This is a genomic window from Rhizobium sp. WYCCWR 11146 (assembly GCF_013591995.1).
In the GTDB taxonomy this organism is placed as follows: domain Bacteria; phylum Pseudomonadota; class Alphaproteobacteria; order Rhizobiales; family Rhizobiaceae; genus Rhizobium; species Rhizobium indicum.
In genome coordinates, this window is the sequence record NZ_JACCEY010000043.1 from 43,555 (window position 1) to 86,341 (window position 42,787).

35 protein-coding genes and 4 tRNA genes are annotated in these 42,787 nt (G+C 60.2%); 8 read left to right on the forward strand and 31 right to left on the reverse strand.

The features are described from left to right. The 4 genes from HX899_RS35400 to rpsL all read right to left on the reverse strand — a co-directional run. Positions 1-357 (reverse strand): GTP-binding protein (locus HX899_RS35400; RefSeq protein ID WP_246697239.1); only part of this gene is annotated, 357 nt, incomplete at its 3' end. A gap of 68 nt (positions 358-425) precedes the next feature. Further along, positions 426-2,525 carry an elongation factor G gene (gene fusA, locus HX899_RS33350; RefSeq protein ID WP_017993648.1) on the reverse strand — a complete coding sequence of 700 codons (2,100 nt, stop codon included), beginning with the start codon at positions 2,523-2,525 and terminating at the stop codon, positions 426-428. A 29-nt stretch (positions 2,526-2,554) separates the two neighbouring features. Continuing rightward, a complete protein-coding gene (gene rpsG / locus HX899_RS33355) occupies positions 2,555-3,025 on the reverse strand; it encodes a 30S ribosomal protein S7 (protein WP_011651422.1) in 471 nt (156 codons plus the stop codon). A 76-nt stretch (positions 3,026-3,101) separates the two neighbouring features. Continuing rightward, complete coding sequence (gene rpsL, locus HX899_RS33360; protein ID WP_003547537.1) at positions 3,102-3,473, reverse strand: 30S ribosomal protein S12; 372 nt, start codon at positions 3,471-3,473, stop codon at positions 3,102-3,104. A 497-nt stretch (positions 3,474-3,970) separates the two neighbouring features. Between rpsL and HX899_RS33365 the strand changes: the two genes are divergently transcribed. Next, positions 3,971-4,264 carry a hypothetical protein gene (locus HX899_RS33365; RefSeq protein WP_003547528.1) on the forward strand — a complete coding sequence of 98 codons (294 nt, stop codon included), beginning with the start codon at positions 3,971-3,973 and terminating at the stop codon, positions 4,262-4,264. A gap of 136 nt (positions 4,265-4,400) precedes the next feature. Here HX899_RS33365 and rpoC read toward each other — a convergent pair whose 3' ends face one another. The 14 genes from rpoC to HX899_RS33430 all read right to left on the reverse strand — a co-directional run bounded on the left by rpoC (position 4,401) and on the right by HX899_RS33430 (position 20,095). Then, positions 4,401-8,609, reverse strand: a complete 4,209-nt coding sequence (gene rpoC, locus HX899_RS33370) for a DNA-directed RNA polymerase subunit beta' (protein ID WP_026158635.1) — start codon at positions 8,607-8,609, stop codon at positions 4,401-4,403. 190 nt (positions 8,610-8,799) lie between these two features. Next, on the reverse strand, positions 8,800-12,939 hold the full coding sequence (gene rpoB / locus HX899_RS33375) for a DNA-directed RNA polymerase subunit beta (protein ID WP_012757017.1): 4,140 nt from the start codon (positions 12,937-12,939) through the stop codon (positions 8,800-8,802). Positions 12,940-13,202: 263 nt separating this feature from the next. Beyond that, entirely contained in the window at positions 13,203-13,580 is a 378-nt protein-coding gene (gene rplL, locus HX899_RS33380; protein ID WP_003547523.1) for a 50S ribosomal protein L7/L12, read from the reverse strand. A gap of 58 nt (positions 13,581-13,638) precedes the next feature. Next, on the reverse strand, positions 13,639-14,157 hold the full coding sequence (gene rplJ, locus HX899_RS33385; protein WP_003547522.1) for a 50S ribosomal protein L10: 519 nt from the start codon (positions 14,155-14,157) through the stop codon (positions 13,639-13,641). Between the two features lie 329 nt (positions 14,158-14,486). Beyond that, on the reverse strand, positions 14,487-15,188 hold the full coding sequence (rplA, locus tag HX899_RS33390; RefSeq protein ID WP_012757015.1) for a 50S ribosomal protein L1: 702 nt from the start codon (positions 15,186-15,188) through the stop codon (positions 14,487-14,489). 4 nt (positions 15,189-15,192) lie between these two features. Next, positions 15,193-15,624, reverse strand: coding sequence for a 50S ribosomal protein L11 (rplK, locus tag HX899_RS33395; protein ID WP_003547518.1), 432 nt, complete (start codon positions 15,622-15,624; stop codon positions 15,193-15,195). A gap of 176 nt (positions 15,625-15,800) precedes the next feature. After that, positions 15,801-16,331, reverse strand: coding sequence for a transcription termination/antitermination protein NusG (gene nusG, locus HX899_RS33400; protein ID WP_003547516.1), 531 nt, complete (start codon positions 16,329-16,331; stop codon positions 15,801-15,803). 17 nt (positions 16,332-16,348) lie between these two features. Further along, positions 16,349-16,549 (reverse strand): preprotein translocase subunit SecE, encoded by a 201-nt coding sequence (gene secE / locus HX899_RS33405; RefSeq protein ID WP_003547514.1) that lies wholly within the window; start codon positions 16,547-16,549, stop codon positions 16,349-16,351. Between the two features lie 195 nt (positions 16,550-16,744). Then, positions 16,745-16,820 (reverse strand) — tRNA-Trp (locus HX899_RS33410). A gap of 168 nt (positions 16,821-16,988) precedes the next feature. Further along, complete coding sequence (locus tag HX899_RS33415; protein WP_017960033.1) at positions 16,989-17,882, reverse strand: NAD(P)-dependent oxidoreductase; 894 nt, start codon at positions 17,880-17,882, stop codon at positions 16,989-16,991. 169 nt (positions 17,883-18,051) lie between these two features. Beyond that, positions 18,052-18,186 (reverse strand): hypothetical protein, encoded by a 135-nt coding sequence (locus HX899_RS35515; RefSeq protein WP_003547509.1) that lies wholly within the window; start codon positions 18,184-18,186, stop codon positions 18,052-18,054. Between the two features lie 202 nt (positions 18,187-18,388). Next, complete coding sequence (gene tuf, locus HX899_RS33420; protein ID WP_020049533.1) at positions 18,389-19,564, reverse strand: elongation factor Tu; 1,176 nt, start codon at positions 19,562-19,564, stop codon at positions 18,389-18,391. A gap of 348 nt (positions 19,565-19,912) precedes the next feature. After that, positions 19,913-19,986 (reverse strand) — tRNA-Gly (locus HX899_RS33425). A 24-nt stretch (positions 19,987-20,010) separates the two neighbouring features. Continuing rightward, a tRNA-Tyr gene (locus tag HX899_RS33430) sits at positions 20,011-20,095 on the reverse strand. A 201-nt stretch (positions 20,096-20,296) separates the two neighbouring features. Here HX899_RS33430 and rlmB point away from each other — a divergent pair. From rlmB to HX899_RS33445, 3 genes are all read left to right on the forward strand, one after another. Beyond that, positions 20,297-21,187 carry a 23S rRNA (guanosine(2251)-2'-O)-methyltransferase RlmB gene (rlmB, locus tag HX899_RS33435; RefSeq protein ID WP_138328198.1) on the forward strand — a complete coding sequence of 297 codons (891 nt, stop codon included), beginning with the start codon at positions 20,297-20,299 and terminating at the stop codon, positions 21,185-21,187. 328 nt (positions 21,188-21,515) lie between these two features. Beyond that, the gene (locus HX899_RS33440) at positions 21,516-21,674 is read left to right on the forward strand and encodes a hypothetical protein (protein WP_003558513.1); all 159 of its coding nucleotides are present in this window, start codon (positions 21,516-21,518) and stop codon (positions 21,672-21,674) included. Positions 21,675-21,738: 64 nt separating this feature from the next. Beyond that, positions 21,739-21,876, forward strand: a complete 138-nt coding sequence (locus HX899_RS33445; RefSeq protein WP_171599488.1) for a hypothetical protein — start codon at positions 21,739-21,741, stop codon at positions 21,874-21,876. A 146-nt stretch (positions 21,877-22,022) separates the two neighbouring features. Here HX899_RS33445 and HX899_RS33450 read toward each other — a convergent pair whose 3' ends face one another. Both HX899_RS33450 and HX899_RS33455 read right to left on the reverse strand, forming a co-directional pair. Then, the gene (locus HX899_RS33450) at positions 22,023-22,442 is read right to left on the reverse strand and encodes a hypothetical protein (protein ID WP_171599487.1); all 420 of its coding nucleotides are present in this window, start codon (positions 22,440-22,442) and stop codon (positions 22,023-22,025) included. A 110-nt stretch (positions 22,443-22,552) separates the two neighbouring features. After that, a tRNA-Thr gene (locus HX899_RS33455) sits at positions 22,553-22,628 on the reverse strand. Positions 22,629-22,786: 158 nt separating this feature from the next. Here HX899_RS33455 and HX899_RS33460 point away from each other — a divergent pair. The 3 genes from HX899_RS33460 to HX899_RS33470 are packed head-to-tail and all read left to right on the forward strand — an operon-like array spanning position 22,787 to position 25,139. Next, positions 22,787-23,560 (forward strand): NAD kinase, encoded by a 774-nt coding sequence (locus HX899_RS33460; protein ID WP_017993642.1) that lies wholly within the window; start codon positions 22,787-22,789, stop codon positions 23,558-23,560. Positions 23,561-23,564: 4 nt separating this feature from the next. Continuing rightward, positions 23,565-24,080, forward strand: coding sequence for a hypothetical protein (locus tag HX899_RS33465; protein ID WP_171599463.1), 516 nt, complete (start codon positions 23,565-23,567; stop codon positions 24,078-24,080). A gap of 33 nt (positions 24,081-24,113) precedes the next feature. Continuing rightward, complete coding sequence (locus HX899_RS33470) at positions 24,114-25,139, forward strand: dienelactone hydrolase (RefSeq protein ID WP_171599462.1); 1,026 nt, start codon at positions 24,114-24,116, stop codon at positions 25,137-25,139. 69 nt (positions 25,140-25,208) lie between these two features. On the opposite strand, the gene dhaL (HX899_RS33475) is transcribed toward HX899_RS33470, so the two are convergent. From dhaL (HX899_RS33475) to HX899_RS33525, 11 genes are all read right to left on the reverse strand, one after another. Continuing rightward, positions 25,209-25,865 (reverse strand): dihydroxyacetone kinase subunit DhaL, encoded by a 657-nt coding sequence (dhaL, locus tag HX899_RS33475; RefSeq protein WP_138387531.1) that lies wholly within the window; start codon positions 25,863-25,865, stop codon positions 25,209-25,211. Between the two features lie 61 nt (positions 25,866-25,926). Continuing rightward, a complete protein-coding gene (locus tag HX899_RS33480; RefSeq protein WP_181294462.1) occupies positions 25,927-28,029 on the reverse strand; it encodes a bifunctional sugar-binding transcriptional regulator/dihydroxyacetone kinase subunit DhaK in 2,103 nt (700 codons plus the stop codon). Between the two features lie 155 nt (positions 28,030-28,184). Continuing rightward, positions 28,185-28,835 carry a dihydroxyacetone kinase subunit DhaL gene (dhaL, locus tag HX899_RS33485; RefSeq protein ID WP_138387533.1) on the reverse strand — a complete coding sequence of 217 codons (651 nt, stop codon included), beginning with the start codon at positions 28,833-28,835 and terminating at the stop codon, positions 28,185-28,187. A 14-nt stretch (positions 28,836-28,849) separates the two neighbouring features. Beyond that, positions 28,850-29,845: a dihydroxyacetone kinase subunit DhaK gene (locus tag HX899_RS33490; protein WP_181294463.1), complete on the reverse strand. Its 996-nt coding sequence runs from the start codon at positions 29,843-29,845 to the stop codon at positions 28,850-28,852. Between the two features lie 22 nt (positions 29,846-29,867). Then, a complete protein-coding gene (locus tag HX899_RS33495) occupies positions 29,868-30,638 on the reverse strand; it encodes an SDR family oxidoreductase (protein WP_011651407.1) in 771 nt (256 codons plus the stop codon). Positions 30,639-30,696: 58 nt separating this feature from the next. Next, positions 30,697-31,683: a substrate-binding domain-containing protein gene (locus HX899_RS33500; protein WP_181294464.1), complete on the reverse strand. Its 987-nt coding sequence runs from the start codon at positions 31,681-31,683 to the stop codon at positions 30,697-30,699. A gap of 88 nt (positions 31,684-31,771) precedes the next feature. Beyond that, on the reverse strand, positions 31,772-32,776 hold the full coding sequence (locus HX899_RS33505) for an ABC transporter permease subunit (protein WP_181294465.1): 1,005 nt from the start codon (positions 32,774-32,776) through the stop codon (positions 31,772-31,774). A 43-nt stretch (positions 32,777-32,819) separates the two neighbouring features. Next, complete coding sequence (locus HX899_RS33510; protein ID WP_181294515.1) at positions 32,820-34,298, reverse strand: sugar ABC transporter ATP-binding protein; 1,479 nt, start codon at positions 34,296-34,298, stop codon at positions 32,820-32,822. A gap of 340 nt (positions 34,299-34,638) precedes the next feature. Next, positions 34,639-35,770, reverse strand: a protein-coding gene (gene prfB, locus HX899_RS33515) for a peptide chain release factor 2 (protein WP_012756997.1) whose coding sequence is annotated in 2 segments (ribosomal slippage) — positions 34,639-35,700 and positions 35,702-35,770 — 1,131 coding nt in all. Because the reading frame shifts where the segments join, the coding sequence is not laid out codon by codon here. A 102-nt stretch (positions 35,771-35,872) separates the two neighbouring features. Beyond that, positions 35,873-38,332: a penicillin-binding protein 1A gene (locus tag HX899_RS33520; protein ID WP_138387535.1), complete on the reverse strand. Its 2,460-nt coding sequence runs from the start codon at positions 38,330-38,332 to the stop codon at positions 35,873-35,875. Between the two features lie 372 nt (positions 38,333-38,704). Further along, positions 38,705-39,961, reverse strand: a complete 1,257-nt coding sequence (locus HX899_RS33525; protein WP_011651401.1) for an N-acetylmuramoyl-L-alanine amidase — start codon at positions 39,959-39,961, stop codon at positions 38,705-38,707. A 623-nt stretch (positions 39,962-40,584) separates the two neighbouring features. Between HX899_RS33525 and HX899_RS33530 the strand changes: the two genes are divergently transcribed. Next, positions 40,585-42,787: ribonuclease E/G (locus tag HX899_RS33530; RefSeq protein ID WP_180196750.1), on the forward strand; the 2,203-nt coding region annotated here is incomplete at its 3' end.

The following is a 42,787-nucleotide window of genomic DNA, read 5'->3' on the forward strand; positions in this document are numbered from 1 at the left end:
ACGAGCCAGCAGGATGTGTTCGCGCGTCTGCGGCATCGGGCCATCAGCGGCCGAGCACACCAAGATCGCGCCGTCCATCTGGGCAGCACCGGTGATCATGTTCTTGACGTAGTCGGCGTGGCCGGGGCAGTCGACGTGGGCGTAGTGGCGGGCCGGCGTCTCGTATTCAACGTGAGCCGTCGAAATCGTGATGCCACGCGCCTTTTCTTCCGGAGCCGCGTCGATCTGGTCGTACGCCTTGTACTCACCGAAGTACTTCGTGATCGCTGCCGTCAGAGACGTCTTGCCGTGGTCAACGTGGCCAATCGTGCCAATGTTGACGTGCGGCTTGTTGCGCTCAAACTTACTCTTTCCCATTTTCGGGTCTCCGTTTTGCTAGTCCCCGAAGGGATCTAATTCTTGTTATCGGTCAATTGGTATTCCGGTCACTTCTGACCGGAATACTTTGCCTGGATTTCAGTTGCGACGTTCGACGGGACCGGCGAATAGTGATCGAAGGTCATCGTGTACTGGGCGCGGCCCTGGGACATGGAGCGCAGGTTGTCGACGTATTTGAACATGTTCGCGAGCGGGACGTTCGCGTTGATGACGACGGCGATACCACGGCTTTCCTGGCCCTGGATCTGACCGCGACGGGAGTTCAGGTCGCCGATAACGTCGCCGACGTAATCTTCCGGGGTGACGACTTCGACCTTCATCATCGGCTCGAGCAGCTGAGCGCCGGCCTTCCTGGCTGCTTCACGGAAGCAGGCACGCGATGCGATTTCGAAGGCAAGAACCGAGGAGTCGACGTCGTGGAAGGCGCCGTCGATGAGGGTCGCCTTGACGCCGAGCATCGGGAAGCCTGCGAGCGGACCCGAAGACAGAACGCTTTCGATGCCCTTCTGGACGCCGGGGATATATTCCTTCGGAACGGAACCGCCGACGATCTTCGATTCGAACTTGAATTCGTCGCCGTCCGGGTTCGGTTCGAAGACGATCTTGACGCGCGCGAACTGGCCGGTACCACCGGACTGCTTCTTGTGCGTGTAGTCTTCTTCATGCGTCCGGGTGATGGTTTCGCGGTAGGCAACCTGCGGCGCGCCGACAGTTGCTTCGACCTTGAATTCACGACGCATGCGGTCGACGATGATGTCGAGATGCAGTTCGCCCATGCCGGCGATGATGGTCTGGCCTGATTCCTGGTCGGTCTTGACGCGGAAGGACGGATCTTCAGCAGCCAGGCGGTTGAGCGCGAGGCCCATCTTTTCCTGGTCGCCCTTGGTCTTCGGCTCGATGGCGATCTGGATGACCGGCTCCGGGAATTCCATGCGCTCGAGGATAACCGGCTTCAGCGGATCGCAGAGCGTGTCGCCCGTCGTGGTTTCCTTGAGGCCAGCGAGAGCAACGATGTCGCCTGCGAAGGCTTCTTCGATGTCTTCACGCGAGTTGGAGTGCATCTGCAGCATACGGCCGACGCGCTCGCGCTTGTCCTTGACCGTGTTGATGACCGACGTGCCCTTCTCGAGCTTGCCGGAGTAGATGCGGGCGAAGGTCAGCGAACCGACGAAGGGGTCGTTCATGATCTTGAAGGCGAGCATGGAAAGCGGCTCGCTGTCATCGGCATGACGCTCGATTTCGGCTTCCGTCTTGAAATCGATGCCCTTGATCGCCGGGATGTCCATCGGCGACGGCAGGTAGTCGACGACGGCGTCGAGCAGCGGCTGCACGCCCTTGTTCTTGAAGGCGGTGCCGCAGAACATCGGATGGAACTTGACGTCGATCGTGCCGCGGCGAACCAGCGCACGGATCTGATCGTTGTCGGGCAGAATGCCTTCGAGGTAAGCTTCGGTGGCGGCTTCGTCGATGTCGACGACCGTCTCGATCAGCTTTTCGCGATATTCTTCAGCCTTGGCCTTCATGTCCTCGGGGATCTCGACGACATCCCACTGGGCGCCGAGCGACTCGTCGCGCCAGATGAGTGCGTTCATCTCGACCAGGTCGATGACGCCCTTGAATTCGGTTTCTGCACCGATCGGCAGCTGCATGACGACAGCCGTTGCACCGAGACGGGTCTTGATCATCTCGACGGAGCGGTAGAAGTCCGCACCGGTCTTGTCCATCTTGTTGCAGAAGATCATCCGCGGGACATTGTACTTTTCAGCCTGACGCCAGACGGTTTCCGTCTGCGGCTCAACACCGGCGTTAGCGTCGAGCAGCGCGATGGCCCCGTCGAGAACGCGCAGCGAACGCTCGACTTCAATGGTGAAGTCGACGTGGCCGGGAGTGTCGATGATGTTGAAGCGGCGCGTTTTGCCGTCACGGCCCTTCCAGTAGGTCGTGGTGGCAGCAGAGGTGATCGTGATGCCACGCTCCTGCTCCTGCTCCATCCAGTCCATGGTGGCTGCGCCGTCGTGGACTTCGCCGATCTTGTGCGACTTGCCGGTGTAATAAAGAATACGCTCGGTGGTCGTGGTCTTGCCGGCGTCGATATGCGCCATGATACCGAAATTACGGTAGTCTTCGATCTTATATTCGCGAGCCATTGTGGACTGCCTTTCGATACCGTTCGGAATTACCAGCGATAGTGCGAGAACGCGCGGTTGGCGTCAGCCATCTTGTGCGTGTCTTCGCGCTTCTTGACGGCGGAGCCGCGGTTGTTGGACGCATCGAGCAGTTCGCCGGAAAGGCGGTCAACCATAGTCGTTTCATTGCGCTTGCGGGCAGCAGCGATCAGCCAGCGAATAGCAAGAGCCTGGCGGCGCTCCGGACGAACATCGACGGGGACCTGATAGGTCGCACCACCGACACGACGCGAGCGAACTTCAACGTGCGGGGCAATGTTCTCAAGCGCAGAATGGAAAACCGTGAGCGGCTCCTGCTTGGCCTTGCCCTGGACAACGTCGAACGCACCGTAGACGATGTTTTCAGCAACGGACTTCTTGCCGTCGAGCATAATGGCATTCATGAACTTGGTGACGACGAGATCGCCGAACTTCGGGTCCGGATTGATCTCGCGCTTTTCTGCTTTATGACGTCTGGACATATTTTGTCTCTTCAACCGTTAAGGCGCTTCATGACGCGGAGGACCTCGCGCAGCGCCGGATTATTCAAAAACCGAATTACTTCGGACGCTTCGCGCCGTACTTGGAGCGGCGCTGCTTGCGGTTCTTGACACCCTGGGTATCGAGAACGCCGCGGATGATGTGATAACGGACACCCGGAAGGTCCTTGACGCGGCCGCCACGGATCATGACGACGGAGTGTTCCTGAAGGTTGTGACCTTCGCCGGGGATGTAACCAATGACTTCGAAGCCGTTGGTCAGGCGGATCTTTGCGACCTTACGCAGAGCCGAGTTCGGCTTCTTCGGCGTCGTCGTGTAGACGCGCGTGCAAACGCCGCGCTTCTGCGGGTTCTCCTGGAGTGCGGGAACCTTGTTACGCTTTACGTTCGCCTGGCGAGGCTTGCGGATCAGCTGGTTTACGGTAGGCATTCAACCATCCCTTACGTTTTATCTCAGTACCCTTGCGGGCTTGAACTCGCGCCGTCTCCGGCAGTGACGCGCGCTTTCCGTCAATGCGCAAAATATGGCCCGATCCGCTTCCGCAGATGGACCACAAGGAGCAGAGGACGCATAGAATATGCGTCGTGCGTGCAGCATCATGACTTCAACGTGCGTTTAGAACCTTGTTTGAGGTGAACTTCAGGGCGAGTCGCCCCGAACAGCCAAGCCTCACATGGGATCTGATGGCCGGGGTACTACTGGTTTCCACCCGTCTCGTCAAGGCCGGTTAAGAAATAAACTCGCCGTATCGCCTTGATATGCCGGCCGAACGCCCTGTTTCATCCTTCTAGACGAATTCACGGCTGTGCCCCAAGATAAAAACTTGGGCATTGCAGCAAAAGCAGTTAAGGAATCAGCAATTGCGGCGTTCGGCCCTCCCAGCAGGATTCGAGCGAACGAATCGTCAAAGAGCCGAAGGACAGGCGATGATCACGACACCTGATAACGACAATAATTTCGACGGCCCGATGATCTTCATCATCATCGGCAAGGGCTACGAGTCCGACGCCAGCGAAGGCATCGACCTGCACATCATGCTGAAGGCGCCTGACGACGACACTGCCGTACGCGAGGCCTTGAACGCCCTTGCCGAGGAAGGCTTCATCGAAGCAGATCTCGACCAGATCGGCATGCTGACCGAGGTCCCGGCCGAAGAGCCGCACGCATCTGCCTACCAGGGCGCCGTCGAAGGCGAAGTCGCGATCATTCGGTTCAACTGAAGGGAGCCGCTGGTCACGCTGCCAAGGCAGCATAAGCGGAAGCAGCCCCTCCCCGCCAAATAATCAGAGCAGATAAAACAAAAACCGCCCGGATCGCTCCGGGCGGTTTTTCAATTTCATAGACTTCAGCTGCGGGTTATTCCGCAGCCGGAGCCTTTTCGGCCATGTCCTGCAGCATCGGCGTGGCAACGGCAGCACCCGTGCCCTTGCGGCGCTCTTCGAGGATCATCTCGTCGCGCGACGTGGCGATGCGGCGGATCTGGGTCATGGTGCCGCCGGTACCGGCCGGGATGAGGCGGCCGACGATGACGTTTTCTTTCAGACCCTGCAGGCCGTCGGTCTTGCCGGCGATCGCAGCTTCCGTCAGCACCTTGGTCGTTTCCTGGAAGGACGCGGCCGAGATGAAGGACGGGGTCTGCAGCGATGCCTTGGTGATGCCGAGAAGAACCGGATCGCCGTAGGCTGGCTTCTTGCCCTGCTCGATCAGGTGATCGTTGACGTCTTCGAGCTCTATCCGGTCGACATTGTCGCCGACGATATAGGTCGAGTCGCCTGCATCGGTGATTTCCACCTTCTGCAGCATCTGACGGACAATCACCTCGATGTGCTTGTCGTTGATGACGACGCCCTGCAGGCGGTAGACTTCCTGGATCTCGTTGACGAGGTAGGAGGCCAGAGCCTCCACGCCCTTGATCGCCAGGATGTCGTGCGGAGCCGGGTTACCGTCGAGGATGTAGTCACCCTTTTCGATATAGTCGCCTTCCTGAAGGTGGAAGGGCTTGCCCTTCGGGATCAGGTATTCGACAGGCTCGACACCGTCTTCCGCCGGCTCGATGATGACGCGACGCTTGTTCTTGTAGTCGCGGCCGAGACGGATCGTACCATCGATCTCTGCGATGATGGCGTGGTCCTTCGGACGGCGGGCTTCGAACAGCTCGGCAACACGCGGCAGACCGCCGGTGATATCCTTGGTCTTGGCGCTTTCGAGCGGCGAACGAGCGAGAACGTCACCCTGGGAGACCTTCGTGCCCGGCTCGACCGACAGGATCGCATCGACCGAGAGGAAGAAGCGGGCGTCACCACCGCGAGACAGCTTCGCGATATTGCCGCTGGCATCCTTGATGACGATCGCCGGCTTGAGGTCCGAGCCGCGCGGGGTCGAACGCCAGTCGATAACCTGACGCTTGGTGATGCCGGTCGATTCGTCGGTCGCTTCCAGAACGGAGAGACCGTCGACCAGATCTTCAAACTGAACGGTACCGGCCACTTCCGTCATCATCGGACGGGTGTAGGGGTCCCACTCTGCCAGGCGCTGGCCGCGCTTGACCTTGTCGCCTTCGTCGACATGCAGCTTCGAACCGTAGGCCACACGCTGCGACGACCGCTCGACACCACGTTCGTCCAGGATCTGGACGGTCATGTTGCGGCCCATGGCAACGAGGTTGCCATCGGAGTTGCGCAGGATGTTGCGATTCTTGATCTGCACCGTACCTTCGTACGAAGCTTCGAGGAACGACTGGTCGACCACGGTTGCCGTACCGCCAAGGTGGAAGGTACGCATGGTGAGCTGGGTGCCCGGCTCGCCGATCGACTGAGCAGCGATGACGCCGACGGCTTCGCCCATATTGACCGGCGTACCGCGCGCGAGGTCGCGGCCGTAGCAGACCGAGCAGACGCCCGTCTGGATTTCGCAGGTCAGTGCCGAGCGGATGCGGATCGACTGGATGCCGGCCTTCTCGATTTCGACGACGTCGGGCTCAAGGATCATCCTGCCGGCATCGACGATACGCTCACCCGTGACCGGATGGTCGATGTCGTCGAGCGCCGTGCGGCCGAGGATACGGGCGCCGATCGAGGCAACCACCTGGCCGGCATCGACGATGGCGGTCATGGTGAGGCCCGTCTGCGTTCCGCAATCGACGTGCGTGACGATGCAATCCTGCGCGACGTCGACGAGACGGCGGGTCAGGTAGCCGGAGTTGGCGGTCTTCAGGGCGGTGTCTGCCAGACCCTTACGGGCGCCGTGCGTCGAGTTGAAGTACTCGTTGACGGTCAGGCCTTCCTTGAAGTTCGAGATGATCGGGGTCTCGATGATTTCGCCCGACGGCTTGGCCATGAGGCCACGCATGCCGCCCAGCTGGCGCATCTGGTTCGGAGAACCGCGGGCACCGGAGTGGCTCATCATGTAGATCGAGTTCATCGGCTTCTGGCGACCGGTCTTCTCGTCGAATTCGACCGCCTTAATGCGGGCCATCATCTCTTCGGCGACCTTTTCGGTCGCCTTGCCCCAGGCGTCGACAACTTTGTTGTACTTCTCGCCCTGGGTGATGAGGCCGTCATTATACTGCTGCTCGTATTCCTTCACCAGGTTTTCGGTGTCGGCAACGATCTTGGCCTTGGCATCCGGAATGACCATGTCGTCCTTGCCGAACGAAATGCCGGCGCGGCAGGCGTGGGCGAAGCCGAGCTGCATGATGCGGTCGCAGAAAATGACCGTGTCCTTCTGGCCGCAATGGCGATAGACCGTGTCGATCATCTTCGAGATGTTCTTCTTGGTCATTTCCTGGTTGCAGATATCGAAGGGCACCTTGCCGTTCTTCGGCAGCAGTTCGCCGATGAGCAGACGGCCAGGCGTCGTCTCATAGATCTTCGAGTAAGGCTTGCCATCCTCGTCGACCGACTTGAAGCGGCCGCGGATCTTGGTGTGCAGCGTCACGACCTTGCTTTCGAGGGCGTGATGCAGCTCGCCGAGATCGGAGAAGGCCATGCCTTCGCCCGGCTCGTTCTGGTTGAGGATCGACAGATAGTAGAGGCCGAGAACCATGTCCTGCGAGGGAACGATGATCGGCGCGCCGTTGGCCGGATGCAAGATGTTATTGGTCGACATCATCAGCACGCGGGCTTCGAGCTGGGCTTCGAGCGACAGCGGCACGTGAACGGCCATCTGGTCGCCATCGAAGTCGGCGTTGAAGGCCGTGCAGACGAGCGGATGCAGCTGGATCGCCTTGCCTTCGACCAGGATAGGTTCGAAGGCCTGGATGCCCAGGCGGTGCAACGTCGGTGCGCGGTTCAAGAGAACCGGATGCTCGCGGATAACCTCGTCGAGGATATCCCAGACTTCCGGCTTTTCCTTCTCGACCAGCTTCTTGGCCTGCTTGACCGTCGAGGAGTAACCCTTGGCGTCGAGGCGGGCATAGATGAACGGCTTGAAGAGCTCGAGCGCCATCTTCTTCGGCAGGCCGCACTGGTGCAGCTTCAGTTCCGGACCGGTGACGATGACCGAACGGCCGGAATAGTCGACGCGCTTGCCGAGCAGGTTCTGGCGGAAGCGGCCCTGCTTGCCCTTCAGCATGTCGGAGAGCGACTTCAGCGGACGCTTGTTGGCGCCGGTGATGACACGGCCGCGACGGCCGTTGTCGAACAGCGCGTCAACGGATTCCTGCAGCATGCGCTTTTCGTTGCGGATGATGATGCCAGGCGCACGAAGCTCGATCAGGCGCTTCAGACGGTTGTTACGGTTGATGACGCGGCGGTAGAGATCGTTCAGATCCGACGTCGCGAAACGGCCGCCGTCGAGCGGAACCAGCGGACGCAGATCCGGCGGGATGACCGGAACGACCTTCATGATCATCCATTCCGGACGGTTGCCCGACTCCATGAAGTTCTCGACGATCTTCAAGCGCTTCATCAGCTTCTTCTGCTTGAGATCCGACGTGGTGTCGGCAAGCTCGGCACGCAGGTCGCCAGCGATCTTTTCGAGGTTCATCGAGGCCAGCATCTCGTAGATCGCCTCGGCGCCGATCATCGCGGTGAACTGGTCTTCGCCGTATTCGTCGACAGCGAGCATGTACTCTTCTTCCGAGAGGAGCTGGTGCTCCTTCAGGGCGGTCAGGCCCGGCTCGGTGACGATGTAGTTTTCGAAGTAGAGGACGCGCTCGACATCCTTCAGCGTCATGTCGAGCAGCGTCGAAATGCGTGATGGCAGCGACTTCAGGAACCAGATGTGGGCAACGGGAGCGGCGAGCTCGATATGGCCCATGCGCTCACGGCGAACGCGCGACAGCGTGACTTCGACGCCGCACTTTTCGCAGATGATGCCCTTGTACTTCATGCGCTTGTACTTGCCGCACAGGCATTCGTAGTCCTTGATCGGCCCGAAGATGCGCGCGCAGAACAGACCGTCGCGTTCCGGCTTGAACGTACGGTAGTTGATGGTTTCCGGCTTCTTGATCTCACCGTAAGACCAGGAGAGGATCTTCTCCGGAGACGCGATCGAAATCCGAATGGAATCGAAATTCTGTGCAGGCACCTGCGGATTGAAAAGATTCATGACCTCTTGGTTCATGCCTGTCTCCTTCATGGGCTAAAGCGCCCTCAAAATGCGATGGTCGGCGGCAAATTCCCGGGAGCCGCCTCCCTCGCTTAAACGAGAATAACCGCTGGATGCGGCGAAACTTCCCTTCCGGGCCGACACGGATACGGCGCCCGGTGGGACCGGCGTGCGCCGCGTTGGCAGCGCACGCCCTATCAAGTGCTTACTCGGCCGCGTCGGGCAGCTGAGCTGCCTGCGCCTCGTCAAGCTTGGTGTTCTCGAGCTCGACGCTGAGGCCCAGCGAGCGCATTTCCTTGACGAGAACGTTGAAGCTTTCCGGAATACCGGCTTCGAACGTGTCGTCTCCGCGGACGATGGCTTCGTAGACCTTGGTGCGGCCGGCGACGTCGTCCGACTTCACCGTCAGCATTTCCTGCAGCGTGTAGGCCGCGCCGTATGCTTCGAGCGCCCAGACTTCCATTTCGCCGAAGCGCTGGCCGCCGAACTGCGCCTTGCCGCCCAGCGGCTGCTGGGTCACGAGCGAGTAAGGACCGATCGAACGAGCGTGGATCTTGTCGTCGACCAAGTGGTTGAGCTTCAGCATGTAGATGTAGCCCACGGTCACCTGACGGTCGAACTGCTCACCGGTACGGCCATCATAGAGCGTCGACTGACCGCTATCCTTGAGACCTGCCAGACGCAGCATGTCGTTGACGTCGGCTTCGTTCGCGCCGTCGAAAACAGGCGTCGCAATCGAAACGCCGCGCTTCCACTGGTCGGCGAGACGCAGAACCGAGTCGTCGTCGAACTCATGAACCTGCTCGGCCTTCGGGCCGTCTCCGACGACATCGCCGATGGTCTTGCGCAGCGGCTCAATGTTGCCATTGGCCTTGTATGCGTCGATCAGTTCGCCGATCTGGCGACCCATGCCGGCGCAAGCCCAACCCAGATGCGTTTCCAGGATCTGGCCGACGTTCATGCGCGAAGGCACGCCGAGCGGGTTCAGAACGACGTCGACGTGCGTACCGTCTTCGAGGAAAGGCATGTCCTCCACCGGCACAATGCGCGAAACGACGCCCTTGTTCCCGTGACGGCCGGCCATCTTGTCGCCCGGCTGGATCTTGCGCTTTACGGCGACGAAGACCTTGACCATCTTCATGACGCCAGGAGGCATTTCATCGCCGCGCTGGACCTTTTCGACCTTGTCCATGAAGCGCTGTTCAAGGCGCGACTTGGATTCGTCGTACTGACCGCGGAGCGCTTCGAGTTCGCTCTGGACCTTTTCGTCTTCGACCGCAAACATCCACCACTGCGAGCGGGGATATTCGGAGACGACGGCGTTCGAAAGCTCGGCTCCCTTCTTGAAGCCCTTCGGGCCGGCGATGGAGGCCTGGCCACGCAGCATCTCGATCAGACGGCCGTAGACGTTACGGTCGAGGATCGCCTGCTCGTCGTCGCGGTCCTTTGCCAGACGCTCGATTTCTTCGCGCTCGATCGCCATCGCGCGCTCGTCCTTTTCAACGCCGTGGCGGTTGAAGACGCGGACTTCGACGATGGTGCCGTAGGTGCCGGGCGGCATGCGCATGGAGGTGTCGCGCACGTCGGAGGCCTTTTCGCCGAAGATGGCGCGCAGAAGCTTTTCTTCCGGCGTCATCGGGCTTTCGCCCTTCGGGGTGATCTTGCCGACGAGGATATCGCCCGGCTGAACTTCGGCGCCGATATAGACGATACCGGCTTCGTCGAGGTTCTTCAGCGCTTCTTCCGAAACGTTCGGAATATCGCGGGTGATTTCCTCAGGACCAAGCTTGGTGTCGCGCGCCATCACTTCGAATTCTTCGATGTGGATGGAGGTGAACACGTCGTCGGCAACGATACGCTCGGAGAGCAGGATCGAGTCTTCGTAGTTGTAGCCGTTCCAGGGCATGAACGCGACGAGCGCGTTGCGGCCGAGTGCCAGGTCGCCGAGATCGGTCGACGGGCCGTCGGCGAGGATGTCGCCGCGGTTGACCTCGTCACCGACGGTGACCAGCGGGCGCTGGTTGACGCAGGTGTTCTGGTTCGAACGCTGGAACTTCTGCAGGCGGTAGATATCGACGCCGGACTTGCCGGCTTCGAGGTCTTCCGTGGCGCGGATAACGATACGCGTCGCGTCGACCTGGTCGACCACGCCGCCGCGGCGGGCGCCGATGGCAGCGCCAGAGTCACGGGCGACGACCGGCTCCATGCCGGTACCGACGAACGGAGCTTCGGCACGCAGCAGCGGCACTGCCTGACGCTGCATGTTCGAGCCCATGAGCGCGCGGTTGGCGTCGTCGTTTTCCAGGAACGGGATAAGCGCGGCTGCGACCGAAACGACCTGCTTCGGCGAGACGTCCATCAGGTTCATGCTATCGCGCGGGGCGAGCATGACTTCGCCGGCATGACGGCAGACGACGAATTCGTCGACAAAGGAACCGTCAGCGTTCATCTCGGCGTTGGCCTGGGCGACGTAGTACTTCGCCTCTTCCATGGCGGAGAGGTAGAGCACGTCGCTCGTCACCTTGCCGTCGACGATGCGGCGGTACGGGCTTTCGATGAAGCCGTACTTGTTGACGCGGGCAAAGGTAGCAAGCGAGTTGATGAGACCGATGTTCGGGCCTTCCGGCGTTTCGATCGGGCAGATGCGGCCATAGTGGGTCGGATGCACGTCGCGGACTTCGAAGCCGGCGCGCTCACGGGTCAGACCGCCCGGGCCAAGAGCCGAAAGACGGCGCTTGTGGGTGATTTCCGAGAGCGGGTTGACCTGGTCCATGAACTGCGAAAGCTGCGAGGAACCGAAGAATTCACGCACGGCAGCAGCTGCCGGCTTGGCATTGATCAGATCCTGCGGCATGACCGTGTCGATCTCGATCGAGGACATGCGTTCCTTGATCGCGCGCTCCATGCGAAGCAGGCCGAGACGGTACTGGTTTTCCATCAGCTCGCCGACCGAACGGACGCGGCGGTTGCCGAGGTTGTCGATGTCGTCGATCTCGCCCTTGCCGTCGCGCAGTTCGACCAGCATCCTGACCACGGCCAGGATGTCGTCCTTGCGCAGGATGCGGACGGTGTCTTCGACGGTCAGGTCGAGGCGCATGTTCATCTTGACGCGGCCAACGGCGGAGAGGTCGTAACGCTCCGCATCGAAGAACAGCGAGTTGAACATGGCTTCGGCCGATTCCATGGTCGGCGGCTCACCCGGACGCATGACGCGGTAGATGTCGAACAGAGCGTCCTGACGGTTCTCGTTCTTGTCGGCTGTCAGCGTGTTGCGGATATAGGCGCCGACATTGATGTGATCGATGCCGAGAACCGGGATCTCGTCGAAGCCGTTCGCCAGGATGATACCAAGCGTCTTCTCGTCGATTTCGTCGCCGGCCTCGAGGTAGATTTCACCCGTCGAGTAGTTGACGATATCGCCGGCAAGGTAGTTGCCATACAGATCGTCGTCGGCGGCCTTGAGGGCCTTCAGACCCTTGTCGGACAGTGTGCGCAGCAGGCGCGGGGTCAGCTTCTTGCCGGCTTCGACGACGACTTCGCCGGTATCGGCGTCGACCATCTCGGTGATCGCCTTGGCACCCTTCAGCGTTTCCGGCTTGAAGGGAATGCGCCAGCCTTCGCCGTCGCGCTTGTAGAGCGACTTCGTGTAGAAGGTGTCGAGGATTTCCTCGCCGTCCATGCCGAGCGCCATCAGCAGCGACGTGACAGGGATCTTGCGGCGGCGGTCGATACGAGCATAGACGATGTCCTTGGCGTCGAATTCGATATCGAGCCAGGAACCGCGATAGGGGATGACGCGCGCAGCAAAGAGCAGCTTGCCGGACGAATGGCTCTTGCCCTTGTCGTGGTCGAAGAAGACGCCCGGCGAACGGTGCATCTGGGAGACGATGACGCGCTCGGTGCCGTTGACGATGAACGTGCCGTTGTTGGTCATGAGCGGCATGTCGCCCATGTAAACGGACTGTTCCTTGATGTCCTTGATCGACTTCGCGCCGGTATCCTCGTCGATATCGAACACGATGAGGCGCAGCGTCACCTTCAGCGGCGCTGCATAGGTCAGGTCGCGCTGACGGCATTCGTCAACGTCAAACTTCGGCGGTTCGAACTCGTAGGACACGAATTCCAGCATGGATGCGCCGGAGAAATCGGTGATCGGGAAAACCGACTTGAAAACGGCCTGAAGACCCTCGTCGGGTCGGCCGCCCTTCGGCTCTTCAACCATCAGAAACTGGTCGTAGGACGCCTTCTGAACCTCGATGAGGTTCGGCATTTCTGCGACTTCGGGGATCTTACCAAAAAACTTGCGTACGCGCCTACGACCGTTGAACGAAAGGGTCTGAGCCATCGTCGCTCCTTCAAAATCTTGCACCCGGGCCTGCAACGGACGGGAACCGATGGCCAGTCGATCCCGTCAATCAATGAGTAGTTCAATCTCGTCCGACCCCAGAAAACGCTCAGCTCGGATTGCTGTGCTGCCCTCGGTGCGAGACCATCCTTTTGAAGAACCCATTACCCAAAAGCCGTTTCGACGCGGCTTTTGGGTAATTCGTTCAGAAAAACGGCAAATGGGAGGCAGTAGAGATACTGCCTCCCAAAAGCAGTTCAAGATTACTTGACGTCGGCCTTGGCGCCAGCGTCTTCAAGCTTCTTCTTGATGTCAGCGGCTTCAGCCTTGTTGACGCCTTCCTTGACAGCCTTCGGAGCGGCTTCAACGAGATCCTTGGCTTCCTTGAGGCCGAGACCAGTGATGGCGCGGACTTCCTTGATGACGTTGATCTTGTTGGCACCAGCTTCGACGAGGATGACGTCGAATTCGGTCTTTTCTTCTTCAACGACAGCAGCAGCAGCACCGCCGGCAGCGGCAGCAACAGCTACCGGAGCAGCAGCGGAAACGCCCCACTTTTCTTCGAGAAGCTTCGACAGTTCTGCAGCTTCCAGAACGGTCAGCGAGGAGAGGTCGTCAACGATCTTTGCGAGATCAGCCATTTTACTAGTTCCTTTTGTTCGGTTCGAACCGGTTGATTATAAACAGCGAAAAACCGCCTTACGCGGCTTCGTCCTTCTTGGCGTAGGCCGCAAACACGCGGGCAAGCTGGCTTGCCGGTGCTGCAACAACCCCAGCGATGCGGGTAGCCGGTGTCTGGATCATGCCCAGCAGCTTCGCACGCAGCTCATCGAGCGAAGGCAGGGTCGCAAGCGACTTGACTGCATCGGCGTTGAGCGTGGTTGTTCCCATGGCGCCGCCCAGAACAATGATCTTGTCATTGGTCTTGGCGAAATCCATGACGACCTTCGGAGCGGTGATCGGATCGGTGCTGTATGCAATCAGCGTCTGACCCTTGAAGAGATTGGACATCCCTTCCGCTTCCGTACCCTGAAGGGCAATCTTGGCCAGGCGGTTCTTCGCGACTTTGACGGTACCGCCAGCTGCGCGCATCTTCGAACGAAAATCGTTCATCTGCGCGACTGTGGCACCAGCATAGTGGGCCACGACAACTGAGCCCGAAGCCTTGAAGACTTCGTTCAGTTCCGTGACGAATTCGCGTTTTTCCGCTCTTTCCACTGCCTATCTCCAGTTGGCGGGACCGAAAATGGGCCCGCCGGTTGCCTTTTGCCTCCTGGGATCATGAGAGATCCCAAGCGACGCTTGAGGATCCTGTCCCCCCGCGCTCTCGCGCCAATCAAGGCTAAAGAGGCACAAGGCATCCAAGGCTCGAACCGAGTTCCTAGAAGCGAACTTCTTGCAATTCGGGTCTTACCCGTCTCATGCAGGCACAGTGATTAAGGGAAAACCACCTGCAATCTCGGACAGGATTCCGGATTTCTCCGGAATATTCCGGCCCCTTGCGAGGCCGGAAATTCAGTCGCCGGACTTAAAGCCCGGTCATAAACTTACGCAGCCGGAGCACCGGTGACCGAGCCGGGCTCAATCTTGACGCCCGGGCCCATGGTCGAGGAAATCGCCACGCGCTTGACGTAGTTGCCCTTGGCGCCAGCCGGCTTCGCCTTGATGACGGCGTCAGCAAAGGCACGGATGTTTTCTTCCAGAGCCTTGGCGTCGAACGAAGCCTTGCCGATACCGGCATGGACGATGCCGGCCTTCTCGACGCGGAACTCGACAGCGCCGCCCTTGGAAGCCTTGACAGCTCCGGCGACGTCCATGGTGACGGTGCCCACCTTCGGGTTCGGCATCATGCCGCGGGGGCCTAGAACCTTACCGAGACGGCCGACGAGCGGCATCATGTCGGGGGTGGCGATGCAGCGATCGAATTCGATCTTGCCGCCCTGGACGATTTCGACGAGCTCTTCGGCGCCGACGATATCGGCACCGGCAGCCTTGGCTTCGTCAGCCTTGGCGCCACGAGCGAAGACGGCAACGCGAACCGTACGGCCGGTGCCGTTCGGCAGGTTGACGACGCCGCGAACCATCTGGTCCGCATGGCGCGGGTCAACGCCGAGGTTCATCGAGACTTCGATGGTTTCGTCGAACTTGGCGACAGCCCGTTCCTTGACCATGCCGATGGCCAGGGTCAGAGCGTAGAGCTTGGTGGGATCAACACCTTCGTTGATCTTCTGCGTGCGCTTACCAGCCATGATCTTAACCCACCACTTCCAGGCCCATGGCGCGGGCAGAGCCCTCGATCATCGCCATTGCACCTTCGATATCCGCTGCGTTCAGATCCTTCATCTTGGCTTCTGCGATCGACTTGATCTGAGCCTTGGTGAGGGAGCCGGCCTTGGCGCCCTTGCCGGGCGTCTTGGAACCGGACGTGATCTTCGCTTCCTTCTTCAGCCAGTAGCTGACCGGCGGCTGCTTCATCGCGAAGGTGAAGGACTTGTCCTGGTAATAGGTAATGACGACCGGAATCGGCATGCCCTTTTCCATTTCCTGCGTGGCGGCATTGAACGCCTTGCAGAATTCCATGATGTTAATGCCACGCTGACCAAGCGCCGGACCAATCGGCGGGGACGGGTTTGCCGATCCTGCCTTGACCTGAAGCTTGAGCTGGCCTGCAACTTTCTTAGCCATATCTCTCTGCCTTTCATGAACGGCCGGTCGCCCGGCCCGTGATGCCGAATCTCTCCGGCGGCTGCGGTTGCGTGGTGCGGATCCTTAGGGTCCGGCTAAGACCCCTCACCTTCCACGCGGGTGCGGACAAGGTCCGCAGGAAACAGGCCGCAAGGGCCAGCTTCCAGTTTCTGCAATCAGACCTTCTCGACCTGAGCGTATTCCAGCTCGACCGGCGTTGCGCGGCCGAAGATCGACACTTCCACCTTCAGGCGCGAACGTTCTTCGTCCACATCCTGAACCGTGCCGTTGAACGACGCGAACGGACCGTCGGAAACGCGGACCTGCTCGCCGATCTCGAAGGTAATGGAGGCCTTCGGCCGCTCGACACCTTCCTGAACCTGACCGAGAATGCGCTCGGCTTCATAATCCGGAATCGGAACGGGCTTATTGTCGGAGCCGAGGAAACCTGTGACCTTCGGCGTATTCTTGATCAGGTGGTAGGCTTCGTCCGTCAGATTGGCACGAACCATGACATAGCCCGGGAAAAACTTGCGCTCGGAATCGACCTTGCGGCCGCGACGCACTTCCACCACCTTTTCAGTCGGCACGAGGATCTTCTCGAACAGATGCTCAAGCCCCTTCTGGCGAGCCTTGTTCTCGATGTCTTCAGCCACCTTCTTTTCAAAATTTGAATATGCGTGGACGATGTACCAACGTGCCGCCATTTTCATTTCCACCCGTATCAGTTGCCGGTATTCAGCACGAAGCTCAGAGCCCAGCCGATCAGCTGGTCAGCGGCAAAGAAAAACAGCGCGGCGAAAACCACCATCACCAGCACCATGACCGTCGAGATCATGGTCTCGCGGCGCGACGGCCATGTAACTTTGGACGTCTCGGAGCGAACCTGCTGCAGAAACGCAAACGGATTGGATTTGGATGCCATCGACTGCCCACGCAATTACGGCGCGTAAAGCTGAAACTATCAGCCCCACGCACCGCGTGTCTGTTGAACCCTAAATAAACACCGATTTCCGAATACACAAGGGGGAAACCGAAGTTTAACGAAATTACTTACCACCAATCAATCCCCGACCGGAAATGCAGCGAGCATGTCCGCGCTGTCCCGCATCCAGGAAAATGGCAGGGGCAGTAGGGCTCGAACCTACGACCTGCGGTTTTGGAGACCGCCGCTCTACCAACTGAGCTATACCCCTTCATACCGATCATTCAGCGCCTGAGCCAAGGCCCGCAAATCGCTGCTGAAAAGCATGGCGCTCCCTTTAAGACGACGACACGGGATTGGCAAGCACGATTTTCGATTTTCAAAGCCATTCTCCTGATATGCGAGCGATCGGCCTTTCAATCGCGGAACGACGGTCCGTTCAGACCTTCACATATTTCCGCCAATCGTGCTCTTCCTTAAAACCCAGCACCTCGCGGATCTTGCGGTTGGAGAGCAGGCCCTCATATTCGCCGATCTCGCGGGTGAAGGGCACGTTCGGGAAGAATCGTTTCGCAAGCTCCTTCGATGGCGTATTGGCAGAGACGGTGTCGTTGGCAGCGTTGAAGACCTGGTAGCCGAGACCGTCCTTCTCGATGCAGAGATGGCAGATCTGCCCGAGGTCGCGGGCGTCGATATAGCTCCAGGCGATGCGCTTGCGCATCTCGGGATTGGCGAAATAGGTCGGAAACTTCTCGTACTCGTCAGGCTCGATGACGTTGCCGATGCGCAGCGCATAGATGTCGAAGCCCGAACGTTCGGCAAAGGCGCGCGCCGTCTTTTCGTTGACCACTTTGGAAAGGCCGTAGGAATCCATTGGATTGACGTCGTAATCCTCCTCCAGCGGGAACTGGTGGAAATCGCGATGGCCTTCGGCGAAGCAGACGCCGTAAGTCGTCTCGCTCGATGCGACGATGATCTTCCGGATGCCGAGCTTCACCGCCGCCTCGATGACATTATAGGTGCCCATCGTGTTGATGCGGAAGGTTTCGTTATCGGGCTTGATCAAGATGCGCGGGATGGCGGCGAAATGCACGACGGCGTCGAAGGGCTGCACGCCCCTGCCCGCGTCGAGATCGGGAAAATCGCGATGCATCGAGAGCGCGTTGAAGACCTGACCGCTATCGGTGATGTCGGCGATGAGATTGGTGACGCCGGGGCTATCCAGCGGCACGAGATCGAGGTTGTGAACCTCGTAACCGGCATTGACGAGCCACGGCACCGCATGGCGACCTGCCTTGCCCGAACCGCCGGTGAATAGAATACGTCTCTTCATGGAATATCCTCCGCGTCATGAAATCGGAGGCATAGATAGACGCTTCCGCGCGAAGAGCAAGCGAGCGTCCTGCAAGGGTTCACCCCCGCGTCGCCAGAAGCCCTATCCGGGAGCACCTGGCCGATCATTTCCGATCACCGCAGAACCCTGCGATGCTCGGCAAAGGTCATCACTTGACGACACTTACCTCGCCAATCTGCACGACGGCAGACTGAACAACTTCTTGCGGAATTGCAGCGATGAAAAACATCGTGAAAACATACATCGCGAATATCGTCGCAGCGAATGTGGCCTTTGGAATCATCCGGGCTCTCCTCTTTGCAAGGAGGAGTCTGGACTACAATGGTCCAATCACAAACCGGTTTCTGAACGTGAGATGAACAAAATACTGTGACAGGCCAACTTAACGATATTTTTACAACACCTGTTAAACCTACAGGAAGCCATGAAAATGAAAAACCCCGCTGTTTCCAGCGGGGTCTTCATAATTGCGGATAACTCGAAAGTTACTCGACGATCGACGCGACGATACCGGCGCCGACGGTGCGGCCGCCTTCGCGGATAGCGAAGCGCAGCTTTTCTTCCATCGCGATCGGAACGATCAGCTCGACCGATACCGTGACGTTGTCGCCCGGCATGACCATCTCCGTGCCTTCCGGCAGCGTTACGATGCCGGTCACGTCGGTCGTGCGGAAGTAGAACTGCGGACGGTAGTTGGTGAAGAACGGCGTATGACGGCCACCCTCTTCCTTCGTCAGGATGTAGGCTTCAGCCATGAACTTCTTGTGCGGCTTGACCGAACCCGGCTTGCACAGAATCTGGCCACGCTCAACGCCGTCACGGGTGACGCCGCGGATCAGCGCGCCGATGTTGTCGCCAGCCTGGCCCTGATCGAGCAGCTTGCGGAACATTTCAACGCCGGTCACCGTCGTCTTCGTCGTCGGGCGGATGCCGACGATCTCGACTTCTTCGCCAACCTTGACAATGCCACGCTCGACGCGGCCGGTCACAACCGTACCGCGGCCAGAGATCGAGAACACGTCTTCGATCGGCAGCAAGAACGGCAGGTTGATCGGACGCTCAGGCGTCGGGATGTAGGCGTCGACAGCAGCCATCAGTTCGCGGATCGCGTCTTCGCCGATCTTCTTGTCCGAATCTTCAAGGGCAGCAAGTGCCGAACCCTTGACGATCGGGATATCGTCGCCCGGGAAGTCGTAGGACGACAGCAGTTCGCGAACTTCGAGCTCGACCAGTTCGAGAAGCTCGGCGTCGTCAACCTGGTCGACCTTGTTCAGGAACACCACGATTGCCGGAACGCCGACCTGGCGAGCCAGCAGGATGTGTTCGCGCGTCTGCGGCATCGGGCCGTCAGCGGCCGAGCACACCAGGATCGCGCCGTCCATCTGGGCAGCACCGGTGATCATGTTCTTGACGTAGTCGGCGTGGCCGGGGCAGTCGACGTGGGCGTAGTGGCGGGCCGGCGTCTCGTATTCAACGTGAGCCGTCGAAATCGTGATGCCACGCGCCTTTTCTTCCGGAGCCGCGTCGATCTGATCGTACGCCTTGTACTCACCGAAGTACTTCGTGATCGCTGCCGTCAGAGACGTCTTGCCGTGGTCAACGTGGCCAATCGTGCCAATGTTGACGTGCGGCTTGTTGCGCTCAAACTTACTCTTTCCCATTTGAATGCTTCCTGTGAACGAAAATGGTGGCCCCGGCGAACCGGTTTAGTGCCGCCGTTTAAGGCTTTCAGCGACATTGCGCAAGACTTAATTGCAGACGCCAAACTTGGCCTGACAGCGCATATGGGAGACAATTCGCCGCCTGCAAGGCGATTCGCCAAAGCCCCCTCGAAAATCGCTGAAATCTTAGAGAAAATCGCATTGACCGCCGGAGACGCGCTATAGACGTTCGGCGTAGAGCGCCCTTCCCCACCAGTCGATAATCGCAATCGTCAGCTTCTTCGCCAGCGCCGGAGATATCTCGGGGACTATCACAGCAGCGGTCGAATAAAGTAGCGTAACGGAAACTGGAGCGGGTAGCGGGAATCGAACCCGCGTATTCAGCTTGGAAGGCTGCTGCTCTACCATTGAGCTATACCCGCGGGGTGGTCCGATCCGATGACGAATGGTGGAGAGAGTTGGATTTGAACCAACGTAGGCTGAGCCAACGGATTTACAGTCCGTCCCCTTTAACCACTCGGGCATCTCTCCAGTTTTCGTCCGGATCGCAAGACCAAGTTCGTCAGACTTCGAAGCGTTGCTGCCCGTCGTCTGCGCCGCGTATATGACCGGAGCATTTCAGTCTGTCAACACGATGACAACGGAAAAAACACGAAAAATTTCATTCACCACCGAAAGCCGGCATATGAAAGAAAGCCTATGCGGCAGCGAGCGCCATGGCTATAAAGCTGCATGAGCAAAGACAACAAATCCGGCGGCAAGACCGCGACAGACCCATCTGCCAAGGATACGCATTACGCCACTCTGCGGCGCGCCCACCGCGACGCCAAGCGCGAACGCGGGGAGATTCCGACACCTCAGCCGCAGAAGCGAAAGCGCGGCGGCGAAGACTGGAAGCCGCCGGCGCTTGCGCCCGACCAGGTGCATCTCTATGGCCTGCATACGGTGCGCGCAGCGCTCGACAATCCCGAGCGCAAGAAGATCAAGCTGTTCGTGACTCAGAATGCGCTGGCGCGCCTCGAAGTCGACCTCGAGGCGCTCGGCATTCCCTTCGAGATCGTTTCGCCGCAGGAGATCGACAAGGTGCTCGGCCCCGAGGCGATCCATCAGGGCGTCATGCTGGAAACACGGCCGCTTCCGGTACGCCGGCTCGAAGCACTGAAGGAAAGTCCTCTCCTGCTCGTCCTCGATCAGGTGACCGATCCGCACAATGTCGGCGCGATCATGCGCTCGGCCGTCGCCTTCAATGCCGGCGCGGTAATCACCACGCAGCGACACAGCCCGACCGAATCGGGCGTGCTCGCCAAGTCCGCCTCCGGCGCGCTGGAACTGATACCTTATATACAGGTCACCAATCTCGCCGATGCACTCGGTGAATTGCACAAGCTCGGTTTCTCCACCATCGGCCTTGATTCGGAAGGGCCGGCGCCACTCGAAGGCACCTTCTCGGGCCAGAAGGTGGCGCTCGTGCTCGGCTCCGAGGGCAAGGGACTTCGGCAGAAGACGCGGGAAACCGTCAACGCACTTGCCCGTCTCGACATGCCGGGCTCGATCAAATCGCTCAACGTCTCGAATGCGGCAGCAATCGCGCTTTATGCGGCGCGGCTTCACCTGAAGGCATAGGCTGGCCCGCAGCAAGGGCAGCCGGTCGATCCGTCCATCGGCCTGCGCGCCGTATCGCCTGCATAGGCCACTTCGACGGGATAGACGATCATCCGTGACGTACAGCGCCGCGCGTCTTTTCAGACGCGCTATCGATTCGGATTTAAGGAATTATGCAGGAGTTCGATGCGGCGCGACAAATGGAAAAGGACACGGACAACGCTCGTGCAACGCCCGACCGATGCCGGAAAAATCCACTTTTGCCTTGGAATGACGCCCTGGAGCACTATGATCGGGCGACGACCGGTTGTTGCGACCGGCTCACAAGCAAGAAGGAACGATCCCTATCATGGCCATTCGACCGCTGATTTTCGGTATCCTCTTCATCGCGGTCTTCGTCGTGATTATCATCAGCATCATTTGGGTGGACACGTCGCACCCCATCCACCAGCCCGATCCTCTCTCGCCGACGGCGCCTGGCCCCGCGACGCCGGGCCAGGTGCAATAATACTTGCAGGAACGCGGACGGAGATCATGCGTTAATCCCGGAATCGAACGAGGATTGAACGCTTATGCGCATAATGATCGCCGTCGTCGCCTTCATGATCGCCTCCGTACTCAGCATCGCGATGATGTCGCCCTCCGGCGCCGGACAGACCGGCAATGGCGACAGGATCGAGGCGAGCGTCAACGAACCCCTCACTCATTAGAACAGGATGACTTTAGGCCGGCTCGGCCTAAAATCTGAATCCTGTTCTAAAAATAAATAGTGGGAGCATGATGTCGTCCGAAAACCGATCACACTTTTCGGCATCATGCTCTAAAATAACGGCCCGGATGATCCGGGCCGTTATCGTCAGCTGCGGTAGAGCCAGAACGGCATGCCGCGATCGCGATGGCGCCAGTCGCGGCGTTCCTGCCAACGCTCGGCACGCCACCGCCGCCCGTGACGGCGATCATCGCGCCAGTCGGACCGGCGCCAATCGCGCCCATCGCGCCAGCCACGATCATCCCGGTCGCGATCACGTCGCCAGCCACGGTCGTCGTGGTCGCGATCACCTCGCCAGCCATCACGAATTTGAACGATGTCGCCCTGCGCCGTCACCGCCGGCCGCTCGGCCGGCATGGCGGCCGCCGGTGCGACGGACGCGAAAGCCGCGCCGACGGAAATGGTTGCGGCGAGAAAGAGATGTGCGAGCTTCATGGCTATTTCCTCATTGATGATGAGGCGAAGATAAGCGGGCGCGGCTGAATTGGCGGTGAAGCAGCCCTTCACGCGCGGTTCATCGAGCGATATGAACCTTCTGAAAAGTCTGCTGGTGCGATTGAGCGCAACAGCGTCGAACCCAGACTATGGACTAGCAAACGGTATCGCGCGGAAAAGAATGGTGCCCCCGGCAAGGTTCGAACTCGCGACCCCCTGATTACAAATCAGGTGCTCTACCAACTGAGCTACAAGGGCAATAATTGCCCAACTAACAGATTCTGTGATTCTGTAAAGGGAAAATCCGCGTCTGCGTGGACTGGTCGGCTGCGGCTCAAAACGCTTCGCGATAGAAAACGTCCTTGTCGCACAAGGCCTTTATCCTTTAGCTAGGGCAGCATCATAAAGGGCATTGCATGGGCCGTTCATTTCAGACGCTTTCCTTTCTCGCCTCACCAACGACGGAGGCGCTTGCCGCGCGCGAGGAGTTGATTGGTCTCTATGGTGACGTACCGGCTGACGAAGCCGACGTCATCGTCGCGCTTGGCGGCGACGGTTTCATGCTGCAAACGCTGCACAACACCATGAACTCCGGCAAGCTGGTTTACGGCATGAATCGCGGCTCGGTCGGCTTCCTGATGAACGATTATCGTACCGATCGGCTTCAGGAGCGCATCTGTGTCGCCGTCGAAAACGTCTTCCGGCCATTGCAGATGACGACGGCCAACGCCGACGGCACCAACTCGACGGCGCTCGCCATTAACGAGGTCTATCTTTTTCGCCAGTCCTACCAAGCCGCGAATCTGAGGGTCATGGTGGATGGGCGCGTGCGTCTGGAGGAACTGATCTGCGACGGGCTGATGGTCGCGACACCCGCCGGATCGACGGCTTATAATCTTTCCGCCCATGGCCCGATCCTGCCGCTCGAGGCGCCGCTGCTCGCCATGACGCCGGTCAGCGCTTTCAGGCCGCGGCGCTGGAGGGGCGCTCTGCTGCCGAACAAGGTAACCGTCGATATCGACATTCTCGAGCCGGAGAAGCGGCCGGTGAATGCGGTGGCCGACAATACCGAGGTCAAGTCGGTGCTGCATATTCGCATCGCCCAGTCGGAGCATGTCACGGCGCGCATTCTGTCTGATCCCGACCGCTCCTGGTCCGACCGTATTCTCGCCGAGCAGTTCAAGGATTGAGACGATGGCAATGCGACGGATATTGATGACCAGCCTCCTGCTTGCGGGATGGAGCGTCACAGCAGAGGCCGCGCCGGCGCAGGATGCCCTCCTGCCGGCATCGGTGATTTTCGCGACCAGCACCGGCTATTGGGAGGACGACGGCAACGCACCTGATGTCGAGCGGGCGCCGACGGGCGCCGAGAGCGTTGCCAATCCCGAGGGAGAGGCCGCGCAGCGCCGCGGCTATTACAAGCTCTTTGCCGTGCGCCAGCCGGACAGGACCTCGAAGGTCTATCTGCAGCAGATTGCCCAGACCGAGACCGGCCCGGCGATCGCCTCGACCATCGAGTTGCAGGAGTTCAGCGACCTGAAACCTTACGTGACCGATATACGCCCCGAGAATTCGAACGGCATCATCAAGCAGCCGGGGCTCTTCGCCACAGTCTATCTGAAGACCGACCCTGCGGCGGAGCCGGATGGCTGGACCGTGCTGATCGACGAATTCGGCGACATCACCGTCGAGAAGGCGACGAATTAACGGCTGGGACGTGTTCAAAGGGGCATCCAAGAGATGACACTGGGCTTTCGCGACGGCGTCCTCTACGACGAGAAGAGGTCGAACTGGGACGCCGCCGGCCCCAGACCCATCCGTTGGTCCCTCTGGTATCCCGCCGCCGATGACGCGCAAAGCGACGTCCCGGAAAGAAGCTGGTTCCAGAAGGCGGCCGTCGCCCGCAATGCACCCATCCGATCGGAGGCCGAGCCCTATCCTCTCTTGCTGTTGTCGCATGGCACCGGCGGATCCGCGGCCGGACTGGAGTGGCTGGCGCGACGCCTGGTCGATCGCGGATTTGCGGCGCTCGGCGTCAGCCACCACGGCAATACCGGCATCGAGCCCTATCGCGCCGAAGGCTTTGCCTGCCTTTGGGAGCGGGCGCCTGATCTAAGCTACATGCTCGACCACCGCGACGAGTGGCTCAGCGATCTCTCTGGCCATATCGATACGAACAGCGTCTTCGCAGCCGGGTTTTCGGCCGGAGCTTATAGCGTGATGCTGCTTCTTGGGGCTGTCGCCCAGTTCTCGCAGTTCGAACCGTCCAGGATGAAACCGGGTGGCGCGCGCGGACCAAGGGAGTTTCCCGACCTTGCCGATCATATCCCGGCATTGCTGCGCACCAGCGATGTGTTTCGCGATTCGTGGGGCCGCATGTCGAAGTCCTACCGAGATGACAGAATCAAGGCCGCCCTCATCTGCGCGCCGGGCCGGTCCGTTCTCGGCTTCAGCGAGGAAAGCCTGAAAGCTGTCGATGCGCCTGCCCTTGTCCTGGTCGGCGATGCCGACACGGCGGCACCGGCCGAAGAATGTTCATCATGGCTGCATGCGCGGCTCCGGCGCAGCGCTCTTAAAATCTTCGGCGGCGGCCTTGGGCATTATGTCTTCGTGCCAGAGGGTACGGCGCTGGGCCTTGCCTTTGCGGCAGAACTTTTTACCGATCCCCCGGGCATCAAGCGCACAGCAGTTCATGACGAGATTGCCGATCTGTCGGCAGCGCTGTTTCAAGACAGCAGCCTCATCGCGGAAAAGGTCACGAATTGAGGATGCCCTCGGAACGAAGACGTATTTGCACCGCGCAGGTAACCCTGCATGTGAATCCTGTCGCCGCTCCTACTCTTTCACCCTGTCGCCGGCGAAGGTTTCCTTCATCGCGCGCAGGATGATGACTGCCGAGGCCGCGCCTGGATCGATGTGTCCGAGCGACCTCTCGCCGAGCCGGGCCGCCCTCCCCCGAGTTGCAACCATCGAACGGGTCGAATTCGCGCCGGTTTCGGCCGCCGCCAATATGCTGGTCCACATTTCGAGGCTACCGGCCGCCCGCGCCCGTGCAGTGACGGCGGCTTCCGTCGCGGGAATCCAGGCATCGAGCATCGTCTTGTCGCCGCGCTGGCCCTTTCCACGCTCCCTGATGCCGGCCGTCATCGCTTCGACGATCGCCGCCTGATCGGCAGTTGAAAGGTGTTCGTCCTCTTTCAGGACCTGGGCGGCCCTGCGAAATGCCGTGGCGTAAAGCGGTCCCGTGGATGCACCGACGGCATTCAGAAAGGCTGTCGCCGCCGACGTGAACACCTCTGATGGAAGCATGTGGTCGAGGTCGAGTTTCGCGAGTTCCCCGTTCACCGCCGTGAAGCCGAGCACCATGGTAATTCCATGATCGGCGTCACCGATAGCCCCGTCCAGATCCGAGAGACGGTCCTTCTCCGCTGCGATCGCAACGGAGATGCGATGAAACATCCTGCTGAGGTGGCGCGCCGCGCTTTCCGACATCATGATCCTCCCAGTTCGAGCAGGATGCGGCCCGTGTCAGCCGGGCGCATCTCTTATACCTTCAGTTCGCGACCCGCAGGAACGCGGTATCGCAAGGATGATGCAACAATTCCGTCAATTCCTGATCGAGGTGCAAGATCGATATGGATGCACCGACCATATCGAGCGAGGTGCAATAGTGTCCCACCCAATTCGCTTCTATCGCGATGCCTTTCGCACTCAGCCGCTGCTCGACACGCCGGAAGAGAATATAAAGCTCCATCAGCGGCGTTGCGCCGAAGGAATTGACCAATACTGCGACGCGGTCGCCCGATGCCGGCTTCATTTCCGCGAATATGCGATCCATCACCCGATCGGTGATTTCATCGGCGGTCATCATCTTTTCGCGAATGACGCCAGGTTCACCATGGATGCCCATGCCGATCTCGATGTGGTCGGGGCCAATTTCAAAGTTGTGGCGACGGGTCTGGGGAAGCGAGCACGGTTCCAATGCAACGCCCATCGTAAATGTCCGTGCGTTGGCCTTGCGCGTCGCCGTTTCGCAGGCGGCAAGCGACAGGCCGCGGTCGCAGGCCGCTCCGGCGACCTTGAAGATGAAGAAATTGCCGGCGACGCCGCGCCGGCCCTCCCTGTCTTCCAGCGGCGATGAGGCGATGTCGTCCGTCGTCACGACCGTGCGGACCGCGATGTTTTCCTCCGCCGCCATCTCGGCTGCCATTTCGAAATTCATGACGTCGCCGGCGTAGTTGCCGTAGACGAAAAGCACACCCTCTCCGCCGGACGCCGCCCTGGTGCATTGAAGGATCGGGCCGGGAGGCGGCGACGAGAAGATATTGCCGACAGCAACGGCATCGGCAAGACCCTTCCCGACATAGCCGAAGAACGCAGGCTCGTGTCCCGTGCCGCCGCCGATCACAAGACCGACCTTGCCGGCGCGCGGTCCCGTCCGGGCAACGAGCGCACGGCGAGAACTGTCGACCGGCTCGAGATAGGCAGCGTGCGCCTTCACTGCCCCGTCGAGCATTTCCTCGACGACCTCGTCGGGATTGTTCAGAAATTTCTTGATGTGAGTGCGAAAACCGGTCGCTGGCGGCGGCGTGCCAATTTCGACCCTCGGGCGTTGCAAAAGCTTCTGGTCGACCTCCGTCACACCGTCCGCATGCAGGATGCCACGGCCCGTCGCGGCATCGGTGATCAGCACGTTGACGTAGCCGCCGCGAAGGGCTGCCAGGATTGCCGGTACCTTGTCGAAACCGCCGGCGACAGCGATACGCAGACCGATCCTCTTCAGCATGTCGAGTGATATTCCGATCGTGCGGTCGTCAAGCGGCCCGGCGACCGGGCGGCCCTGCCCGTCGATGAAACGTCCGGCGACGATGCCTGCGGCATCCTTCGCCAGATATTGCTGCAACGATACCGACTCGAAGAATCCGCTGGTATGGATGGTCGAATTCGGGCGCATGGAGGCGATACCGAAAATCACCTTGTTGGCGTGTGAAAGCGCCTCGAACTGACTTTCGATCAATGGCTCACGCAACAGGATATTACGGACATCCGGAGCGGATACGATCGCTGGAGATGCGATATTGATCAGCCGCGCGTCCACGGCATCGGCAAAGGCCGCTGCGCAAAGTTCGGGTGTATAGGCGAATGTCGCACTGGTTCCGCCGGTTGCCTGGACCACCGTGACGTCCTGCAGGCCGCTTATCGAGGTCTGCTCACCGACCGCCATGACCGTGCGGCCCCAGACGACGGCCAGCGTATCACCGGATTTCAAAAGCCTCTGCAGCGCCTGAGCGCCTGCGCGCCCGAGACGGTCGATGAGCGGGCGGGTATTGTCGTCGCTCGGAACGACGAGACAGTCCTGCAGACCGAAATGCCGTTTCAACTCCTGAGCAATCGTCAGCGAACTCAGGCGCGACGGCTCGATGGAGATATTGACGATACCGCGGGCGCGCGCATCGGCGAGATAACTGTTCACGGTTGCCCGCGAAATCCCCATGGTATCGGCAATGTCGCCCTGCGTCATGCCGTCCTCATAATAGAGCCAGCAGGCCCAGACATAGGGATCATCGCCAAACCGCAGCGGGATGGGCTCAGACGCATCGTCGGCGCTGTTTCGCACGCTACCGTTCTTCCGCGCTGATGATGTCTTGACGGTCATCCTGTCTGGCTTCCCTGCGAGGTTCAAATCGCCCGCGAAGATGAGCGTAAAGGCTCCGGTTTTCAACATTCTCCCGCACAATGATTTCCGACCGCCAAAGCGGCCGGAAGGTGATGCTCGGGAGGATCACGGGCTCTCACCAAAGCCCGTTGTTTTTATGCGGATGGCCGAAGCTTTGCCTCGACGCCAAGTGCGAGCGACTGGAGGATAAGCGCGCAGGAGGTGGCGCCAGCATCCAGAACGCCAAGCGAACGTTCGCCGAGCCTGCTTGCCCGGCCGATTCTGGCCACCAGGTCGCGGGTGCTGTCGCGGCCGGCCTCCGCGGCGGAAACGAGAATATTCAGCGATTCCGCAAACGACTTTCCATCGCTATTGGCCAGATCGAACGCCTCTATGGCGGGCACGAGCGTATCGAGAAGGGTCTTGTCGCCGACTTTCGCGGATCCGATCGCCTGAATACCTTCAAGACCATTGTGCAGCATTGCGCTGAACATCCCCGCATCGATCTGTACAGCCTTTTCAATCGTTTCAGCGAACTGAATGAACATGACGCCGTAGAGCGGTCCCATGGAGCCGCCGATTTCCGTCATCAGAACTGTGCCGAGCGTGTCGAGAGCTTCTGCGAGCGACATGTCTGCGCCCTTGATCCGTTCGGCTGCCATGCCAAATCCCTTGGCCATGTTAACCCCGTGATCGCCGTCGCCGATCTTGCCGTCGATCTCGCTCAAATAAGCGCGATTCTCGATGATCCGATCCGCGAGCGAGAAAACGATGTCGCCCGAGGACGCGTTGTCAAATTGCTGCATTCGCCTGTCTCCCATCAAGGCATTGCCGGGCAGTGGACATCGACGTCGAGTAGCGTCTTCAACTCATCGTCAAGCGCCATGACGGTCAGCGTCGCACCGACCATTTCCAACGAGGTGAAGTAATTTCCGATATAGGTCTTGCAGATTTTCAGTCCGCGCCCGGTAATCTCGGTTTCGATGGTGTCGTGAAGGATATAGAGCTCGTTCAAGGGCGTCGCGCCAAGGCCGGAGACGATGACGGCCACCTCGGTTCCGGATGCCAGGCCGTGATCGTCCAGAACGATCCTGGCCATTTCGCGTGCGACCTCGGCGGCAGGCTTCAGCGGCTCGACCCGGACCCCCGGCTCGCCGTGATGGCCAATGCCGACCTCCATCGTGCCCGGCGCAATCTGGAAGTTGGGATGCCCGACGGCGGGCAGCGTGCAGGGACCGAGGCCGATGCCGATGGAGCGGCAATTGTCGATCGCTCTTTGCGCTGTCGCCTGCACTTCCTCAATGCTCGCCCCCTGCTCAGCTTTGGCACCCGCGCACTTCCACATGAATATTTCGCCGGCGACGCCGCGTCGCTTCTCACGCTCATCCGGTCCGGCCGAACATACGTCGTCATTGGCGACGACGGTCGCGATCGTGATGCCTTCCTTGGCGGCGAGCTTGATCGCCATCTTCACATTCATGTTGTCACCGGCATAATTGCCGTAGAGGCAGACAACGCCGTTGCCGCCATTGGCTTCGCGCGCGGCATCGAGAAAACTCTTGGCCGTCGGCGACGAAAAGAGCTCACCCACCGCGACGGCATCCAGCATGTTGCGTCCGGTATAGCCGATAAAGGCAGGCTCATGGCCGGAACCGCCACCGGTGATGACGCCGACCTTGCCCGCGACGGGCGCATGGCGCGCAACGATGACGCGCGGATTGCCGTTGCCGAGCCTGACCATATCCGCATGCGCCTTGACGAAGCCCTTGACCGTATCCTCGACGACCTCGTCCGGATTGTTGATAAACCGCTGCATGGTTCCTCCTGTTTTCCGCGTGTCAGACAATGGTATAGCCGCCATCGACCAGAAGATCCGCGCCGTTGATCATCTCGGCGCCGCTCGATGCCAGAAACACCGCCGCCGCGGCGATCTCCTCGGGATAGGCGAAGCGTCCCGTCGGGATGCGCTTCTTCAGCTCCTCTCCGCGCGGATTATCCCAGGCCTTTCTTCCGAGCTCGGTCAGAACCACTGTCGGTGAAATCGTATTGACGGTTATGCCGTGTTTCCCCCACTCGGCGGCGAGCGTCTTGGAAAGGCCGATGACGCCGAATTTGGAAGCGCAATAAGCCACGTGCTGATCGATAGCGACCGTGCCGGCCTGCGAGGCGATATTGATGATCCTGCCGCCCTTGCCGGCCTTGAGCATGACCCGGCCGACAGCCTGAGAGACGAGGAACGTTCCCTTGAGATTGATGTCGATGGTTCTGTCCCAGGCCTCCAGGGTGAGATCCTCGGCGGGGGCGAGCATGGCGACACCGGCGCTGTTGACGACGATGTCGATATGGGCGAAGGCCGCCTGCGCCGCAGCGATGACGGCTTCCACCGATTGTGGGTTGGAAACGTCGCAGACGAAGGATTTCGCGCCATTTCCGAGGGCGTCGGCCTTGGATTTCGCGACCGTTTCATTGATGTCGATCACGCCGACGACCGCACCCTTGGCGGCAAATGCCGATGCGATGGCATCGCCGATGCCGGAAGCACCGCCCGTTACCAGGGCGACCTTTCCGCCCAGCGAAAAATTCAGATCAATCTGTTTTGAATCGGTCATGGATCTTTTCCCGGCCTGTCTGAGAAATGGGGCGGGCGAACCCGCCCCACCAAATGGATTATTTACGTGTCGCGAGCAGCTTGTCGACGTTGTCGGCCGTCACCGGCGTCCACGGCACATTGTAGTTCTTGTCCTTGCCGTCGTTCCACGGCATGTCCTTGTAGGTCGCCCAGATATCGGACTGCGGCTTGTAGTCGCCCTTCCTGGCGTGGAAGATGGCAAGGTCGAGAGCGCCCTGAGCCTGCGCACGTGCGTCCTGCAGGATCGACGTCATCTCGCCGGCCTTGACGGCGCGAAGAGCGTCGGTGATGCCGTCGATGCCCGCGATCGCAAAGCTCTTCTCGTCGAGCCCCGCAGCCTTGATCGCCTCGATGGCGCCGAGCGCCATCTCGTCGTTCTGGCCGATCACGCCGTTGATCTGTTTCGGGTGCGCGGTCAACCAGTTCTCCATCAGCGTCTGCGCTTCGGCACGTGACCAGTTCGCCGTCTGGTCTTCGAGGACCTTCACGTCAGGGCATTCGGCGAGCGCCTTCTTATTGCCTTCCAGGCGCGAGATCTGCGCGGACTGACCGACCGGGCCTTCGAGGATGACGACATTGCCCTTGCAGCCGAGCTTATCGAGGACGGTCTTGGCTTCCATGTAGCCCGAGATGGTGTCGTCGGAACCGACATAGGAGGTCAGCAGGTCGGAATTGACGCGGGTGTTCGAACCGATCACCGGAATGCCGGCATCCACCGCCGACTGTACGGCTGCTGCGCCCGCATCGACGTCGATCGGTGCAAAGATGATCGCATTGTATTTCTGCGTGACCATCGTCTTGAACTGATCCTGCTGAACCAGCGCGTCATAGCGACCGTCGAAAACGGTCAGCTCAACCTCGCCGCTCTTGACGGCCGGGTGCTCCTGCATCGCCGCCGCCCAGATCTGCATGAACTCCGCATTGAGGCCGTAAGGGGCTGCCCCGATCTTGATCTTTTCCTGGGCCACGGCCGACGAGGCCAGCAAGGCAGTCGCCGACGCAAGCGCAATCATAAGCTTTATCATTTCAATTTCCTCCACTTTAAGTTTTGGCGGCCGGCATGGCTCGCCTCTGCAACGGGCCAGCAAGGGCCGGCACGGTTTCCGATGGGGCTCAGGCCCCGTAAGTTCGCTTCTGGTCGAGCATCACAGCGCCGACGATCAGGGCACCTTTCAACACCTGCTGGTAGTAGGATTGGATCCCCATCAAATCGAGGCCGTTGTTCATGACGCCGATGATGAGCGCACCGATCAGCGTGCCCGTCACCCGGCCGACGCCGCCAGACAGACTTGTGCCGCCGATGACGACCGCCGCAATCGCGTCCAGCTCATAGGCAATGCCCGCCTGCGGCAAGGCCGACCCCGTACGGGCGCTGAGCAGCATGCCGGCAAGACCGGCAAGACCGCCGGAAATGACATAGACAGTGAAACGGATGCGGCCGATGTCGATACCGGAGGTCTTTGCCGCATGCGGATTGCCTCCGACGGCATAGATGTAGCGGCCGAAGCGCGTCCGGCTGAGGATCCACCAGGAAGCCGCGAAAACAACGGCGAGAATGATGACGGGGGCCGGAATGCCGAAGACATCGCCGGTGCCGATCCACCGGAAGGACGGCGTCAGCGCGGGAACCGGGCGACCGCCGCCATAGATCAGCGTCAAGCCGCGCGCGGCCGAAAGCATGCCAAGGGTGGCGACAAAGGCCGGAACGGAAAATCGCGAGACGATCGCCCCTGATATCGCGCCGCAGGCAACGCCGACCAGAATGCCGACCGCAAGTCCGATGGCCACCGGATAGGGCGCACCGGCAATCGCCGCCGTGGCAGAGGTCGTTGAGAAGCTGGCGCTGACAATGCCGGCAAGCGCCACGACGGAACCGACCGAAAGATCGATGCCGCGCGTCAGGATCACGAAAGTCATGCCGATGGCAAGCACGCCGTTGATCGAAGTCTGCAGCAGCACATTGGAAATATTGCCGCCGGTCAGGAAGAACTCGTTCGAGAACGAAAGGACCACCACGAGAAGCAGAAAAGCAAGAAAGATACCGTATTCCTGTATCAACAGCCGCCGCCGATCCGAACTGAACCAGCCGCCGGCATTGCTATCGTCGCTCTCTGACACTCTTGCTTGCTCCTCTGACGCCGTACGGATGACCTGATCCTGATCAGGTCGATAGGTGGACGAGTGATTGGGCATCCGTTTCCTCCCGGCTGTAAATTCCCGCGCTTCTGCCGGCGCGCATCACCATGATACGGTCCGCCATGCCCAGAACTTCGTCGATTTCCGATGAGATCATCACGACCGTTCCGCCAGCCGTGGCAAAATCACAGATGATGCGGTAGATTTCGCGCTTGGCGCCGACATCGACGCCACGTGTTGGCTCATCAAGGAGCAGCACCTTCGGATTGCGCAGAAACCATTTTCCGAGCACCACTTTCTGCTGATTGCCGCCTGACAGTCCCGAGACCGGCATGGTGTCCCGGGCGGCCTTGATCTGAAATTGCGCATGTATCCGGCGGCTGGCCTCGGCCTCGCGGCGGCGGCTCATGGCAAAGGAAGGGCTCATCTCCGGTAAGCTTGCCATGCAGATGTTGGCACGAACGGAGTCAGAGAGATTGAGGCCCGTGAGCTTGCGATCCTCCGTCACCAGCGCCAGGCCACTTGCCATCGCATCCGCCGGCTTCGACACCGAGATGCGGGCACCGTCGACGATGATCCTGCCGTCGGAAGATTTTTCGAGGCCAAAAAGGCAATTGAAGATCTCGGTTCGCCCCGAGCCCATCAGCCCGTAGATGCCGAAGATCTCGCCCTTGCGGGCGGAGAAGGAAATGTCCTCGATCTTGTTCGGGCAACTCAGCGCCGTAACCTCGAGGCCGGTTTCGGATGTCGGCGTGTTGGTCTTGACATATTCCTCGGCCAGTTCCCGGCCAACGATCATCCGGATGAGATCCGGACGGCTGATCTGCTTGAGATCTCCGCTGCCGACATAGGCGCCGTCGCGAAACACGGTATAGGAATCGGCGATCTGGAAGATTTCCGAAAGCCGGTGCGAGACATAGACGATGCCGCGTCCCTGCGCCTTCAGGCGCCGGATGGCCGCGAAGAGCTGCTGAGCCTCTTTCTCACCGATTGCCGAGGTTGGCTCATCCATGAAGATGACCTCAGCATCGTGGCTTAGCGCCTTGGCGATCTCGACGAGCTGCATCTGCGCAACGGAGAGGTTCATCATGTATTGGGTGGCGCGGATATCGAATTCGAGATCGTCGAGAAGCCCTTGGGCGGAGCGGTTCATCGTCCGGAAATCGATACCGCCGAAACGTGTCGAGGGCTCGCGGCCGAGATAGATGTTTTCCGCCACCGTCATGTGCGGAACCGGGCTCAGCTCCTGCTCGATGATGGCAATGCCGGAGGCGAGCGCGTCGGCGGGACCGGCAAAGTCGACGTCCTTGCCACGACGGCGGATCGAGCCAGCATCGCGATTATGGATACCCATGAGGATCTTGAGAAAGGTCGACTTGCCTGCGCCGTTACCGCCGCAAAGTGCGTGGACCGAGCCGGCGCGAAGTTCGAAGCGGCCGTCGCGCAATGCCGCGACACCACCAAAGGACTTCTTCAGCCCTTCCACATCCAGCAAAAGCTCCACCCTCTTCTCCTCCACACATGCACCGGCAACCGATTGGCGGGAGCCGATCGACATCGGTGATCTCCAGCCCCGATATCGACAATGACATTATTCGACATCGACTCGACAAATGTCAAGTCAGTGTCGAACATATAAATTCGAGGGCGGCTCAGCGGACCTTCCGCCGAAAACGTCAAGGCGATCGATCGTCTCGATGAGGTGAAATGATAAGTTCTTACGCCGAACCAGAGCTATGATCGCCTCGACGATCGAGCCGCTGAAGCGGGCAGGACTGCAGCCTTCCAAAACAAAAAAAGCCCCGTCTCCGGGGCTTTGTTATTTCAATCCATCGTCAATCCGATCAGTCGACATCCTCGACAACCGCGTCGGCGGCGCCGCTGATGCGGTGAGCGAGTGCTGCTTCCATGAACTCGTTCAGGTCGCCGTCGAGAACGTCGTCCGGCGCGCTGCTGGCGACGCCGGTGCGCAAGTCCTTGACCATCTGATAGGGCTGCAACACGTAGGAGCGGATCTGGTGACCCCAGCCGATCTCCGTCTTGGAAGCGGCTTCGGCACTGGCGGCGTCCTCACGCTTCTTCAATTCGGCTTCATACATGCGGGCACGCAGCATGTCCCAGGCCTTGGCGCGGTTCTTGTGCTGCGAGCGCTCCTGCTGGCACTGTACGACGATACCGGTCGGGATATGCGTGATGCGTACGGCCGAGTCGGTGGTGTTGACGTGCTGGCCGCCGGCGCCCGACGAACGGTAGGTATCGATACGGCAGTCGCTTTCGTTGATCTCGATCTGGATCGAGTCGTCGACAACCGGATAGACCCAGATCGACGAGAAGGAGGTGTGGCGACGCGCATTGCTGTCGTAGGGCGAGATGCGCACCAGGCGGTGCACGCCCGATTCCGTCTTCAGCCAGCCATAGGCATTGTGGCCCTTGACGAGCAGGGTCGCGGACTTGATGCCCGCCTCTTCGCCGTCATGGACTTCGAGAAGCTCGACCTTGAAGCGCTGGCGTTCGGCCCAGCGGGTGTACATGCGCAAAAGCATGTTCGCCCAGTCCTGGCTTTCGGTGCCGCCGGCGCCGGAATGGACTTCGAGATAGGTGTCGTTGCCGTCAGCTTCGCCGGAGAGCATGGCTTCCACCTGGCGGCGCGCGGCCTCGGCCTTCAAGGCCTTCAGCGTATCCTCGGCTTCCTTGACGACGCTCTGGTCGCCCTCTTCCTCGCCAAGCTCGATCAGCTCGATATTGTCGTTCAGCTGCTGCTCAAGCTGCTTGACGCCGTTGATGCCGTCATCGAGCTGCTGGCGCTCGCGCATCAGCTTCTGCGCTTCGGAAGCGTCGTTCCAGAGGTTCGGATCCTCTGCCTTGTTGTTCAACCAGTCCAGCCGTCTTATCGCCTGGTCCCAGTCAAAGATGCCTCCTCAGCAGGGTGATAGCCTGCTTGGTTTCATCGACCACGTTTTCGATTTCCGCTCGCATTTTCCTGCTTCTCTGTCTCGGTCTTCTTCAGGTGCTGGTGACATAGAGACGCCCGCCGCGGATGTAAAGGGCCGCGGCGGGCGTGCAAAATTCAAGCCTCGGTCAGAACAGGCCGGGCGTGCCGGTCTGGACGGCCTGGTTCGCCTGCGGCGAGGTCTTCAGGATTTCCTCCGGCGCCATGGTGCTGTCCATGCCGATCACGGAGAAGCTGTCGGCTGGGCCGGTGCCGGGCTTGAAGGCCTCGATGATGGTGTTCGGATCGCCTTCGCCAGCCGCCATGCCGGTCTTGCGGTCGATCGAAATCAGGTTCATTCCTGATGGAATGACGAATTTCGATTCCGGCGTGTCCTTGACGGCAGCCTGCATGAATTCGTTGAAGATCGGGGCGGAGAGACCGCCGCCGGTGCCGCCGCGGCCGAGCGGGCCCGGCGTATCGAAGCCCATATAGAGGCCGGCGACCAGATCCGGGGTGAAGCCAACGAACCAGGCATCCTTCTCGTCATTGGTGGTGCCGGTCTTTCCGGCGACGTCGCGACCGCCGAGATCGATCTTGCCGGCAGCGGTGCCGCGCTGGATGACGCCCTGCATCATCGAGGTGATCTGGTACGCGGTCATCGGATCGAGAACGGTTTCGCGATTGTCGACGACATTCGGCTCTTCCTGGTTCTGCCAGTCACCGGCATTGCAGCCCTCGCAGAGACGCTCCTCATGCTTGAAGATCGTCTTGCCGTAGCGATCCTGGATGCGGTCGATCAATGTCGGCTTGATCTGCTTGCCGCCATTGGCGATGACCGAATAGGCCGAAACCATGCGCAGCACCGTCGTGTCGCCAGCGCCGAGCGACATGGAGAGAACCGGCATCATGTGATCGTAAATGCCGAAGCGCTCGGCATATTCCGCGACGATGTTCATGCCGAGGTCGTTGGCGAGGCGCACCGTCATCAGGTTGCGCGAATGCTCGATGCCCGAACGCAATGTCGACGGGCCGCCGGATTCGCCGCCGTAGTTTTCCGGCCTCCAGACTTGGCCGCCCGAGACGATTTCGATCGGCGCGTCCATGATGACCGAAGCCGGCGTATAACCATTGTCCATCGCCGCCGCGTAGACGAAAGGCTTGAACGAGGAGCCCGGCTGGCGCATCGCCTGGGTGGCGCGGTTGAATTCGGACTGGGCGTAGGAGAAGCCGCCAACCATGGCGAGCACGCGGCCGGTCTTCGGATCCATGGCGACCAGGCCACCTTGCACCTTCGGCGGCTGCTGCAGGCGATAAGAGGTCGACGCGTCGTCACCGAGCTTTGCGACATAGACAACGTCACCGGGGGACACAGCGCCGACCGGCGATTTCGTGGTCTTGCGGGCGCCGTCGGCCGAACGGAAGGCCCACTGCATGTTCTTGGCGTCGATCGTGCCGCGTTGACGGTCGGCCGCAACCTTGCCGCTGCCATCCTTGGCCGGCTGCAGGCCGATGTCGACGGTGCTGTCTGACACGGCGAGTACCACGGCAAGCCGCCATTCCGGCACATCGGACAGTGCGGGAATATCGGCAAGCGCCTTGCCCCAATCACCGCTCGCATCGATCTGCTTGATCGGGCCGTGGAAACCGCGGCGCTCGTCGTAAGTGACCAGACCGTCCTGCAGCGCCTTGCGGGCAGCGATCTGCATCTGCGGATCGAGCGACGTGCGCACCGAAAGGCCGCCCTCATAGAGGACCTTTTCGCCGTACTGGTCGATCAGCTGGCGGCGCACGGCTTCGGCGAAATAATCCGAAGCAAAGAGCGAGGGGCCGGTGGTGCGGGCGGTGACGCCGAGCGGCTGCTTCTTGGCTTCCTCACCGTCAGGCTGGCTGACATAGCCGTTCTCGACCATCCGGTCGATCACCCAGTTGCGACGCTCGAGCGCAGCTTCCGGATGGCGGAAAGGATGGTAATTGGCGGGCCCCTTCGGCAGCGAGGCGAGATAGGCGGCCTCGGCGACGGTCAGTTCTGTTACGGATTTGTTGAAATAGGTGAGTGCGGCGCCGGCGATGCCGTAGGAATTCATGCCGAAGAAGATCTCGTTCAGATAGAGCTCGAGGATCTTGTCCTTGCTGTAGGCCTGCTCGATGCGGAAGGAGAGGATCGCTTCCTTGATCTTGCGGTCGATCGTCTGGTCCGAGCTCAAAAGGAAGTTCTTGGCCACCTGCTGGGTGATGGTCGAGGCGCCGACCGGGCGGCGGCCGGAACCGAAATTCTGCAGGTTGACGAGGATTGCGCGGCCGAGACCGGTGAGATCAACACCCGGATGATTGTAGAAATTCTTGTCTTCGGCCGACAGGAACGCGGCCTTGACGCGGTCGGGGACGGCCTGGATCGGCAGGAAGAGACGCTTTTCCTTGGCGTATTCGGCCATCAAAGCGCCGTTGCCGGCATGGACGCGGGTGGTCACCGGCGGCGCATAGCTGTTCAGAACGGCATAGTCCGGGAGATCCTTCGCGACGTTGGCGAGATAGATGGCAACACCCGCCGCCGCGACCAGAAACAGGACGCAGGCCATTCCGAAGAAATATCCAAAAAGTCTAACCATATTTCAGCTACCGGTCTTTTCGATCTTCAATCGGCGCAGCCGCAACGATTGCACAGATCAAGGCAATTTGCACGTTGCGCGGCTTACTCTATGAGCGCTACCGCCACAAGCCGATTCCGCGCTCAAGGCTTACGAAACATAAGCCGGAGTAACGGCGCGAATGTGAGCAAAATAGGGCTTCCTGCGCCGCATTCACCGCTGCGGCCGCGTTTCATTAGAACTGTCACATCCAAGCAACGCCCGTCGCCGCCGCCAATCTGAGGTATCTTGCTCAGAATCTGATTCATGCGGCGCACTTAAATATTTGTTTTTATGAATCTTTGTTTTTATGCGGCCGCCGTGCCGCAGCCGCTACAGATTTTTGGGCGGCCGTCAGCCGCCATTCGCCATGACGGCGGCGCGGTATCGCTTGACTGCGTCGGTCAAGAGACCGGCGATCTTGCCGCGCCAAGCCTCGTCGAGCAGCAGTTTCTCGTCCTCGGCATTCGAGAGGAACCCGATCTCGAGAAGGATCGACGGCACGTCGGGCGCCTGCAGCACGCGGAAGCCGGCATGACGGTGCGGATTGTTGATAGTGCCGACCTGATCCTTGAAAGAATTCAGCACACTCTCGGCCAGCGAGATAGAGAAGGCCTGGGTCTCGCGCCGCGTCAGATCGAGCAGGATGTCGGCAACCTCGGGCGGCTCGGCAACCGTCTCCTTGCCGGCGATCTGGTCGGAGAGGTTTTCGCGTTCGGCAAGGTCGGCGGCGAGCTTGTCGGATGCCTTGTCGGAGATCGTGTAGACGGTGGCGCCGCGGATATCCTTCTGCTTCAGCGTATCGGCATGCAGCGAAATGAAGAGGCCAGCATGGTTCTGGCGGGCGATCAGCACGCGCTGCGAAAGCGACAGGAACTCGTCGTCCTCGCGCGTCAGGAAAGCCTTGATGCCCGGTTCCTTGTTCAAGCGGTCGGTCAAAGCCTTGGCGAAGGCAAGCGTCACCTGCTTTTCCTCGGTCTTGGTGTCGACGCCGATCGCGCCGGTGTCGATGCCGCCATGGCCGGCGTCGACGGCGATGACGAAATCGCCGGGAGCAGCCTTTTGCGGTGCCGGAATGGCGCTCGTCGTCTGCGCTGCCTCGGTCCGATCGCTCCAGGATTGCGTCTTCACCAGTTCGGCAAAGGCCTTCTTGTCGATCATCTCCGCATCGAGCACCAGGCGATGGCCGTTGCCCGTCTCATCGGCCTGCACCTTGGCAAGCGCCAGCTTCACCGGCCCTGCCGTCGTCAGCACGATGCGGGCGCTCTCTTCGTCCATCTTGCCGTAGCGGATATCCTTGAACAGGCCGCGGGCGGCAAGATCTTTCGCCGGAAAACCGAAGGCTGTAGCCGGCAAGTCAACAACGATGCGTTCCGGATTGGCGATATAGTGGACTGAGAAACGCGGCTCTCGATCGAAATCGATGACGATGCGGGTCCTTGCGTCGTCGCCGACGATGCGCGCACCGTAGGCAAGCAGCGGATCCCTGGCTTCGACAGAGCTGGCAGCGGCCGGCAGCAGACTAGCAGCCAAAAGCGCCGCCAGAACCCGCCTTGCGAATGTCGATCGCCGCGCTGCGGATTTCGCCGCGATCCGAGCCCTCTTAAACAATAAACCGCCACACCCTATCTGTATTGCAATGGACCCGACGCGGCTGCGGCCAACGTCCTGTGACGAAACACCCGCTGCAGCCTGCCGAATCGCGATCACTTTATCCCCAGTTTGTATGCGTTGCGAAATCCATCAATATTATGGCACATTTGGCTTTTCCCTTGCTATTGTGACACAGAAAACATACAACGAATTTCAGGGTAAAGTGTTGACGGGATAGAGTCGCCGCAAAGGCTGCCAGCCAGATCAGGACCTGGCGCCACACCGGTCATCGTCCGCCGTCTCATGCGCTTAATCCCTAGAACTGGATCCTGATTTTCCGGCTTATTGTCGGAATTCATTGGTGGATCAGCCACCACGCTCTCAGGGAGCAAACTCATCGGACCCGAACGGGTCTTCGTATTTGTCGATCACGCTTGGTTGTTGATGGTTTCGCAGCAGGTTTTATCTGAAGTGTACAGGCCCCGGACCGAAATGGTTCCGGCTGCGGTCTGGCTGCTGCCCTCCCCCTCGCATCAGGCGCGACTTTCATTATCCGGCGCGGCCACAGTGGACCGCATTCTTTCTGTTTCAACAGCAGTCGGGAATGCGCTCTCGCGGCCACGCCGAGGAGCACAGCTTACATGGCAGACAAAATGCTTATCGATGCGTCTCACGAGGAAGAGACGCGCGTCGTTGTCGTTCGCGGGAACCGCATAGAAGAATTTGACTTCGAGTCCCAGCACAAGAAGCAGATCCGCGGCAACATCTATCTTGCAAAGGTAACGAGGGTCGAACCCTCGCTGCAGGCCGCCTTCGTCGATTACGGCGGCAACCGGCACGGCTTCCTGGCCTTCGCCGAAATCCATCCCGACTATTATCAGATACCGCTTGCCGACCGTCAGGCACTGCTTCGGGCCGAAGCCGAGGAGCATCGCCGCGACGAAGACGTCGAGCATGTCGAAACCGCGCCGATGGTCGATCTTTCCAAGCAGGATCAGCCGGATGTCGGCATCGTGCCGGCAGAGACCCCGGAAACGGCTGCCGTAACGGAAGAGACCGCAGCGGTAGAGGCCGCGGCATCACCCGAGGCCACCGAGGAAGCGCCGGCCAAGAAGGCCAGGCCGCGCCGCAGCCGCAAGAAGGTCGTAGAACCGGTTGCCGAGACGACCGCGACCGAGGACGCTGTTCCCACAGACGTCGAAGCCGAAGGCGCTTCGAGCGTCGACAATGAGGATGACGGTTCGACCGGCGGCGCGATGGCCGCGATGGTGGAAACTGACTCGATCTCCGAGGACGTCGATACCAGCAAGCGTCGCCACGATGACGACGACGACGATGACGATCACGGTGAAGAGGAAGTCATCGAATCCGTCGGCGCCGAAGACGCGATGGAAGAAGTGCCGGACCGCGTGCAGCGCAAGCCGCGCAAGCAGTACCGCATTCAGGAAGTCATCAAGCGCCGCCAGATCCTGCTCGTGCAGGTCGCCAAGGAAGAGCGCGGCAACAAGGGTGCAGCCCTTACCACCTATCTCTCGCTCGCCGGCCGCTATTCCGTGCTGATGCCGAACACGGCGCGCGGCGGCGGCATTTCCCGCAAGATCACCAATCCTGCCGACCGCAAGCGCCTGAAGGAAATTGCGCGCCTGCTCGAGGTGCCGCAGGGCATGGGCGTCATCCTTCGCACCGCCGGTGCCAACCGCACCAAGGTCGAGGTCAAGCGCGACTTCGAATATCTGATGCGCCTCTGGGAGAATGTGCGCACGCTGACGCTGGCGTCCACCGCTCCCTGCCTCGTCTATGAGGAAGGCTCGCTGATCAAGCGTTCGATCCGCGACCTCTACAACAAGGATATCAGCGAAGTCATCGTTTCCGGCGAAGAAGGCTATCGTGAAGCGAAAGACTTCATGAAGATGCTGATGCCGAGCCATGCCAAGGTGGTTCAGCCCTACCGCGACATCCATCCGATCTTTTCGCGTTCCGGCATCGAGGCTCAGCTCGACCGCATGCTGCAGCCGCAGGTGACGCTGAAATCTGGCGGCTACTTGATCATGAACCAGACCGAAGCGCTGGTCTCGATCGACGTCAACTCCGGCCGCTCGACCCGCGAACATTCGATCGAGGACACCGCGCTGCAGACGAACCTCGAGGCTGCAGACGAAGTCGCCCGCCAGCTTCGCCTTCGCGACCTTGCCGGCCTGATCGTCATCGACTTCATCGACATGGAAGAGAAGCGCAACAACCGCGCCGTCGAGAAGAAGCTGAAGGAATGCCTGAAGAACGACCGCGCCCGCATCCAGGTCGGCCGGATCTCGCATTTCGGCCTGCTCGAAATGTCGCGCCAGCGCATCCGCGCTTCAGTTCTCGAATCGACCACGCAGGTGTGCTCGCATTGCGGCGGCAGCGGCCATGTGCGTTCGCAGTCCTCCGTCGCGCTGCATGTCCTGCGCGGCATCGAGGAATATCTGCTCAAGAACACCACGCACAACATCACCGTGCGCACCACGCCTGACATCGCGCTCTACCTGCTCAACCACAAGCGCCAGACGATCGTCGATTATGAGAGCCGCTTCGGCGTCGCGATCATCATCGATGCGGACGGCTCGGTCGGCGCGCAACATTTCGCGATCGATCGCGGCGAGCCGGTGGAAAACCCGGTCAAGATTGAAACCCTCTTCAACTTCGCAGCCATTCCCGAGGATGACGACGACGATATCGTCATCGAAGTGGATGAGGAGGAAGACGAGGAACTCGAGGAAAAGCCGGCCGTTTCCGAGCGGCCCGTTGCGGCCCGCGCGGAAAGCGAAGCCGACGGAAATCGCAAGCGCAAGCGCCGCAGGCGCCGCC

Coding starts and splice junctions, on each gene's coding strand:
- fusA (WP_017993648.1), bottom strand. CDS start 2,525: ATGGCTCGCGAATATAAGATCGAAGACTACCGTAATTTCGGTATCATG.
- rpsG (WP_011651422.1), bottom strand. CDS start 3,025: ATGTCCAGACGTCATAAAGCAGAAAAGCGCGAGATCAATCCGGACCCG.
- rpsL (WP_003547537.1), bottom strand. CDS start 3,473: ATGCCTACCGTAAACCAGCTGATCCGCAAGCCTCGCCAGGCGAACGTA.
- HX899_RS33365 (WP_003547528.1), top strand. CDS start 3,971: ATGATCACGACACCTGATAACGACAATAATTTCGACGGCCCGATGATC.
- rpoC (WP_026158635.1), bottom strand. CDS start 8,609: ATGAACCAAGAGGTCATGAATCTTTTCAATCCGCAGGTGCCTGCACAG.
- rpoB (WP_012757017.1), bottom strand. CDS start 12,939: ATGGCTCAGACCCTTTCGTTCAACGGTCGTAGGCGCGTACGCAAGTTT.
- rplL (WP_003547523.1), bottom strand. CDS start 13,580: ATGGCTGATCTCGCAAAGATCGTTGACGACCTCTCCTCGCTGACCGTT.
- rplA (WP_012757015.1), bottom strand. CDS start 15,188: ATGGCTGGTAAGCGCACGCAGAAGATCAACGAAGGTGTTGATCCCACC.
- rplK (WP_003547518.1), bottom strand. CDS start 15,624: ATGGCTAAGAAAGTTGCAGGCCAGCTCAAGCTTCAGGTCAAGGCAGGA.
- nusG (WP_003547516.1), bottom strand. CDS start 16,331: ATGGCGGCACGTTGGTACATCGTCCACGCATATTCAAATTTTGAAAAG.
- secE (WP_003547514.1), bottom strand. CDS start 16,549: ATGGCATCCAAATCCAATCCGTTTGCGTTTCTGCAGCAGGTTCGCTCC.
- HX899_RS33415 (WP_017960033.1), bottom strand. CDS start 17,882: ATGAAGAGACGTATTCTATTCACCGGCGGTTCGGGCAAGGCAGGTCGC.
- HX899_RS35515 (WP_003547509.1), bottom strand. CDS start 18,186: ATGATTCCAAAGGCCACATTCGCTGCGACGATATTCGCGATGTATGTT.
- tuf (WP_020049533.1), bottom strand. CDS start 19,564: ATGGGAAAGAGTAAGTTTGAGCGCAACAAGCCGCACGTCAACATTGGC.
- rlmB (WP_138328198.1), top strand. CDS start 20,297: ATGAGCAAAGACAACAAATCCGGCGGCAAGACCGCGACAGACCCATCT.
- HX899_RS33440 (WP_003558513.1), top strand. CDS start 21,516: ATGGCCATTCGACCGCTGATTTTCGGTATCCTCTTCATCGCGGTCTTC.
- HX899_RS33445 (WP_171599488.1), top strand. CDS start 21,739: ATGCGCATAATGATCGCCGTCGTCGCCTTCATGATCGCCTCCGTACTC.
- HX899_RS33460 (WP_017993642.1), top strand. CDS start 22,787: ATGGGCCGTTCATTTCAGACGCTTTCCTTTCTCGCCTCACCAACGACG.
- HX899_RS33465 (WP_171599463.1), top strand. CDS start 23,565: ATGGCAATGCGACGGATATTGATGACCAGCCTCCTGCTTGCGGGATGG.
- HX899_RS33470 (WP_171599462.1), top strand. CDS start 24,114: ATGACACTGGGCTTTCGCGACGGCGTCCTCTACGACGAGAAGAGGTCG.
- dhaL (WP_138387531.1), bottom strand. CDS start 25,865: ATGTCGGAAAGCGCGGCGCGCCACCTCAGCAGGATGTTTCATCGCATC.
- HX899_RS33480 (WP_181294462.1), bottom strand. CDS start 28,029: ATGACCGTCAAGACATCATCAGCGCGGAAGAACGGTAGCGTGCGAAAC.
- dhaL (WP_138387533.1), bottom strand. CDS start 28,835: ATGCAGCAATTTGACAACGCGTCCTCGGGCGACATCGTTTTCTCGCTC.
- HX899_RS33490 (WP_181294463.1), bottom strand. CDS start 29,845: ATGCAGCGGTTTATCAACAATCCGGACGAGGTCGTCGAGGATACGGTC.
- HX899_RS33495 (WP_011651407.1), bottom strand. CDS start 30,638: ATGACCGATTCAAAACAGATTGATCTGAATTTTTCGCTGGGCGGAAAG.
- HX899_RS33500 (WP_181294464.1), bottom strand. CDS start 31,683: ATGATAAAGCTTATGATTGCGCTTGCGTCGGCGACTGCCTTGCTGGCC.
- HX899_RS33520 (WP_138387535.1), bottom strand. CDS start 38,332: ATGGTTAGACTTTTTGGATATTTCTTCGGAATGGCCTGCGTCCTGTTT.